This window comes from Megasphaera hexanoica, assembly GCF_043520715.1.
GTDB lineage: Bacteria > Bacillota > Negativicutes > Veillonellales > Megasphaeraceae > Megasphaera > Megasphaera hexanoica.
The window spans coordinates 2,591,430-2,648,071 of sequence record NZ_CP171361.1 but is presented as its reverse complement, the minus strand read 5'-3'; the positions used below and the strand labels follow the sequence as shown (position 1 = coordinate 2,648,071).

At 47.0% G+C, this 56,642-nt stretch carries 63 protein-coding genes, 6 tRNA genes, 3 rRNA genes, 1 pseudogene and 1 riboswitch (2 of these 74 cut by a window edge); of the genes and pseudogenes, 67 read left to right on the top strand and 6 right to left on the bottom strand.

Translation table 11 applies throughout. The features are described from left to right. The 41 genes from tuf (ACGTIC_RS12945) to ACGTIC_RS12745 all read left to right on the top strand — a co-directional run. Positions 1–85: the 3' end of an elongation factor Tu gene (gene tuf, locus ACGTIC_RS12945; RefSeq protein WP_113855078.1), read on the top strand. The gene continues 1,109 nt to the left of window position 1, outside the view; only the last 85 of its 1,194 coding nucleotides appear in the window; the start codon falls outside the window, past its left edge; its stop codon occupies positions 83–85. Positions 86–394: 309 nt separating this feature from the next. Next, on the top strand, positions 395–706 hold the full coding sequence (rpsJ, locus tag ACGTIC_RS12940; protein WP_059076088.1) for a 30S ribosomal protein S10: 312 nt from the start codon (positions 395–397) through the stop codon (positions 704–706). A 14-nt stretch (positions 707–720) separates the two neighbouring features. After that, on the top strand, positions 721–1,359 hold the full coding sequence (rplC, locus tag ACGTIC_RS12935) for a 50S ribosomal protein L3 (RefSeq protein ID WP_059076089.1): 639 nt from the start codon (positions 721–723) through the stop codon (positions 1,357–1,359). A 32-nt stretch (positions 1,360–1,391) separates the two neighbouring features. Further along, positions 1,392–2,015 carry a 50S ribosomal protein L4 gene (gene rplD, locus ACGTIC_RS12930; protein WP_059076090.1) on the top strand — a complete coding sequence of 208 codons (624 nt, stop codon included), beginning with the start codon at positions 1,392–1,394 and terminating at the stop codon, positions 2,013–2,015. Further along, positions 2,015–2,296, top strand: coding sequence for a 50S ribosomal protein L23 (gene rplW, locus ACGTIC_RS12925; protein WP_059076091.1), 282 nt, complete (start codon positions 2,015–2,017; stop codon positions 2,294–2,296). The genes rplD and rplW overlap by 1 nt, the downstream gene beginning before the upstream one ends. 31 nt (positions 2,297–2,327) lie before the next feature. Next, on the top strand, positions 2,328–3,155 hold the full coding sequence (gene rplB, locus ACGTIC_RS12920) for a 50S ribosomal protein L2 (protein WP_059076092.1): 828 nt from the start codon (positions 2,328–2,330) through the stop codon (positions 3,153–3,155). A gap of 22 nt (positions 3,156–3,177) precedes the next feature. Then, entirely contained in the window at positions 3,178–3,453 is a 276-nt protein-coding gene (rpsS, locus tag ACGTIC_RS12915) for a 30S ribosomal protein S19 (protein WP_059076093.1), read from the top strand. Between the two features lie 14 nt (positions 3,454–3,467). Next, positions 3,468–3,803 (top strand): 50S ribosomal protein L22, encoded by a 336-nt coding sequence (rplV, locus tag ACGTIC_RS12910; RefSeq protein ID WP_059076094.1) that lies wholly within the window; start codon positions 3,468–3,470, stop codon positions 3,801–3,803. A gap of 13 nt (positions 3,804–3,816) precedes the next feature. Continuing rightward, positions 3,817–4,488 carry a 30S ribosomal protein S3 gene (rpsC, locus tag ACGTIC_RS12905; protein ID WP_059076095.1) on the top strand — a complete coding sequence of 224 codons (672 nt, stop codon included), beginning with the start codon at positions 3,817–3,819 and terminating at the stop codon, positions 4,486–4,488. Then, positions 4,488–4,913, top strand: coding sequence for a 50S ribosomal protein L16 (gene rplP / locus ACGTIC_RS12900; protein WP_059076096.1), 426 nt, complete (start codon positions 4,488–4,490; stop codon positions 4,911–4,913). Before rpsC ends, rplP begins: the two co-directional genes overlap by 1 nt. Position 4,914: 1 nt before the next feature. After that, entirely contained in the window at positions 4,915–5,115 is a 201-nt protein-coding gene (gene rpmC, locus ACGTIC_RS12895; protein WP_014015743.1) for a 50S ribosomal protein L29, read from the top strand. Between the two features lie 41 nt (positions 5,116–5,156). Next, positions 5,157–5,411 (top strand): 30S ribosomal protein S17, encoded by a 255-nt coding sequence (gene rpsQ / locus ACGTIC_RS12890; protein WP_059076097.1) that lies wholly within the window; start codon positions 5,157–5,159, stop codon positions 5,409–5,411. Between the two features lie 25 nt (positions 5,412–5,436). Next, complete coding sequence (rplN, locus tag ACGTIC_RS12885; protein ID WP_059076098.1) at positions 5,437–5,805, top strand: 50S ribosomal protein L14; 369 nt, start codon at positions 5,437–5,439, stop codon at positions 5,803–5,805. A gap of 25 nt (positions 5,806–5,830) precedes the next feature. Further along, positions 5,831–6,139 (top strand): 50S ribosomal protein L24, encoded by a 309-nt coding sequence (gene rplX, locus ACGTIC_RS12880; RefSeq protein ID WP_372237440.1) that lies wholly within the window; start codon positions 5,831–5,833, stop codon positions 6,137–6,139. Between the two features lie 29 nt (positions 6,140–6,168). Then, complete coding sequence (rplE, locus tag ACGTIC_RS12875; protein ID WP_059076100.1) at positions 6,169–6,708, top strand: 50S ribosomal protein L5; 540 nt, start codon at positions 6,169–6,171, stop codon at positions 6,706–6,708. Positions 6,709–6,726: 18 nt separating this feature from the next. After that, positions 6,727–6,996 (top strand): 30S ribosomal protein S14, encoded by a 270-nt coding sequence (gene rpsN, locus ACGTIC_RS12870; RefSeq protein ID WP_059076101.1) that lies wholly within the window; start codon positions 6,727–6,729, stop codon positions 6,994–6,996. A gap of 28 nt (positions 6,997–7,024) precedes the next feature. Beyond that, a complete protein-coding gene (gene rpsH / locus ACGTIC_RS12865; protein ID WP_059076102.1) occupies positions 7,025–7,417 on the top strand; it encodes a 30S ribosomal protein S8 in 393 nt (130 codons plus the stop codon). A gap of 20 nt (positions 7,418–7,437) precedes the next feature. Continuing rightward, positions 7,438–7,980: a 50S ribosomal protein L6 gene (gene rplF, locus ACGTIC_RS12860; RefSeq protein WP_059076103.1), complete on the top strand. Its 543-nt coding sequence runs from the start codon at positions 7,438–7,440 to the stop codon at positions 7,978–7,980. A gap of 34 nt (positions 7,981–8,014) precedes the next feature. Beyond that, positions 8,015–8,377 (top strand): 50S ribosomal protein L18, encoded by a 363-nt coding sequence (gene rplR, locus ACGTIC_RS12855; RefSeq protein ID WP_059076104.1) that lies wholly within the window; start codon positions 8,015–8,017, stop codon positions 8,375–8,377. A gap of 18 nt (positions 8,378–8,395) precedes the next feature. Further along, on the top strand, positions 8,396–8,896 hold the full coding sequence (rpsE, locus tag ACGTIC_RS12850; protein ID WP_059076105.1) for a 30S ribosomal protein S5: 501 nt from the start codon (positions 8,396–8,398) through the stop codon (positions 8,894–8,896). A gap of 17 nt (positions 8,897–8,913) precedes the next feature. Beyond that, complete coding sequence (gene rpmD / locus ACGTIC_RS12845; protein ID WP_059076106.1) at positions 8,914–9,093, top strand: 50S ribosomal protein L30; 180 nt, start codon at positions 8,914–8,916, stop codon at positions 9,091–9,093. 21 nt (positions 9,094–9,114) lie between these two features. Next, a complete protein-coding gene (gene rplO / locus ACGTIC_RS12840; RefSeq protein WP_059076107.1) occupies positions 9,115–9,579 on the top strand; it encodes a 50S ribosomal protein L15 in 465 nt (154 codons plus the stop codon). A gap of 12 nt (positions 9,580–9,591) precedes the next feature. Beyond that, positions 9,592–10,854 carry a preprotein translocase subunit SecY gene (gene secY, locus ACGTIC_RS12835; RefSeq protein ID WP_059076108.1) on the top strand — a complete coding sequence of 421 codons (1,263 nt, stop codon included), beginning with the start codon at positions 9,592–9,594 and terminating at the stop codon, positions 10,852–10,854. A 13-nt stretch (positions 10,855–10,867) separates the two neighbouring features. Next, entirely contained in the window at positions 10,868–11,518 is a 651-nt protein-coding gene (locus ACGTIC_RS12830) for an adenylate kinase (RefSeq protein ID WP_059076109.1), read from the top strand. Positions 11,519–11,520: 2 nt separating this feature from the next. Beyond that, the gene (gene map / locus ACGTIC_RS12825; RefSeq protein ID WP_059076110.1) at positions 11,521–12,276 is read left to right on the top strand and encodes a type I methionyl aminopeptidase; all 756 of its coding nucleotides are present in this window, start codon (positions 11,521–11,523) and stop codon (positions 12,274–12,276) included. Then, positions 12,269–12,559: a hypothetical protein gene (locus ACGTIC_RS12820; RefSeq protein WP_059076111.1), complete on the top strand. Its 291-nt coding sequence runs from the start codon at positions 12,269–12,271 to the stop codon at positions 12,557–12,559. The genes map and ACGTIC_RS12820 overlap by 8 nt, the downstream gene beginning before the upstream one ends. Beyond that, positions 12,552–12,770 (top strand): translation initiation factor IF-1, encoded by a 219-nt coding sequence (infA, locus tag ACGTIC_RS12815; RefSeq protein ID WP_059076112.1) that lies wholly within the window; start codon positions 12,552–12,554, stop codon positions 12,768–12,770. Before ACGTIC_RS12820 ends, infA begins: the two co-directional genes overlap by 8 nt. A gap of 24 nt (positions 12,771–12,794) precedes the next feature. Continuing rightward, entirely contained in the window at positions 12,795–12,908 is a 114-nt protein-coding gene (gene rpmJ, locus ACGTIC_RS12810; RefSeq protein WP_007391661.1) for a 50S ribosomal protein L36, read from the top strand. 22 nt (positions 12,909–12,930) lie between these two features. Beyond that, a complete protein-coding gene (gene rpsM, locus ACGTIC_RS12805; protein WP_059076113.1) occupies positions 12,931–13,299 on the top strand; it encodes a 30S ribosomal protein S13 in 369 nt (122 codons plus the stop codon). 24 nt (positions 13,300–13,323) lie between these two features. Then, positions 13,324–13,716 carry a 30S ribosomal protein S11 gene (gene rpsK, locus ACGTIC_RS12800; protein WP_059076114.1) on the top strand — a complete coding sequence of 131 codons (393 nt, stop codon included), beginning with the start codon at positions 13,324–13,326 and terminating at the stop codon, positions 13,714–13,716. 54 nt (positions 13,717–13,770) lie between these two features. Beyond that, positions 13,771–14,751 (top strand): DNA-directed RNA polymerase subunit alpha, encoded by a 981-nt coding sequence (locus ACGTIC_RS12795; protein ID WP_075581503.1) that lies wholly within the window; start codon positions 13,771–13,773, stop codon positions 14,749–14,751. A 17-nt stretch (positions 14,752–14,768) separates the two neighbouring features. Then, entirely contained in the window at positions 14,769–15,107 is a 339-nt protein-coding gene (rplQ, locus tag ACGTIC_RS12790) for a 50S ribosomal protein L17 (RefSeq protein ID WP_059076116.1), read from the top strand. 107 nt (positions 15,108–15,214) lie between these two features. After that, the gene (locus tag ACGTIC_RS12785; protein WP_257536545.1) at positions 15,215–15,661 is read left to right on the top strand and encodes a DUF3783 domain-containing protein; all 447 of its coding nucleotides are present in this window, start codon (positions 15,215–15,217) and stop codon (positions 15,659–15,661) included. A gap of 13 nt (positions 15,662–15,674) precedes the next feature. After that, positions 15,675–16,178, top strand: a complete 504-nt coding sequence (locus tag ACGTIC_RS12780) for an 8-oxo-dGTP diphosphatase (RefSeq protein WP_059076118.1) — start codon at positions 15,675–15,677, stop codon at positions 16,176–16,178. Positions 16,179–16,259: 81 nt separating this feature from the next. Beyond that, a complete protein-coding gene (locus tag ACGTIC_RS12775) occupies positions 16,260–16,562 on the top strand; it encodes an MTH1187 family thiamine-binding protein (protein ID WP_059076119.1) in 303 nt (100 codons plus the stop codon). Positions 16,563–16,700: 138 nt separating this feature from the next. Further along, positions 16,701–16,791: transfer RNA gene (locus ACGTIC_RS12770), tRNA-Ser, on the top strand. 315 nt (positions 16,792–17,106) lie between these two features. Next, the gene (locus ACGTIC_RS12765; protein ID WP_113856260.1) at positions 17,107–18,825 is read left to right on the top strand and encodes a hypothetical protein; all 1,719 of its coding nucleotides are present in this window, start codon (positions 17,107–17,109) and stop codon (positions 18,823–18,825) included. A gap of 157 nt (positions 18,826–18,982) precedes the next feature. Then, on the top strand, positions 18,983–20,191 hold the full coding sequence (locus ACGTIC_RS12760) for an MFS transporter (protein WP_075581500.1): 1,209 nt from the start codon (positions 18,983–18,985) through the stop codon (positions 20,189–20,191). Positions 20,192–20,216: 25 nt separating this feature from the next. Then, a complete protein-coding gene (locus tag ACGTIC_RS12755; protein WP_113856259.1) occupies positions 20,217–21,551 on the top strand; it encodes an acetyl-CoA hydrolase/transferase family protein in 1,335 nt (444 codons plus the stop codon). A gap of 121 nt (positions 21,552–21,672) precedes the next feature. Further along, positions 21,673–24,831 (top strand): BTAD domain-containing putative transcriptional regulator, encoded by a 3,159-nt coding sequence (locus ACGTIC_RS12750; RefSeq protein ID WP_162816285.1) that lies wholly within the window; start codon positions 21,673–21,675, stop codon positions 24,829–24,831. 142 nt (positions 24,832–24,973) lie between these two features. Further along, on the top strand, positions 24,974–25,648 hold the full coding sequence (locus ACGTIC_RS12745) for a CpXC domain-containing protein (protein ID WP_113856257.1): 675 nt from the start codon (positions 24,974–24,976) through the stop codon (positions 25,646–25,648). A gap of 5 nt (positions 25,649–25,653) precedes the next feature. Here the strand turns inward: ACGTIC_RS12745 and ribB are convergent. Then, positions 25,654–26,259, bottom strand: a pseudogene (gene ribB / locus ACGTIC_RS12740) (3,4-dihydroxy-2-butanone-4-phosphate synthase); the annotation flags it as partial. A gap of 116 nt (positions 26,260–26,375) precedes the next feature. Further along, a riboswitch (FMN riboswitch) is annotated at positions 26,376–26,492 on the bottom strand. A gap of 142 nt (positions 26,493–26,634) precedes the next feature. Here ribB and ACGTIC_RS12735 point away from each other — a divergent pair. From ACGTIC_RS12735 to rrf, 7 genes are all read left to right on the top strand, one after another. Then, positions 26,635–27,420 (top strand): xanthine dehydrogenase family protein subunit M, encoded by a 786-nt coding sequence (locus ACGTIC_RS12735; RefSeq protein ID WP_059076126.1) that lies wholly within the window; start codon positions 26,635–26,637, stop codon positions 27,418–27,420. Then, positions 27,420–27,887: a (2Fe-2S)-binding protein gene (locus ACGTIC_RS12730; RefSeq protein WP_059076127.1), complete on the top strand. Its 468-nt coding sequence runs from the start codon at positions 27,420–27,422 to the stop codon at positions 27,885–27,887. The genes ACGTIC_RS12735 and ACGTIC_RS12730 overlap by 1 nt, the downstream gene beginning before the upstream one ends. After that, the gene (locus ACGTIC_RS12725; RefSeq protein WP_113856256.1) at positions 27,884–30,166 is read left to right on the top strand and encodes a xanthine dehydrogenase family protein molybdopterin-binding subunit; all 2,283 of its coding nucleotides are present in this window, start codon (positions 27,884–27,886) and stop codon (positions 30,164–30,166) included. Before ACGTIC_RS12730 ends, ACGTIC_RS12725 begins: the two co-directional genes overlap by 4 nt. A gap of 71 nt (positions 30,167–30,237) precedes the next feature. Next, a complete protein-coding gene (locus tag ACGTIC_RS12720) occupies positions 30,238–31,464 on the top strand; it encodes a CaiB/BaiF CoA-transferase family protein (RefSeq protein ID WP_159897822.1) in 1,227 nt (408 codons plus the stop codon). Between the two features lie 588 nt (positions 31,465–32,052). Beyond that, a 16S ribosomal RNA gene (locus ACGTIC_RS12715) occupies positions 32,053–33,620 on the top strand. Positions 33,621–33,817: 197 nt separating this feature from the next. Then, positions 33,818–36,729 (top strand): 23S ribosomal RNA (locus ACGTIC_RS12710). Between the two features lie 61 nt (positions 36,730–36,790). After that, positions 36,791–36,907, top strand: a 5S ribosomal RNA gene (rrf, locus tag ACGTIC_RS12705). The 16S, 23S and 5S rRNA genes sit together here, the layout of an rRNA operon. 292 nt (positions 36,908–37,199) lie before the next feature. On the opposite strand, the gene rbr is transcribed toward rrf, so the two are convergent. After that, positions 37,200–37,739 (bottom strand): rubrerythrin, encoded by a 540-nt coding sequence (rbr, locus tag ACGTIC_RS12700; RefSeq protein ID WP_059076391.1) that lies wholly within the window; start codon positions 37,737–37,739, stop codon positions 37,200–37,202. Positions 37,740–37,939: 200 nt separating this feature from the next. On the opposite strand from rbr, the gene ACGTIC_RS12695 reads away from it, so the two are divergent. Beyond that, positions 37,940–38,713: an SDR family NAD(P)-dependent oxidoreductase gene (locus ACGTIC_RS12695; protein ID WP_059076392.1), complete on the top strand. Its 774-nt coding sequence runs from the start codon at positions 37,940–37,942 to the stop codon at positions 38,711–38,713. A 65-nt stretch (positions 38,714–38,778) separates the two neighbouring features. Here the strand turns inward: ACGTIC_RS12695 and ACGTIC_RS12690 are convergent, their stop codons facing one another. From ACGTIC_RS12690 to ACGTIC_RS12680, 3 genes are read right to left on the bottom strand one after another with little or no spacing between them, the layout of a single operon-like run. After that, positions 38,779–39,339, bottom strand: a complete 561-nt coding sequence (locus tag ACGTIC_RS12690; RefSeq protein ID WP_113855083.1) for a hemerythrin domain-containing protein — start codon at positions 39,337–39,339, stop codon at positions 38,779–38,781. Positions 39,340–39,355: 16 nt separating this feature from the next. After that, the gene (locus ACGTIC_RS12685; RefSeq protein WP_113855082.1) at positions 39,356–39,946 is read right to left on the bottom strand and encodes a hypothetical protein; all 591 of its coding nucleotides are present in this window, start codon (positions 39,944–39,946) and stop codon (positions 39,356–39,358) included. 15 nt (positions 39,947–39,961) lie between these two features. Continuing rightward, positions 39,962–40,186 (bottom strand): DUF1858 domain-containing protein, encoded by a 225-nt coding sequence (locus ACGTIC_RS12680; RefSeq protein WP_200817499.1) that lies wholly within the window; start codon positions 40,184–40,186, stop codon positions 39,962–39,964. A gap of 263 nt (positions 40,187–40,449) precedes the next feature. Between ACGTIC_RS12680 and ACGTIC_RS12675 the strand changes: the two genes are divergently transcribed. The 4 genes from ACGTIC_RS12675 (at position 40,450) to ACGTIC_RS12660 (ending at position 43,290) form a co-directional block, all read left to right on the top strand. Further along, the gene (locus tag ACGTIC_RS12675; protein WP_059076395.1) at positions 40,450–40,893 is read left to right on the top strand and encodes an Rrf2 family transcriptional regulator; all 444 of its coding nucleotides are present in this window, start codon (positions 40,450–40,452) and stop codon (positions 40,891–40,893) included. A 132-nt stretch (positions 40,894–41,025) separates the two neighbouring features. Beyond that, complete coding sequence (gene pyrF / locus ACGTIC_RS12670) at positions 41,026–41,739, top strand: orotidine-5'-phosphate decarboxylase (protein ID WP_059076396.1); 714 nt, start codon at positions 41,026–41,028, stop codon at positions 41,737–41,739. 6 nt (positions 41,740–41,745) lie between these two features. Next, on the top strand, positions 41,746–42,333 hold the full coding sequence (gene pyrE, locus ACGTIC_RS12665; protein ID WP_059076397.1) for an orotate phosphoribosyltransferase: 588 nt from the start codon (positions 41,746–41,748) through the stop codon (positions 42,331–42,333). Positions 42,334–42,354: 21 nt separating this feature from the next. Next, positions 42,355–43,290 carry a hypothetical protein gene (locus ACGTIC_RS12660; RefSeq protein WP_059076398.1) on the top strand — a complete coding sequence of 312 codons (936 nt, stop codon included), beginning with the start codon at positions 42,355–42,357 and terminating at the stop codon, positions 43,288–43,290. A 49-nt stretch (positions 43,291–43,339) separates the two neighbouring features. Here the strand turns inward: ACGTIC_RS12660 and ACGTIC_RS12655 are convergent, their stop codons facing one another. Next, entirely contained in the window at positions 43,340–44,239 is a 900-nt protein-coding gene (locus tag ACGTIC_RS12655; protein WP_075581493.1) for a DMT family transporter, read from the bottom strand. Between the two features lie 172 nt (positions 44,240–44,411). Between ACGTIC_RS12655 and ACGTIC_RS12650 the strand changes: the two genes are divergently transcribed. The 14 genes from ACGTIC_RS12650 to addB all read left to right on the top strand — a co-directional run. Next, a complete protein-coding gene (locus ACGTIC_RS12650) occupies positions 44,412–44,678 on the top strand; it encodes a hypothetical protein (RefSeq protein ID WP_113855080.1) in 267 nt (88 codons plus the stop codon). 221 nt (positions 44,679–44,899) lie between these two features. After that, positions 44,900–45,844 carry an aspartate carbamoyltransferase catalytic subunit gene (locus ACGTIC_RS12645; RefSeq protein WP_059076401.1) on the top strand — a complete coding sequence of 315 codons (945 nt, stop codon included), beginning with the start codon at positions 44,900–44,902 and terminating at the stop codon, positions 45,842–45,844. After that, the gene (locus tag ACGTIC_RS12640) at positions 45,828–47,117 is read left to right on the top strand and encodes a dihydroorotase (protein ID WP_059076402.1); all 1,290 of its coding nucleotides are present in this window, start codon (positions 45,828–45,830) and stop codon (positions 47,115–47,117) included. The genes ACGTIC_RS12645 and ACGTIC_RS12640 overlap by 17 nt, the downstream gene beginning before the upstream one ends. Continuing rightward, the gene (locus ACGTIC_RS12635; RefSeq protein WP_059076403.1) at positions 47,114–48,172 is read left to right on the top strand and encodes a carbamoyl phosphate synthase small subunit; all 1,059 of its coding nucleotides are present in this window, start codon (positions 47,114–47,116) and stop codon (positions 48,170–48,172) included. Before ACGTIC_RS12640 ends, ACGTIC_RS12635 begins: the two co-directional genes overlap by 4 nt. Continuing rightward, on the top strand, positions 48,173–51,376 hold the full coding sequence (gene carB, locus ACGTIC_RS12630; RefSeq protein ID WP_113855079.1) for a carbamoyl-phosphate synthase large subunit: 3,204 nt from the start codon (positions 48,173–48,175) through the stop codon (positions 51,374–51,376). It abuts the gene before it with no gap. 286 nt (positions 51,377–51,662) lie between these two features. After that, a tRNA-Thr gene (locus ACGTIC_RS12625) sits at positions 51,663–51,738 on the top strand. Between the two features lie 7 nt (positions 51,739–51,745). Continuing rightward, positions 51,746–51,831 (top strand) — tRNA-Tyr (locus ACGTIC_RS12620). A gap of 7 nt (positions 51,832–51,838) precedes the next feature. Next, positions 51,839–51,914, top strand: a tRNA-Met gene (locus ACGTIC_RS12615). Positions 51,915–51,961: 47 nt separating this feature from the next. After that, positions 51,962–52,037: transfer RNA gene (locus tag ACGTIC_RS12610), tRNA-Thr, on the top strand. 3 nt (positions 52,038–52,040) lie between these two features. Beyond that, positions 52,041–52,117, top strand: a tRNA-Met gene (locus tag ACGTIC_RS12605). 147 nt (positions 52,118–52,264) lie between these two features. After that, entirely contained in the window at positions 52,265–53,458 is a 1,194-nt protein-coding gene (gene tuf / locus ACGTIC_RS12600) for an elongation factor Tu (protein ID WP_113855078.1), read from the top strand. A 213-nt stretch (positions 53,459–53,671) separates the two neighbouring features. Beyond that, a complete protein-coding gene (locus ACGTIC_RS12595) occupies positions 53,672–54,721 on the top strand; it encodes an ADP-ribosylglycohydrolase family protein (RefSeq protein WP_059076174.1) in 1,050 nt (349 codons plus the stop codon). Between the two features lie 185 nt (positions 54,722–54,906). After that, entirely contained in the window at positions 54,907–55,878 is a 972-nt protein-coding gene (locus ACGTIC_RS12590) for a 4Fe-4S cluster-binding domain-containing protein (protein ID WP_059076173.1), read from the top strand. Between the two features lie 127 nt (positions 55,879–56,005). Next, positions 56,006–56,642, top strand: the 5' portion of a protein-coding gene (addB, locus tag ACGTIC_RS12585; RefSeq protein ID WP_113855077.1) for a helicase-exonuclease AddAB subunit AddB. Its footprint extends 2,780 nt past the window's final position; only the first 637 of its 3,417 coding nucleotides appear in the window; its start codon is at positions 56,006–56,008; the stop codon falls past the right edge of the window.

The following is a 56,642-nucleotide window of genomic DNA, read 5'->3' as shown; positions in this document are numbered from 1 at the left end:
CGCTATTGAAGCAGGCCTGCGTTTCGCTATCCGCGAAGGCGGCCGTACAGTAGGCGCCGGCGTTGTTTCCGAAATCGAAGGCTAATAACCTTATAATAGGAAGAAACGAAAAAAACATCTGCAGCATTTGCTGCAGATGTTTTTTTATGAATAAAAAAAATAGCATCCATGCAAAATCGGTCAGAAAGCGCATAAAACAGGGCTAAAACGCAAGAAAAATCCTTGCATCGCTGTCCGAATTGTAGTATGATAAGTAAGTACGCGACAACAGGGTATCTCTGTCTATCTATGTTGCGACGCGTCGAAAACAATGAAATAGGATGTTGCCCGTTAAGCGGGGAAACTCCTATGGAGCAGTCTATTCGACGAAATGGACGTTAGGAGGAATTACGTAATGGCAAAACAGGAAAGAATCAGAATTCGCCTCAAAGCGTATGATCACAAGATCCTGGATCAGAGCGCGGCGAAAATCGTCGATACGGCGAAACGGACAGGTGCAATGGTATCCGGCCCGATTCCGCTGCCGACGGAAAAGAACATCTTCACGATTCTGCGTTCCCCACATGTTAACAAGGATTCTCGTGAACAGTTCGAACTGCGTACGCACAAACGCTTGATCGATATTCTCGAAGCATCGAACAAAACCGTTGATGCACTTATGAGACTCGATCTTCCGGCTGGCGTAGACATTGAAATTAAATTATAGGAGGAGGTGCGATTATGTCTAAAGCTATTTTGGGTAAAAAACTGGGAATGACTCAGATCTTCACTGAAGAAGGCGCAGTAGTCCCTGTTACAGTCGTTGAAGCGTCCCCGAACGTAGTTGTCCGTGTAAAGACAGTTGATACCGACGGATACAACTCCATTCAGATCGGCTATGGCGACATCAAAGAAAAACATCTGACAAAACCTGTAAAGGGTCAGTTCGACAAAGCAGGCGTTAAACCTGTTAAGTATCTTCGCGAATTACGTCTCGATGATACGCCGGAATATACGGTAGGCCAAACTCTGGCAGCTGATATTTTCGCAAGCGGCGATCTCGTCGATGTAATTGGCACCAGCAAGGGTAAAGGTTTCGCTGGTACGATTGAACGTCACGGTTTCCACCGCGGACCTATGGGTCACGGCTCCAAATCTCACCGCGAACCGGGTTCCCTCGGACCTATGACCAGTGGTGGCGGCGGTAAAGTCGTCAAAGGTAAAAAACTTCCTGGACAATATGGTGGCAATCAGGCTACAGTTCTTCGTCTCTCTGTCGTTAAAGTCGATATGGATAAGAACCTGATTCTGATTAAAGGTGGTATCCCGGGTGCCAAAGGCAGCCTTGTCATGATTCGTGACACTGTAAAACCCCGCTAATAGTTGTCATACAGGAAGGAGGATAAAATAGAATGCCAAAAGTAAGCACGTATAATATTACCGGCGCACAGACCGGTGAAATCGAATTGAACGATAGCGTATTTGGCGTTGAAGTGAACGAAGCTGTCATGAGACAGGCTGTACTTCGTCAGCTCGCCAATGAACGTCAGGGCACACATGCTACCAAAACACGCGGTCTCGTACGCGGTGGCGGCAGAAAACCCTGGAAACAAAAAGGAACCGGCCGGGCCCGTGTAGGCAGCACCCGCAGTCCGTTATGGGTTGGCGGCGGTACGGTTTGGGGTCCCCATCCGCGTTCTTATGAACAGAAGATGCCCCGCAAAGCACGTCGTCTGGCTGTAAAATCCGCATTAAGCGATAAAGTAAATACAAATGAATTGTATGTACTCGATGAAATTAATCTGGCTGCTGCCAAGACCAAAGAAGTAGCACAGATTATTAATAACTTCAAATTTACGGGCGAAAAAGTCCTCTTCGTCACGGATAATGACGAAGTCGTAACACGCTGCGCACGCAACATCGAAGGTGTAAAAGCCGTTTCCACGACGGGCATCAACATTTTCGACCTGCTCCACTACACGAAGCTGTTCGTAACGAAGAGCGCTGTAGCTAAGATTGAGGAGGTGCTCGGATAATGGATATGCATGATCTCTTATTAAAACCGGTCATCACTGAAAAAACGACAATGATGATGTCTGATGGCAAATATACATTTAAGGTACCGCTCCATGCCAATAAGATTGAAATCCGCAAGGCCGTAGAAAAAGTTTTCAATGTCAAAGTTAAAAACGTTACGACACTGCGCACGATGGGCAAAATGAAACGCATGGGCAAATATATTGGTAAACGCCCGGATTACAAAAAAGCCATCGTAACCCTTCAGGAAGGCGAAACAATCGAATTCTTTGAAGCGTAAGCAATATTGACATAAAGGAGGAGGCACCAAAATGGCCATTAAATCTTTTAAACCGTATTCCGCCGGCCGCCGTTTCATGACTGTCTCGACATTCGATGAAATCACAGCGTCCAAACCGGAAAAATCCTTGCTGGTCAAAGTAACGAGCAAGGGCGGTCGTAATAACCAGGGCAGAATGACAGTCCGCCATCAGGGCGGCGGTCATAAACGCCGTTATCGTTTGATCGATTTCAAACGTATCAAAGACAATATCCCCGCTAAAGTAGCGACGATCGAATATGATCCGAACCGCTCTGCAAATATCGCTCTTCTGTTCTATGCAGATGGCGAAAAGAAATATATCCTCGCTCCGAATGGCTTGAAAGTCGGCGACGTCGTCGTTTCTGGTCCGGAATCGGATATTAAAACTGGGAATGCACTGCCTCTCGGCAAGATTCCTCTCGGTACTCTAGTACATAACGTCGAACTGAAAATCGGCAAAGGCGGCCAGATGGTCCGTTCTGCTGGTTCGTCCGCACAGATTATCGCTAAAGAAGGAAACTATGCACTGCTCCGTCTTCCTTCTGGTGAATTACGCCAGGTTCATGTAAACTGCCGTGCTACTGTCGGTATCGTGAGCAACCCGGATTATGAAAACCTTACAATCGGTAAAGCCGGCCGTTCCCGCTGGATGGGTATCCGCCCGGGCAACCGTGGTGTTGTCATGAATCCGTGCGATCATCCTCATGGTGGTGGTGAAGGTAAGTCTCCTGTTGGTCGTAAACGTCCGGTTACTCCTTGGGGTAAACCTGCATACGGCGTGAAGACCCGTGAAGCAAAGAAGGCTTCCAATAAGTTTATTGTGAAGAGACGTAAATAGGTCCAGGAAAGGAGATATATAAGTGTCCAGATCCGTAAAAAAAGGCCCATTCGTTGCTGCCCATCTCGTAAAAAAGATTGACGCTATGAACGAAGCCAATGAAAAAAAAGTAGTTAAAACCTGGTCTCGTGCATCTACTATTCTGCCTAGCTTTGTAGGCCATACGATTGCTGTTCACGACGGCCGCAAACACGTTCCTGTTTATATCACTGAAGATATGGTTGGCCATAAACTGGGCGAATTCGCTCCGACACGTACATTCAAAGGTCATGCTAAATCTGAAAAAGTAACAGGCTAAGGGAGGTACTAACCATGGAAGCAAGAGCAATTGCTAAACATATCCGCATTGCCCCCCGTAAGATCAGAATCGTAGCTGACCTCGTACGGGGCAAAAACGTGAGCGAAGCTTTCGCAATCCTTAAATTTACTCCGAAAGTAGGTTCCCGGGTTGTAGAAAAGGTTCTTCGTTCGGCTGTTGCCAATGCGGAACACAATAATGATATGAACGCAGATTCTTTGTATGTTTCTGAAATCTTCGTTGACCAGGACTCCACGATGAAACGTATTCATCCCCGCAGCCGTGGACAGGCTTTCAAGATCCTGAAACATTCCAGTCATGTGACTGTTGTAGTAAAAGAAAGAGCTTAAGGAGGGAAACGTAGTGGGTCAAAAAGTTAACGCCCATGGATTTCGCGTCGGTGTTTCAAAACCTTGGGATGCTAAATGGTATGCTGAAAAAGATTATGCTGCACTTCTGAACGAAGACGTTAAAATCCGTGATTTCTTAAAGAAACAGTTATTTATTGCAGGCGTTTCTCGTATTGAAATCGAACGTTCTGCCAAACGCATCAAATTAATCATTCATACTGCCAAACCGGGCATGGTCATCGGCCGTGGCGGCGCTGGTATTGAAGATATTAAAAAAGCTCTGAAAGCTTTTACCGATAAAAACGTTGATGTCAACATTGCTGAAATCAAACAGGCTGAAATGGATGCAACTCTCGTTGCTGAAAACGTTGCCAGCCAGCTCGAACGCCGTATTGGTTTCCGCCGTGCTATGAAGCAGTGCGTAGGCCGTACGATGCGTATGGGTGCCAAAGGTATCAAAATCATGTGCTCCGGTCGTCTTGGCGGTGCTGAAATCGCCCGTAGCGAAAGTGTCCGCGATGGTTCTATTCCTCTGCATACACTTCGCGCAGATATCGACTATGGCTTTGCAGCAGCACATACAACCTATGGCTGCATCGGCGTAAAATGCTGGATCTACAAAGGAGAAATCCTGCCGGAAGTTAAAAAAGCTCCGCAGAAAAAACGTGAAGGGAGTGAAGCCTGATGTTAATTCCAAAACGTGTCAAACATCGTAAACAGTTCCGCGGCCGTTTAAAAGGTAAGGCTCAGCGTGGCAATAAAGTAGCTCATGGCGATTTCGGTCTTGTAGCTTTGGAACCTGCCTGGATTACCAACCGTCAGATCGAAGCTTCCCGTATTGCTATGACCCGTTACATCAAACGTGGCGGTAAGGTATGGATTAAAATTTTCCCGGACAAACCTATCACAGCAAAACCGGCTGAAACACGTATGGGTTCTGGTAAGGGGTCTCCGGAATACTGGGTAGCAGTTGTAAAACCGGGCCGTGTACTCTTTGAAATGGGTGGCGTTAATGAAGAAGTCGCTCGTGAAGCTATGCGTCTTGCCGGTCATAAGCTGCCGATTAAAACTAAATTTGTCGTTAAAGGTCAGGAATTAGGTGGTGAATAAAATGAAGGTTAAAGAAATCCGTGCTCTTAGCGCTGCCGAAATGGATGAAAAGGTGGTTAGCCTGAAAGAAGAATTGTTTAACCTCCGTTTTCAACATGCGACCGGCCAATTAGAAAATCCCATGCGCATCCGTGAAGTAAAGAAAACTATCGCTCGCATCAAAACGGTACAGCGCGAAGCAGAATTGAAAGCACAGGCGTAAGTCACACAGGATTGAAAATCTAAAAGGAGGTCACAGCTCAGATGGAAAGAAATGAACGCAAAATCCGCGTAGGCAAAGTAGTCAGCAACAAAATGGATAAGACCGTTGTCGTTGCTGTAGAATATAAAGAACAGCATGAACTCTACAAAAAGCCGCTCGTCAGCACTGTAAAGTTCAAAGCTCATGACGAAAATAACGAATGCGGCGTCGGTGATATCGTACGCATCGAAGAAACCCGCCCCCTGTCCAAGCAGAAACATTGGCGAGTAGTCACTATCGTTGAAAAAGCGAAGTAAGATCGATTAATTAGGAGGTCAAGCCATGATTCAGCAAGAAACTGTGTTGAATGTTGCCGATAACACGGGTGCGAAAAAAGTACTCTGCATCCAGGTCATGGGTGGTTCGTACAGAAAATATGGTAACATCGGTGATATTATCACCTGTACTGTTAAAGATGCAACACCCGGCGGCGTTGTCAAGAAAGGCGACGTTGTAAAAGCTGTTATCGTTCGTTCTAAAAAAGGATTGCGCCGTGCTGATGGTTCCTACATCCGTTTCGATGAAAATGCAGCCGTCGTAATCAATAATGATAAGAGCCCGAAAGGTACTCGTATTTTTGGGCCCGTTGCCAGAGAACTGCGTGAAAAGGATTTCATGAAGATCATCTCCCTGGCTCCGGAAGTATTATAAGGAGGAGGTGTTCTCGATGGGTAAAATGCATATCAAAACCGGTGACAGCGTCATCGTCATCGCCGGTAAAGAAAAAGGCAAGAAGGGCAAAGTCATCGCCTGCTATCCGAAAAAGGACCGTGTAGTCGTTGAAGGCCTTAACAAAGTAAAACGTCACACAAAACCGACACAGAACAATCCTCAAGGCGGCATTATCGAAAAAGAAGCTGCTCTGCATGTTTCCAACGTAATGCTCGTAGATCCTGAAAGCGGCAAGCCGACTCGTGTAAAAATGGTACAGCAGGCTGACGGTACGAAAGTACGCATGGCTGTTAAGAGCGGCAAAGCTATCTAACTTAATGTAGAGAAGGGAGGGCCTTGAGAGTGTCCAGATTAAAAGATTTTTACCTTTCGGATGTAGTGAAAGGGTTACAGGAAAAATACAATTACAAAAACGTAATGCAGATTCCAAAGGTGACAAAGGTCGTCATCAACATGGCTGTTGGTGAAGCCGTTACCAACTCCAAAGCTTTGGATGCTGCTGTAAACGATATGACAATCATTTCTGGCCAGAAACCGTTGATTACGAAGGCCAAGAAATCTATCGCAGCTTTTAAAATCCGTGAAGGCATGAACCTTGGCTGCAAAGTTACACTTCGCGGCGAACGGATGTATGAATTCCTCGACAAACTGATGAACCTGACGCTGCCCCGCGTCCGTGACTTCCATGGCGTAAGTGCAACGGGTTTTGATGGCCGTGGCAACTATACACTGGGACTGAAAGAACAGCTCATTTTCCCGGAAATCGAATATGATAAAGTCGATAAAGCCCGCGGTATGGACATTACCATCGTTACAACAGCTGAAACGGACGAAGAAAGCCGGTACATGTTGAAACTGATGGGCATGCCCTTTGAAAAGTAATAGAGGAGGATAACATACATGGCAAAGAAATCTATGCTTGAACGTGAAAAGAAACGTGAAAAAATGGTTGCCAAATACGCTAAGCTCCGTGCAGAACTCAAAGCGAAAGGCGACTATGAAGCACTTTCCCAGTTACCTGCCAATGCTTCTCCGGTTCGTCTGCATAACCGTTGCAAGGTAACCGGCCGTCCTCACGGTTATATGCGTAAATTCGGCATCAGCCGTATCACATTCCGTGACCTGGCTTATAAAGGTCAGATTCCTGGCGTTAAAAAAGCCAGCTGGTAACTCATTATATGGAGGGAGGTTTTAGATTATGGTAATGTCCGATCCGATTGCGGATATGCTCACCAGAATCCGTAATGCCAATTCGGCATATCACGAAAAAGTTGAAATGCCCGCTTCCACGATGAAGGCCGCAGTGCTGAACATCCTGAAAGAAGAAGGCTTCGTAAAGAACTATGAAACCGTTGACGAAGGCAAGACACTGAAAGTAACTTTGAAATACGGTTCTAATAAAGAAAAAGTAATTACCGGCATCAAGAGAATTTCTAAACCGGGCCTGCGCGTTTATGCTAGCAAAGAAGAATTACCGCGCGTTCTCGGTGGTTTGGGAATCGCAGTAATTTCCACGTCCCAGGGTGTTATGACTGATAAAAAAGCTCGTAAACTTGGTCTGGGCGGCGAAGTTATCGCTTACGTCTGGTAAATCGTTTTGGAGGTGTCAATATGTCCCGAGTAGGTAGAATGCCTATTGATATCCCGGCAGGCGTAACAGCAACCCTCGATGGCCAGGTGATTACCGTTAAAGGCCCGAAAGGCGAACTTACCCGTACGCTTCACCCGGATATGAAAGTAACAGTACAAGACAATGTTATTACTGTCGAACGTCCGAATGACGAAAAAAATAACCGTGCCCTGCACGGCCTTACCCGTGCTCTCATTGCCAATATGGTAAAAGGCGTAACGGAAGGCTTTAAAAAGGAACTGGAAATCGTTGGTGTTGGTTACAGAGCACAGATGAAAGGCAAGAAACTTGCCCTGACTCTCGGCTTCTCCCATCCCCTCGAACTCGATGCTCCGGAAGGTATTACGGTTGAATGCCCGAGTGCTACTCAGATCGTAATCTCTGGCGTCAACAATGAACATGTCGGCGAGTTTGCTGCGAAAATCCGTGGCTACCGTCTGCCTGAACCGTATAAAGGAAAAGGTATCCGTTATGTCGGTGAACATGTCCGTCGCAAGGCTGGTAAAGCTGGTACGAAGAAATAATAACGTCATTTACATATAGAAAGGAGTGAATTCCTTGAAAAAGAGTAAGAATGCGATTCGCGTAAAACGTCATTGGCGCTTACGTAAGAACATCAACGGCACGGCAGAACGTCCGCGTTTGAACGTTTTCCGCAGCCTTTCCAATATTTATGCACAGGTCATTGATGATGTCAACGGTGTTACCCTGGTTTCCGCCAGCACGCTGGACAAGGAAATCAAGGCTCAGGATGTCAAAGGCGGCAATGCTGAAGCAGCTAAACTGGTTGGCAAACTCGTTGCTGAACGGGCTATTGAAAAAGGCATTACTACAGTAGTATTTGACCGTGGCGGTTATATTTATCATGGCCGTGTAGCAGCACTGGCTGCAGCAGCTCGTGAAGCTGGCTTGAAATTCTAGTCAAGGAGGAAATAACACATGGCAAAAGTTGACCATGCAGGTCTCGAATTACAGGAAAATGTCGTTTTCATCAACCGTGTTGCTAAGGTAGTAAAAGGCGGCCGTCGTTTTTCCTTCAGTGCCCTCGTTGTTGTCGGTGACGGCAATGGCCGTGTTGGCGCAGGCTTAGGTAAAGCTGGCGAAGTTCCGGAAGCTATCCGCAAAGGTGTTGAAGACGCTAAAAAACATATCATCTCCGTTCCTTTGAAAAACGGTTCTATTCCTCACCAGATTACTGGTATCTTTGGTGCTGGCAAAGTCCTTTTGAAACCGGCTGCTGAAGGTACTGGCGTTATTGCCGGCGGCCCGGTCCGTTCCGTATTGGAACTGGCTGGCGTACGCAACATTCTGACGAAATCCCTGGGTTCTTCCAACCCGAACAACATGGTTCAGGCTACGCTCACTGGTCTCTCCCAGCTGAAAGACGTCAGCAAAGTTGCTGAACTCCGCGGCAAAACAGTAGAAGAAATTTACGGCTGATAAGGAGGATATACGTAATGTCTCAAGTAAAAGTTACCCTTGTAAAGAGCGTTGCCAGCCGTCCTGCCGATCAGCGCGCAACGGTGGTCGCCCTGGGTCTCCACAAGACGAATTCCAGTGTCATCAAAGAAGCTACTCCTCAGATTAAAGGTATGCTTCATAAAGTTGAACACTTAGTTAAAGTAGAAGAAATCTAATATAAAAGGAGGTGCGCTTCATTGAAACTTCATGAAATGAAAATTGTTCCCGGCTCTAAGAAAAAACATTTCCGCGTAGGCCGCGGTACTGGTTCCGGTAACGGAACGACAGCCGGCAGAGGTAATAAAGGTCAGAACTCCCGTAGTGGCGGCGGTACGCGTCCGGGCTTCGAAGGTGGCCAGATGCCGCTCTATCGTCTGCTTCCGAAACGGGGATTCAAAAATATCTGGGCTAAAGAATATGCAGAAGTAAACGTTTCTACACTCAACCGTTTTGAAGATGGTGCGACTGTAGATCCGGTTGCTCTCGTAGAAGCTGGTATCGTCAAAAACGTACGTGATGGTATCCGCATTCTTGGCAATGGCGAATTGGAAAAGAAGCTCACTGTCGTAGCTCAGGGCTTTACAAAATCTGCTAAGGCTAAGATAGAAGCAGCTGGCGGCAAGGCAGTTGTACCGGGAGAAGAACCGGTAGCAGAACAGTAGGGGTGATTTGTGGTGTTAGAAAACATCCAAAATGTACTGAATGTTCCCGAATTCCGGAAGCGCGCAGTTTTTACCCTGATCATGTTCATCATTTTCCGCCTTGGTGTGCACATCCCTGTTCCTGGTGTCGATGCTTCAGTTATTGAAAACCTGTTTTCCAGTGGTAACTTGTTCGGGCTCCTCGATTTATTCTCCGGTGGCGCTTTGAGTAAGTTTTCCGTATTGGCCATGAGCATTACGCCGTACATCAATGCATCTATCATTATGCAGCTCCTAACCTCTGTGGTGCCGACCTTTGAGCAATGGGCTAAGGACAATCAGGATGGCCGTGATAAAATCCAGAAAGTAACACGCTGGGGCACGGTTATCCTCGGTTTCATCCAGGCTTTTGCCATGAGTTATGCCCTCAAGGTCAACAACGCACTGGTGGATAACAGCTGGGCCATGGTTCTCATGGTTTCCATCATCCTGACTGCCGGCACGTGCTTCCTCATGTGGCTTGGCGATCAGATTACAGCCGGTGGTATTGGCAATGGGATTTCTCTTATCATCTTTGCCGGTATCGTTGCCCGGTTCCCTGATGGCGTTATGACGATTTACAAGTACGTACAGGCTGGTACAATCAATATTTTCCAGGCCCTTCTCTTTGCCATTATTGCACTTTTGATGATCGTTGTCGTCATCGAAGTGACGCAGGGGCAGCGCCGCGTATCTGTCCAGTACGCCAAACGTGTTGTCGGCCGCAAGATGTATGGCGGTCACACGACACACATTCCTTTGAAAGTAAACCAGGCAGGCGTTATTCCGATCATCTTTGCTTCTTCTGTATTGATGTTCCCTATTACGATTGCCCAGTTTGTGCAGAACGACACGGTGCAGTGGATTGCCAGCTTCTTCGCCTGGGGTACACTGACGAACACCATCATGTACGCACTGCTCATCATGTTCTTCACATATTTCTACACTGCCATCACGCTGAATATTCCCCAGCTGACAGAAAACATGCAGAAATACGGCGGCTTTATTCCGGGCATCCGTCCTGGTCAGCCGACGGCACTGTATATTGACCGCATTATGACGAGAATTACTCTCGCCGGTGCGTTCTTCCTGGCTTTTGTAGCTATCCTGCCCAACTTCATCGGCTGGGTCACGGGTATCCAGGGGGTATACTTCGGTGGTACGGCACTTCTTATCGTCGTCGGTGTTGCTATCGATACGATGAAGCAGGCTGAATCCTTAGTTCTCAACAGACAGTACCAGGGATTCATGAAATAAGGAGGTAGTTTGAATGTATATTCTGTTAATGGGCCCTCCCGGGGCCGGCAAAGGCACACAGGCCGAACGCCTGATTGACAAGTACGGTATTCCTCAGATCTCCACGGGCGATATGTTCCGTGCAGCTGTCAAGGAACAGACTCCTCTCGGCTTGGAAGCAAAGAAATACATGGATAACGGGCAGCTCGTTCCCGATGCCGTAACTGTCGGCATCGTAAAAGAACGTCTTGCAAAAGACGACTGCAAAAAAGGCTTTATTCTTGACGGATTCCCCCGTACGACCAGTCAGGCCGTGTCCTTGGATGCCATCCTTCGTGATTTGGGAATTAAACTGGATGGTGTCATCAATATTGCCGTTCCCGATGAAGAACTCATCAAACGGACGACGGGGCGTCAGATCTGCCGTAAATGTGGTGCAACCTATCACATTGTGTTCAAGCCTTCCAAAGTGAAGAATGTTTGCGATAAATGCGGCGGCGAGTTGTATCAGCGTGATGATGACAAAGTTGAAACCGTTAAGAAACGCCTTAGCGTATATGCTGCCCAGACGAAACCGCTCATCGATTATTATAAGAATTCCAATCTCTACATCGAAGTCGATGGTAAACAGAGTATGGAAGATGTATTCCGCGATATTGTAGCAAGCCTTGAAAAGAGTAAATAAGAATGATTATATTAAAATCGAAAAGGGAAATTGAGTATATTCGTGAAGCAGGCCGGATTACCGCCGATGCGCTTGAATTAATGCGAGAACTGGCAAAACCGGGTGTGACTACGGGTGAACTTGACCAGCGCTGTGAAGAATACATTCGCAGTCAGGGGGCCTTCCCGAGCTGCAAAGGCTATTATGGATTCCCGGCCACCATCTGTGCTAGTGTGAACGAAGAAGTCGTTCATGGGATTCCCGGCCACCGCAAGCTTAAAGATGGTGACATAATCAGTATTGATTTGGTAGTAAACAAAAACGGGTATCATGGTGATTCGACGGTTACATTACCTATTGGCCATGTGGACCCGAAAACACTTCAACTCTTGAAGGTGACGAATGAATGCCTGTATAAAGGTATTGAACAAGCCGTTGCGGGCAACCACCTCGGTGATATTGGTCATGCCGTTCAGGCTTATGCAGAATCGTTTGGATATGGTGTCGTCCGGGACTATGTCGGACATGGAATCGGCTCGGATATGCATGAAGATCCGGAAGTGCCAAATTATGGCCTGGCCGGCCATGGCGAATTGCTTGAACCCGGCATGGTTCTGGCTATTGAACCGATGATCTGTATGGGTACCGAAAAGACGCACCAGCTTAAGAATGGCTGGACTGTTGTCACCCGTGACAGTAAACCGGCTGCTCATTTCGAACATACCGTAGCAATCACGGAAAACGGCCCCGATATTCTAACACTTCCGTCACATGGATAAGCCACTGATTTCTACTGGCATGGTTGTTTGCAGCCTTGCCGGAAAAGATAAGGGCGCTGTGTATGTAGTCACGGGCAGTCTTACTGCTCCCTACGTATGGGTCGCTGACGGTCGTAAGTATAAAGTGGAGAAGCCGAAGAAAAAGAATTGCCGGCATCTTCAGGTTTTAGGAACGAGCGTATCCGGCATGGACGCTGGTTCCGTACGAATCAGCAATGAATGGATACGGTCCGTCCTGAAACGGGCCAGGGTTGAATCTATCAGGGAGGTAACACATGTCTAAGCAAGATGTCATTGAAGTGGAAGGCGTTGTAGTAGAAGCACTGCCAAATGCCATGTTCAAGGTTAAGTTGGAAAATGATCACATCGTGCTGGCCCATGTTTCCGGTAAAATGCGGATGAACTTCATCCGTATCCTGCCAGGTGACCGGGTCACGCTTGAATTGACACCATATGACCTGAATCGTGGTCGTATTACGTATCGCTTCAAATAGGCTTGATTACGCAGGAGGTTAATTATGAAAGTAAAACCGTCGGTTAAGAAAATTTGCGAAAAATGCAAAATCATCAAACGCAAAGGCCGTGTTATGGTTATTTGCGAAAATCCGAAACATAAACAGAAACAAGGTTAATATTCAGGAGGTGAATGAATAGATGGCACGTATAGCCGGTGTAGATTTACCACGTGACAAACGTGTTGAAATTGGTTTAACATATATTTTTGGTATCGGCCTTTCTTCTTCTCAGGAAATTCTCGCCAAAACCGGTATCAATCCCGATACCCGCGTTCGCGATTTGACAGAAGATGAAGTTCAGAAAATCCGTGAAGTCATCGGTTCTGATTATAAAGTAGAAGGTGACCTTCGCCGCGAAACGGCTCTGAACGTAAAACGACTGATTGAAGTCAATTCCTATCGTGGCAAACGTCATCGTGCAGGTCTGCCCGTCCGTGGTCAGCGTACGAAGACAAATGCCCGCACACGTAAAGGCCCGCGCAAGGCAATTGCAGGCAAGAAAAAATAATTTTAAGTAAGGAGGGAAACGATTTTGGCTAAGAATAACGTAAGAAGCAATAAGAAAAAAGAAAAGAAACATGTAGAATCGGGTGCAGCTCATATCCGTTCTACTTTCAATAATACGATTGTTACCATCAGCGATCCCAAGGGTAATGCACTCAGCTGGGCCAGCGCCGGTGAAATGGGCTTCCGTGGTTCCCGTAAAAGTACTCCGTTTGCCGCTCAGATGGCTGCCGAAACAGCTGCCAAGGCTGCTATGGAACACGGCCTCCGCTCTGTTGAAGTATTCGTTAAGGGACCTGGTTCCGGTCGTGAAGCTGCTATCCGTGCCCTGCAGGCTGCAGGTCTGGAAGTCAACTCTATCAAAGATGTAACACCAATTCCTCATAATGGCTGCCGTCCGCCTAAACGTAGACGCGTATAATCGTCTGCGCTTTTGACCAAGTTGTTTTGATTCTGATATAGGAGGATTTTCCTAATGATAGATGATAGCAAGTTTAAGATTGAAATCGCAGAAAAAAGCGATGACGGCAAATACGGAAAATTCGTATGCAAACCTCTTGACAGAGGTTACGGAATCACATTGGGTAATAGTTTGCGGCGCATTCTTCTTGCCTCTTTGGATGGTGTTGCAATTACGTCTATCAAGATTGATGGCGTGTTGCATGAATTTTCGACCATTCCCGGTGTCCGGGAAGATGTAACGGACATCATCCTGAATTTGAAGCAGGTTTGCATGAAGTTCACCAACGATGAAGTTGATGAAGCCGATATCACCATAGATGTTAATGGTGAATGCGAATTTACCGCAAACGATCTTAACGTAATTACAGACGTAGAAATTTTGAACCCGGAACTTCATATTGCTACTCTCGATACGGATGCCCATATCCATATGCAGTGCCATATTGAACGTGGTAAAGGGTACGTACCGTCTACGAAAAACAAAAAGGATACAGATATGATCGGAGTCATTCCTATTGATTCCATCTTTTCTCCTGTTGTTCGTACAAATTACGAAGTCGGCAATGTCCGGGTCGGCAATGAAATGGATTATGATTCATTGACGCTTGAAGTAACGACGGATGGCAGTATCACGGCAGAAAATGCCGTAGCTAAGGCTGCATCCATTATGATCAGCTACCTGAATTATTTCCAGGATATCGCTACCGATGAAAAAGTAAATGAAGCTAAGGCTGATTTTACTGGTGATGGAAAGGAAGAAGTGCCAGTAGACGATGGTCCTGAACTGGATAAAGTTAAAATTGATGTTCTCGACCTTTCCGTACGCGCTTCTAACTGCCTCAAACGGGCCAATATTTATACACTGGCTGATTTGACAGAACGGACAGAAGACGACCTTGCCAAGATTCGTAACCTGGGTAAGAAATCTGTCGATGAAATCATCGAAAAGTTGCGAAAAGAAGGTTACGATTTAAAATCGAATGACGAAGAATAGTTTTAGGAGGATGAACGATGGCTTATAGAAAGTTAGGACGCGACAGCTCTGCACGTAAAGCATTATTGCGCAGCATTGTTACCTCTTTGTTCCAGCATGAACGCATTGAAACCACGGAAGCAAAGGCTAAAGAACTCCGCAAGATGGCTGAAAAAATGCTTACCCTTGCCAAACGGGGTGACCTTCATGCACGCCGCCAGGTACTCGCTTATCTGATGGACGAAGATGTAGTTAAAAAGCTGTTTGATGAAATTGCACCGAAATATAAAGATCGTCAGGGCGGCTATACCCGCATCATTAAAAAGGGCCCGCGCCAGGGTGATGCAGCTCCGATCGTTATCATCGAATTAGTCTGATCTCGACGGGATAGTTTCTGACGAGACACGTAATGAGATGCAAAGCCGCTGTGGTTTGTTCCACAGCGGCTTTTTCAATAAGTGGAAGTAGGAAAGGAGAGAATAAGATGGCATTTAAAATGATATTGGCTGTAAATTTTACACCGGAACGGTTAAAGCAACTCAAACTTCTGGGGCTGCTGACTAAATCCCAGGTAAAAGCCGTTACGGAAGAAGAAAAGGATGATACGGTAGGCAAGGTCCTTGGCCTGACGGAGGAAGAAGTAGCTGAAATTGCTGCTATGAAAGGCGATGCAGAGGAACAGACCGTGGAACATACGCCGGAAGAAGACGGTGAATTGCCCCCTGTAACCAAAGAAGCCATTGTTCTCTGCGGATTTTCAAATCAGACAGTCAATCTTCTTCTCGATGCTATCCGCCGTGGCAGATTGAAGAATATTCCTTTAAAAGCAATGGTTACGCCAACAAATATTTCCTGGACAATCAATACTATTTTGCAGGAATTAAATAAAGAACACGAATACTTCAAGAATATGAAGAAGAAGGGAAAATAAGGAGGCACATACCATGCGGCCTACTACCTTATGTTTCCCTGTCAATGCCCAGGGACAGATTCTCCTGGGACGGAAAAAAAGAGGGTTTGGCGTTTCTAAATGGAATGGGTTTGGAGGAAAAATAGAAAGGGGAGAAACCTTCCGGGCTTGTGCTGTACGGGAGCTTTATGAAGAATGTCATCTGATAGCAGACGAGGCAGCATTGCAACTGGTGGCCTATCTAGATTTTCGCTTTCCTGCCGATTCTGCATATAACCACATCGGCTATGTCTACTTTCTTCATGACTGGAAAGGCACCGTAACGGCTTCTGATGAAATGGAACCGTGCTGGTTTTCTGCCTCTTCTCTTCCCTATGATGAAATGTGGAAGGCCGATGGAATCTGGATTCCCATGATTCTTTCAGGCAGGATAATTTCCGGTACTATTGTATTTGGTGATGACAATGACAGCATAGCCCATACTGATTTTTCTGATACACCGGGCCTCCTTGAACAAACTGTTCCCGACACGTTCTAAGCACTGTAGACAGACTGGACAAGTGTGCCGAATCGTTTATAATGAAGATATAATCATTATTTTATGAGGAGGGGTTTTACCATGAATACACTCGTTGCTGTCTGCATTGCTCCCAGTGGTACTGGTGACGAATATGCACCTTATGTGGCTGAAGTTGTCAAAATCATCCGTAATTCAGGTTTAAAGTGCCACACGTACTCTATGTTCACAGAAATTGAAGGAGAATGGGATGACGTCATGGCTGTCGTCAAAAAGGCGACTCAGTATTTTACCGATAAAGGAATTCGTACGTCGGTCGTTCTGAAAGCAGATATCCGTCCCGGATATACGAATATGATGGATGGGAAGATAGACCGGCTGAATAAGGCCATAGAAGGGAAATAGGCAGGAATTTGCCATTCTCATGGGCCGTATCCTGGCAGGCACGGGACGATTTTATTTACGATTACCGCCTGTTCCTGCCAGATAATGCCCTTGACAGATAATACAAAAACGTGTATACTAATCTAGTCAGTTGCATATGGAGTGATACTCAAGAGGCTGAAGAGGACGGTTTGCTAAATCGTTAGAGGTCGTAAGGCCTGCGAGAGTTCGAATCTCTCTCACTCCGCCAGATTACTGGACAGAGAGCACCTGGGAAGTTTTCCCAGGTGTTCTTTTTTTGCGCCCGACATCGTATTACATGATTTGTATCTAAATAATTGTGACATTTTTGTGTTATTGTATTATAATAAAACAAGAATGAGCTCTGAATGGTGAATTCTGAGAAATACTGCGTGCCATATTCTTTTTGTTATGGAAATGTCCTTTCGGAAAGGGCGGTCTACGATAGAATGTACTGGCATTCGCATGGGACGGAGGGGAGATGCGGTATATAGCACGACGAATTAAAAAGAATGGCATTTAAAAACAGAAAGGATGATGAGAGTTGATTAGTAAGCGTATCAAAATTTTTGGACTTATACTTGCCGGATTATGTTCCCTTATGCTGGCTGGTTGTGGAACGGGAAGCGATAAGGTATCTACTGGCTATTACAAAAACGTTGCAATCAAGCCGAACGGCGAATTCGTTATCAAAGACCGGGTTGACGACTCAAAAGCTAAGAAAGGCGGCATTTTTTACTATGTCGAAATGGGCAAGGATGACGCGACAAAAGATAAAATCGTAAGTGTTACGGCTAAAGCTGGTAATGCTCCCATCGATATACATTGGAAATCTACCGTTGGTAACATGACGGCTGTTACGGCAGCACGGATTCAGCTTGACTACAGCCAGGATGGTTACATTAAAGAAAAGTATGAACGTGTGACCGGCAAGGCGGGGGTAGGGAACCACGGTGAAGCTTCTATCCGTTATCAGATAGCAAAAGATGGAGAAAATAAAGGAAAAGCAGAAAAGAAATATTATTATAATTCTGAAGGCGATAATAATTCTCTAGGAAGTGTAGCACAGGCGAAGATTGCCTACGATAAAAAAGGGAATATTGATACCATTACCTATATGAATAAGGATGGAAAAGTGGTTAATGGATATCTGGGTGCCAGCATACTAGGATTTGTGTATGACAAAGAAAAAACGGATGTATTGGACTCCATAGAAATCCGGGATAATAACGGTGTAGTGAAGAACAATAAAAACAAATACGCCCGTATTGCTTTTTCCTACGATAAAAAAGGCCGTGTCATCAGCCGTAAGTTGTACAATGAAGCCGGTGATCTCGATGGCAGTGCTCAGAAGAGCCTATTTGTTTTTCTTGGTCCCACTTCGCTTAATGACAAATTGCAACAGATGAAAGATGGTCTGATAGAAGCTGGGGCAGAAACAAAATATACATATGATGACAAACATGCCGGTCCGGTCAAAATCCAGTTCCTGGGTATAGATGGACAGGCTGCTCCTGTTAAGGATGGTGCCAAGGGCGTTGCCGAACTGGATATGACCTATGATGACGCGGATCGTATTATCGATTTGAAGTTTATCGGCGCTGATGGACAAAGCCTGCCCCTTGTTATAAGTAATACTAAAGGGCCTGATGAATTAAAGATGGACTATGATGAAAACAGTAACATCAGCCAGATAAGCTACTTTAAAAATGGGGAAGCTCTGAACATAGATGAAAAAGTCCTGAGTAATGGTGGTATGTCAACAAAGACAGATATTGCTGCTGTGAAATACAAATATGACAGCCAGCGTAATAGAACAGAAGCTAAATATTTTGATAAATCGGGCAACCCGACCTATTTGAAATTGTATGGGACTACTAAGTACTATGGTCGTCAGTTTGAATATTCTGAAAATAACAATAATCAGCCTAAGGTCACCTATCTGGATGCAGATGGACAGGCGATTAAAGCCGACCCTAAAGATATGTTCCTGGGAACATGGAAGGAACCGGTCAAAGGTGGCTATACGTGGGTTGTCAAAAAGGGAACGATGGAAATTATACGTCCTAATGGTATGAACTCGTCCTATTCGTATGAATTGTCGAATGTAAAGATTGACCCGGAAACAGGTAAGGGAAGTATGATTTTGGATATGAAGGGGAAAAATGATTTTGGTGTAGAAACATTGAAATTTAGCGATGCCGATCATTTTGAAATGGTGGATACGTTTAATCAGAGCAAATTAGTCCGCCAGAAAGACTGATTGCATTGACGTAAGGAGAGTTGTAATGAAATGAGTTTTTGCTCATTTTGTTACAACTCTTTTTTTGTTTTGTAACTGCTTTGTTACCTGTTTTTGTATACTATAAGTAAAGCTTTTGCGATATCGCGTCAGGTTCAAAGAGAAAGGAGAAAAATTTATGTCTGGTTCTGTTTCTACTTCATCAGGGAGAGCAAATCTGATTGAAGCAATCATGTTTTGTACATATGCATTATTTGCTGTTAATTGGATTGCTGGTACGACCCTGACTCCGGAAATTATGAAATATTTCCATTTGGATTCTTTTATGTCAGCTACGTTTATATCAAATGCCATCACAGTAGCTAAAATTATTGGTAATTTTTGCGCAGCGGCGATTCTCATCAAATTCCTGCCCAAAAAAGCCATTGCAATCGGCTCCGGCATGATTGTTTTTGGCAGTGCGCTGGCTATCTTGGCGCCCCAGTACTGGGTATTCATTATTGGCCGGTTCATTATGGGCTTTGGTGGTGCCGTTTACGTCGTCTATTTCAGCCCTGTCGTCATCCATTATTTTAAGCCGGAAACGCGTCCTACAGTCAATGCCATCAACAGCGTGGCTTATAATGTAGGCGGTATGCTGGCTATGATGGTCGTCGGCCCGGTTATTGCCATGATGCAGACCTGGCAGATGAGTATGGCATTTTTTGCCGCAATTAGTGGTGTGCTTTTTATTTTATGGCTCTTCGTAGGTCAGGACTTTGCTATCAATACGACAAATAATTCAAATGAGGCTTCAACGGAGTCCTATAGTTTTGCTACGGCTCTGAGCCATAAGTTTAATTGGATTTATCCGGCTACATATTCTGGAATTCTAACATTTTATATTGTATTGCTATGTATTTTCCCCATATCCGGCACGACCGTCATCGATTCTAAGACGCTGAGCATCGTCGTTGCTTTTGGCGGCATCGTTGGTACTATTATTACTATATTGCTGTCCAAGGTGTATTATAAACGGCTGCCTGTCATCCGGCTTTGCGGTTTTTTACTTACGGCTTTTGGCATACTCATGTTTACGACTGAAAATGGCGTCATTGCCTTGATTGCCGCCTTTGCAATCGGTAATCTCATGTTTATTCCGGTCACTTCCTTATTCATGATTCCTCAAGAATTACCCGATATGACGCCTGTTAAGCTTACAAAAATCATGGGGATTTTCTGGGCAATTGCGTATATCATCGAAACGATTGTTTTTTTCATCATCGGGGCCATTATCGATTCATCAGGCTATACGGCAGGTCTTACGGTAGCCGTTGTCTTTAGCGCAACTGCTTTTATTGGCTCTTTCTTATTACCAGAAACAGGAAAATCACGTAGCAAAAAATAACACATATTATATAGGAGGTCATATCATGACACAATATGAAACAATGTATGAACAGAAAAAAATGACAGCAGAACAGGCACTCCAATTGATTCAAAGCCGTGACTACATGTTTAGTGCCCAGGCTTCAGGGGAACCGGCAGCTATTCTCGATAAACTTCAGTACTTAAAAAAAACGGGAGTTAGAGATACGATTATTAATACCTGTCTTCCCTTAAAGGATTATCCATGGCTCCATGATCAGGAAATGAAAGGAATCATGTTCCATAATGGCTGGTTTTTCTGCGGCCCCCTGCGTCAATCCCAGAAGGAAAAATTGACGAGTGCCGTGCCACAGCGGTCTACGACTATTTTACGCCATACCTTAGACCGGATCCGATACGAAGGACGACGCCCTGTTGTTCTGGCAACCGTATCTCCTATGGATAAGAATGGTTATATGACACTTTCTGTCAGCGCCATTTATGAACGCGATCTGATTAATGCGGGAGCGCTGACTATTGTAGAAGTCAATCCTAATTTCCCAAGAACGTTTGGTGATACACTGGTCCATGTTTCTGAGGTTGCAGCTGTTGTAGAATCAGACCGGCCGATTCCCTGTGCCAAACTGGCGCCATATACTGAAACAGATGCGGCTATTGGCAGGTATATTGCAGATCTCATAGAAGATGGATCCACAATCCAGCTGGGTATTGGCAATATTCCCAATGCAGTAGCCAATGAACTGAAAGCAAAGAAACATTTGGGGATTCATACGGAAATGTTTACGGAAACGATGGTTGATTTGATTGAATGCGGCGCTGTAGACAATTCGCAAAAAGGGTTTATGAATGGATATTCTGTCTGCTCATTTACGATGGGAAGCCAGCGGTTATATGATTTTATTGACAATAACCCTTCGGTCCTTTTTAAGTCGAGCACCTTCAGTAATGATCCCTATACGATTAGCCGGAATAACAAGTTTGTTTCCATTAATGCCAGCCTGGAAATCGACCTGACCGGTCAGTGCGCGTCGGAAACCGTGGGAAATCTGCAGTGGTCCGGAACGGGTGGTCAGTCTGAAACTGTTCAGGGGGCACAAATGTCACCAGGAGGCAAGTCCATTATTGCCATGCATTCTACGTACACGACAAAAGATGCCGATGGCAAGCCCATTCTCCATTCTAAAATTGTTCCTTTCCTGGCTCCAGGGGCGGCGGTTACGACATCGCGCAATGATACCGATTACGTTGTTACGGAATATGGTGTGGCCTGGCTGCGCGGTTTAAATATTAAGCAGCGTGCCGAATCCTTGATCCGCATAGCACATCCTGATTTTCGCGATGAACTGCGCAAAGCTGTTGACAAATACATGATTTGGTAGATAAGTCGGGACTACTTATTGATAAGAGCACCGTTATGCATTTTTGGGCGTAACGGTGCTTACGTGTCTCTTTAAATCTGATATAATGGAACGAGAGTATATTGTCAGAGGTCGGTGCATTATGAGAAAAATCCTGCCAACAAAAATATCTATGCCAGCAGTAGATGATATCATCATTCCACGGCTCAGGTTCAATCAAAAACTAGATGGTATGAAATCATGTCCCGTGACAGTCATTACGGCAGGTGCCGGATATGGGAAAACTACTGCCATGATACAATACTGGCAGGGACAGGCAGAACCCCCAGGCTGGTATTGTCTGGGACCGGAAGATGATACGTTATATATTTTTGCAATTTATCTGGCGGGGAGCCTGGACCGGTTTTATCCTGGATTCAACGAGTGGTTCTGCCAGAGACTGGCAAATGAAAAGAAGATTGATTGGCGTTTCATATTATTCTTGTTCTTATCGGGCCTGCAGGCACACCAGCCAGATACAGATGTACCGGTCTATATGGTCATTGATGATTGGCAATATATTCATGATACAGATGTCTTAAAATTTTTCGACCGCTTTATGGCTAACCTTCCTGTGCGGCTTCATATTATGCTGCTTTCGCGGGAGTATGTCAGTCTGCCGGTTTTGGAACGGATGAGACTGCACGGTCAGGCCAAAGATGTATTTCCAACAGATCTGTTGTTTTCGCCTGATGAGATAAAAAAGCTATTTCAAAAATCACAATTGACCCATGTGCAAGATAAAGATATTCATGCGATTTTCAAAAAAACGGAAGGCTGGGCTATTGTTATAAAGATGCTGGCAGCGCAATGGTGCGAAGATGCCGGACAATATGAAAATTATCTACAAAAAAAATCACTGAACCTGCAACGGTTTTTTGAGTATCTGAGCTATGATTTTTTTAACCGGCAGCCAGAAGAATTACAGAATTTCATGCTTAAAACATCTTTGGTAGAGTATTTTGATTTGGATTTTTGCCAGAATATCATACAATCTGGTTCAGAATCGAAGCTGTTACAGGATATATCTCAAAAGGGACTGCTGGCCAAGCAGTCAGATCATGGAGTCTATCAGTATCATTCTCTGTTCCGGGCTTTTTTGCAGCAGAAAGCGGAAGCTGAGCTGCCCGATAAGCGGAAATTATACCAGTCTTTTGCTTTATATTATCTGAGGAAAAATAATTATGAGTGGGCATTGCATTTTTGTATCCTTTGTACGGATTGGAAACGGGCCTTGGACATTCTCGCCAGAGTAGGCCGTCATTGGATGGTGTCAGGCCGGCAGAGAATATTTTGCCATTATATTGAGAAAATTCCCGTTCCATACCGGAAGGATCCTCGTATCTTTATTTCACTTGGCGACATGGCACGTCTGGCAGGTGAGTACGAAAAAGCGGTTTACTGGTATGAGCAATCCGATCAGTTGTTTGCCATAGAGAAAAATTCTGTAGGAGAAAGCGAAAGCTGCCGCGGCCTGGGCGAAATTTATCTGGATATTATTCAGCCTGTTGAAGCCCAGAGATATCTGCATCAGGCTTATAAGGCATTACCAGAAGGACAGGAAGAAAAAAAGGGAGAACTTCTGTATCTCATGAGTGAAAATATGATTAATCATGGAAACTCACGGCTGGCAGAGCGGTATCTGTTATTGCGGCACAAAGTAGTTCCCTTTGATCATGGCGATAGAAATAATCTTCAGGCGCGCATATGGCTGCGAACGGGAAAAATCAGGAATGTCTGTCAGATATTACAAAGAGATAATCTGGACCGGTTGGACCGTGCTCCCGTATCTTTTCGTGACAGTTCACTGATTTTGTCATTATGTTATTCTATTCAGGGAGATATGGAACAGGCTCTGCAGTATGCTGATAAAGCTATCCAGTACGCACAGGCTATCCATTCCCGGTTTATCGCTGTCATTAGTTATGTCCGTATGGGGCATGCCTTGTTACTGGATTATCGTCATAACAAGGATATTTGTAAACAAAAATATGAAAAAGCATTGGAACTGGCAGAACAACTTCCTATTGAAAGGGGTAAGACAGAAATATACTGGGGACAAAGCCTGATGGCTTCGTTGGATGGTAATTGGAGCGAAGCGGAACGAATCGGACGCTATGCATTGGCTATCACACAGAAAGGGAAGGATGCCTGGTTTTCGGCTATTTTGTACCTGACACTGGGTATGGGAGCTGTATTCAGCCATTGTGCCAGTAAAGGGCTTCCCTATTTGGAAAAAGCGTTAGCATTGTATCAGAAATGCCGGGATACTTTGGGACAGACAGCCTGCTTTTTATATTTTAGTCACAGCTATCAACAATTAGAAAAGCCCGGATTATTCTTAAATTTTTATCAGAAATTTGTGACATACTGTCGTGTCTATCATTATGAGTTCCTGATGGAGAAAAAGTCCATTTTAGGGAATCTGGGAAACATGAGCTGTGATACGCTGCAGTCTTATCATCAGATGATCCGGCCTGCGGCAAATACTGTGACTCCTCTTAATTCTGTCATTACTACCTTTGGAGGCTTATCTCTTATGTTCCAAGGAAGACAGATTTTGTCAGGAGATTGGACCAGGCAGTCGGCCAAGCAGTTGTTTTTACTGCTAATCTCATTTTATGATATCCCCATGAGCCGGGAAAAACTTATGAATATTTTATGGCCTGATGCGGACGAACGGACAGGACGCAATAACTTTAAAGTGACATTGAACTGTCTGCTTAATACATTGGAACCGGAACGCCGGCCACGGATGCCGAGCACATTTATCCGTAAAAATAAGACAAGTCTGCAATTTACAGCATTCAACGACTGCCATCTTGATATCCGGAATTTTGAAGAATTAGTAAAGAAAGGGCTGCAAATGCTTCCCCAAAAAACAGATGAAGGACAGGTTTTGATCCGGGAAGGGCTGGATTTGTATAAAGGAGAATATCTCAGTGGTGAAATATTAGGAGAAGTCTTGTTACAGAAGCGGGATCAATTAAAATTGCTGGCCCTGAATAGTGGCACCCGCCTGGCCGTATCTTATCTGGACCAGAACCGGTATGAACAGGCAGAAAAACAAGCAGAATGGATATTGACCGTGGACCCTTGCTGGGAAGAAGGGTATCGTATTTTACTGCGCAGTTATGGGAGTCAGAAAGACACGGTTATGGTAGAGAAATGGTATCGCAACTGCTGCCAGGTACTGGAACGGGATTTGCATATGCCCATATCGGAGCGGACGAAAAACATATACCAAAAGTTTATAAAGTGAGATGAAAAAGCCCTGTGCAGCATTCAAGAAGCTGGACAGGGCTTTCAATTATGGGTAAGATATTCATTTGTGCATAGACAAGGAAAAAGCTCTGGCCTATAATGGAATTAAACTTATATTTTTATCAATAGGAGCCTTCATCATGGAAACTGTGAAACATGCGGATCATTATAACCGCAATCTGGAATGTCCTGCCTGTGGCAAGAAAAGCCGGTTTAAAATATGGGACCGCATACAGATAGACAAAAATCCCGAACTTCGGGATAAAGTACGGGATTTATCTCTCTTTCGGTTTCAGTGTCCGAAGTGCGGACATGAAACATATCTCGATTATGATTTCCTTTATATTCAGAGCAATCTGCGCCTGGTCATTTATTATGCTCCCGGCGGAGGAGATGTGACAAATATGCATCAGTCACTGCAGAAGCCGGAATATGAATTCATGAAGGCATTCCGCTATCGCCTTATCCGCCAGCGGGCGCAGTTACTGGAAAAACTTGCCATTTTTGACGCCGGATACGATGACAGAGTAATAGAAATCATGAAAGTAATGATTCAATCTTTTCTGGCAGCACAGGCCAGCCCGATTCATGCCAGCCTGATTGAATTTACTCACAGTGAATCGGGCGATGCCTTTCATTTTGCTGACCAGAGCCAGCAGAAATCAGGCATGCTTCCGTTTAATGATTCCATGCACCAAACGTATCAGGCACTGGAGCGTGATCTGGGAGAGGCGCTGCCGCCGGATGACATGCTGGAAATCACACCCCAATGGGCAGTTTCCTTTGTAAAGGACCATCAGGATTTATTTGCCTGACGGGCCATGTAGTCTTTGATATCTTTCAATGTAATGAAGGGCAGATGATACATATCTGCCAGGTGCCATAACTGAGGTGTACGCATCATGGTTCCGTCTTCGGCCATGATTTCACAGCATAATCCGGCTTCTTTCAGGCCAGCGAGACGCATGAGATCTACCGTGGCTTCTGTATGTCCGCCGCGGGTGAAAAGTCCGCCTTCTTTGGCGATGAGGGGAAACATATGCCCGGGACGACGGAAGTCTGACGGACGGGAAGCATCTTCTGCCAGCATCCGCGCCGTATAAGCCCGTTCCACTGCGGAAATACCCGTTGTTGTTTCTACGTGGTCTATGGAGACGGTAAAGGCCGTTTCATGGTTGTCCGTATTCCGGGCTACCATAGGCGGCAGAGCAAGTTTTTCTGCAAAGGCCGAACTGATGGGAAGGCAGATGAGACCTTTTCCATGAGTCGCCATGAAATTCATATTTTCTGTTGTGCAGTACTGGGCGGCGCAGATAAAATCACCTTCATTTTCTCTGTCCGGATCATCTGTGGCGATGATAATCCGGCCCTGGCGCAAAGCATCCAGTGCTTCATCGATAGTGTTGTACGTTCGTTTCATTGTCATAATGCATGCCTCCGTATATAAGGGTATTGGGAATTGTCTTCAGCAAAAAAATAACCCTGACCAGGACGGTCAGGGCATACAGGCACAGCATCAGACAGACTGCGGACGCAGCCTGAGATTGCCTTCTTCCATCCAGACTATACGGTCGGTTTTGGAATTGCACCAAATCATGCGCCAAAGCGCTAGCGGACTATACCGCCGGTCGGGAATTGCACCCTGCCCTGAAGACATTTTTATTATACCATTAATTTTACGCATTGCAACTATGTAGCAGGAGAAATTTAAAGAATCAAAAAGATATCATTATGAAAATCAAAATAGACAAAAACGGTCAGGCAGATATAGAATCTGCATGCGCTGAACAGGAGGAACGGTATGAATATAGCTCATTATGTTAAAGCAAAAAGCCTGGAGGAAGCCTGGCAGTTAAATCAGAAACGGTCAGCGGTTATCCTGGGTGGCGGTTGCTGGCTGCGCATGTCTCCCCGCCGCAGGGTGGCAACGGCAATTGATTTGATGGATTTGGGACTGGATGAAATACGCGAAACAGAAGAAGCATTTTATATTGGAGCTATGGTGCCATTGCGCCAACTGGAAATTTCTGAATCACTGGAAACGTATACCCAGGGGGCTATGAAGGAAGCATTGCGTCATATTGTGGGTACACAATTTCGCAATATGGCGACGGTAGGAGGGAGCATCTGGGGCCGGTTTGGCTTTTCTGATGTATTGACACTCTTTCTGGCTTTGGATGCAGAAGCCGATTTATATAAAGGCGGACGAATACCCCTGTCTCTTTTTGCGGAAAAGACGGCAGATACGGATATTTTAAAAGGCATATATCTCCCTAAAAAGAAACGGCGGACGGCCTATGCTTCGCTGCGGCTGAACGCGACCGATTTTCCTGTCCTGGCCTGTGCCGTATCCCGCACAGCAGATAGCGTCTCCTGCAGTGTGGGAGCACGACCGATGAGAGCACAGGTACGATGTCTTCCGGCAGGTACGGGAATGACCGGGGAGGAAGCGGAACGGGCGGCCCGTGAAGTGGCGGATTCTTTATCTTTTGAAGATAATATGCGGGCCAGCCGCATATACCGGCATGATATGGCGATGGTTCTGTGCAGGCGGTTGTTATTACAGACGGCAGGGGAGGGAGACTAATGAGAATTCAGTACTGGCTTAATGGAAAGATGGAAAGTGATGAAATTTTACCAGGACAGATGCTGTATGAATTATTGCGTAAAAAGGGATGTTATAGCGTCAAATGCGGTTGTGAAACGACAGCATGCGGATTATGTACGGTATGGCTGGAGGAAAAACCGGTACTGTCCTGTGCCGTGCTGGCCGCCCGCATTGACGGAAAGCATGTTATGACACTGGAAGGACTGCAGGATGAAGCACAGGAATTTGCCCGATATATGGGACAAGAAGGCAGCGATCAGTGTGGATTTTGTAATCCCGGTTTTGTCATGAATGTGCTGGCTATGGCAAGAGAATTAGATAATCCTGGAGAAGAAGAAATCAAAGAATACCTGGCAGGCAATCTCTGCCGATGTACGGGATATGTCAGTCATATGAGGGCATTGAAACGGTATCTGACAGAAAAAGGAAAGGGGATGCGGTTATGAGAGAAATCAACCGGGTGGTTATGAAAAAAGATGCCCTGCAACTGATGACAGGAAAACCGGCTTATACGGAAGATTTAGCACCGGAAGGCTGTCTAATCGTCAAAGCTCTGCGCAGCCCTCATGCCAGAGCCATCGTACGTCATGTTGACACGAAAGCTGCCCTGACCGTTCCGGGCATTGAATGCATCCTGACAGCAGAGGATGTCCCTAAGACGCGGTTTACTATTGCCGGCCAGACCTATCCGGAACTCAGTCCGTATGACCGGCTTATACTGGATAGACAGATACGATATGTTGGAGACCCAGTGGCTCTTGTAGCCGGGCGTGATGCGGCATGTGTGGATAAGGCTATGCGCATGATAAAGGTGGAATATGACATACAGGAGCCTCTTCTCGACTTCCGGCAGGCCGTGGATAATCCTATTGTGGTTCATCCGGAAGATGACTGGAACCCACGTGTACCGGTCGGTGGTGATAACAGACGAAATATTATTGCCCAGGCGGAAGAAGACTGGGGCGATGTCGATACGGCATTCCAGAAATCGGATGTTGTGATTGACCGGATCTATCATACAAAACAAGTACAGCAGTCTATGATGGAAACATTCCGGGCGTATACGTATTTGGATGAATTTGGCCGTCTGGTCATTGTCAGTTCGACGCAGGTTCCCTTTCATGTACGACGCATTGTCGCGACAGCCCTGGAAATTCCCAAATCGAAAATCCGTGTAGTTAAGCCACGTATCGGAGGAGGCTTTGGTGCCAAGCAGACGGTTGTCATGGAATGTTATCCTGCTCTGATTACTATGCGTACGGGAAAACGGGCGTATATGGCCTATACGCGGGAAGAGGCCATGACGGTTTCCTCTCCCCGGCATGAAGCAGATGTTCACGTGCGTTTGGGGGCTTCCCGGGATGGTATTATCCAGGTGATTTCTGTGGAATCGCTCTGGAACGGTGGTGCGTATGGTGACCACAGCCCGACGACGGTCACGTTGTCGGGACATAAATCGATTCCTTTATACAATCGTTTCTCTGCATTCCGGTTCCGGTATACCGCCGTGTATACCAACACGATTGCTGCCGGAGCATACAGGGGGTATGGTGCTACCCAGGGGATTTTTGCACTGGAATCGGCTGTGAATGAATTGGCAGACAGACTACACATGGATCCGGGAGCACTGCGGCTTCAAAATATCGTACAGCAAGGTGAAAGGATGCCGGCATATTTCAACGAAACAGCACTGAGCTGCAATCTGGGAGAATGCCTGAAACGGGTTCAGGCTATGATCGGTTGGGAGCATGTATATCCGCGGCATGTGCTTCCCGATGGCAAAATCCGCGCGGCCGGTCTGGCACTGGCTATGCAGGGGTCTAGTATTTCCAATGTGGACGTGGCTTCGGCGACAATAAAAGTGAATGACGATGGATTTTATACCTTATCCATTGGAGCGACTGATATGGGGACAGGATGCGATACCATATTGGCGCAGATAGCTGCGGAATGTCTCAATTGCTCTGTCGATGAGATTGTAACCCGTGGTGTCGATACGGATACTTCGCCATACGACAGTGGTTCCTATGCATCTTCGACGACGTATCTGACGGGGATGGCTGTCGTAAAAACCTGCCGGTCACTGATCCAAAAGATAAAAGAAAAAGCGGCACTCATGCTGGATTGCGACGATCCTTCAAATTTGGAATTTACTGGTGATGCGGTAACAGATCCTGCCAGTGGCCGGAGGGTAACACGGCAGGATCTGGGGAATGCAGCCATGATTACGAATGATATTGCCTTGGAAGCTACGGAAACCCATTATTCCCCTACCTCTCCACCGCCTTACATGGCAGCTGCAGCAGTTGTCGATGTCGATCTGGAAACCGGTCATATTGATTTAGTAGATTATGCGGCTGTTGTCGACTGCGGGACCGTCATTAATCCGGCATTGGCCAGGGTACAAACAGAAGGTGGTCTTGTGCAGGGAATTGGCATGACGTTGATGGAAAACGTTCAATTTGATTCTCTGGGAAGAATCCAGAATAATTCGTTTATGCAATATAGAATCCCGAGCCGTATGGATATAGGCAAAATACGCGTAGAATTTGCACCTAGTTACGAACCGAATGGTCCTTTTGGGGCCAAGTCTATTGGCGAAATTGTCATAAATACGCCGGCTCCGGCTATTGCAGAGGCCGTTTATCAGGCAACGGGAATACGTTTTACTGAGTTGCCCATTACAGCAGAAAAAGTATACCTTGGCTTAAAAGATAAAAAATAATGATAGTATATACTGGGCAGTCGTTGTATCAGGCAGCGGACTGCCCGGATTTTACGGGAGACATAATTTGTATGGATGAACAATTACCATTGACGGGCGTAAAAATAGTTGATTTATCGACCTATGCAGCCGTACCGGCTGCGGCGCGGATACTGGCTGACTGGGGAGCCAATGTCATAAAAGTAGAATCTTTTAAGGGGGATTCGTGGCGGCGATACGGAGAAATAGCCCAGGTTCCCTGTACAGAAGATGAAAATCCCTGCTGGGATGTTAATAATAGTAATAAGCGGAGTATATCCCTGAATCTTCGTACAGAAAAAGGGATGGAAATTCTGCATCGTCTACTGGCAGATGCCGATGTCTTTATGACGAATTACAGGATGACCGCTCTGCGTGCTATGTCTCTTACCTGGAAAGTATTGCATCAGACATATCCACGCCTTATCTGGGGGCATCTGAGCGGGTACGGTAACAAGGGACCGGAAGCGGAAAGGCCGGGCTTTGACATTGCGGCTTTTTGGGCCCGGAGCGGACTTATGCAGGATTATGGCCAGCCGGGAATGGCGCCTCTCACTCCGTTTCATGCTGTTGGCGACATGACGACAGGATCGATTATGGCGGGCGGACTATGCGCTGCATTATACAAACAAGCGCGGACCGGTAAAGGGGATAAAGTAGAGATTTCTTTATTGGGAACTGCTTCCTGGCTTACGGGCTTTCCTGCCGTCGCTGCGCAAAAGGCATATGGCAACGTCTATCCGAGAAAACGGAATGAACAGCCGAGTCCTGTGTGTATTCCCTACGAATGTGCCGATGGTGAATGGCTGGAATTATGTATCATGGATTATGAACGGTACTATCCGGCATTATGTCATATCCTTGATCTGGATACGCTGATCGATGATGAACGGTTTAATACGTTTGCTGCTGTACAGTGTCATGCTGGTGAATTTATAGATTTAGTGCAACGAGCGTTCTTGAAGAAAAAAAGAGCGGACTGGGGCCCGGTGTTGACGGCTGCAGATATCGTTTATGATAATGTTGGGCACTTCCGGGATATTACGGAAAATCAACAAGCCTGGGCTAATGGGAATTTGTACGAACGGCATTTTAATAATGGGCGGTCTGCCGTATTGCCTAATACACCAATCACTTTTGAGGAAGCAAGACGTCCGGCGTCTCCAGCACCGCTTCTGGGAGAACATAGCCGGGAAATTTTACGGGAATATGAGTATACGGATGAAGAAATTGAAGAATATATTGCCCGTGGCATTGTAAGGGACCATGCAAAGACATGAATTTCTTTATTGATGAGATTTCTGTATAATCCATACATATTTTGTTGACTTTTATTGAATTCAATGGTATTATAAAAGAACCAGCTGATACGAGCGTGCGGAAAGAAAACAAAAAAGAATCCTTTTGTGAAGAGGGATGTTTTGCGTGCTTTTTGCTATAAAGTCATTTTGAATTGAAAAATACAGCTTGACAGATGTGGTAACAGGTGGTAAAATACAATGGCTGTCAGATGATAGAGGACAGAAAAATAGGATGTCCTCGCACAAAAGACAGACAAAGTATTTCAAAAAAGTGCTTGACAAACTCCCGTGAGTTTGTTAAGATATATGAGTCGCCGCGATGAGCGATGAACTTCCTTCATCTCAATCATGCGGCTGGCAGATGACCTTTGAAAACTGAACAATGCAACATACGAATGAACGCCAGATAAGTAGAGAGCCATGTTTGAAGGAGCCGTAAGGCGACGCGCAAACATGAGCGAATCACTTATACCGAGATTAACTCGGTAGTGCGAGGTTCTAGAGATAGAACGTCAAACAATGAGTAACAAACCAACAATAGTAAGAATGAGCTAGTGCTCTTCACATATCATGGAGAGTTTGATCCTGGCTCAGGACGAACGCTGGCGGCGTGCTTAACACATGCAAGTCGAACGAGAGGACATGGAAAGCTTGCTTTTTATGGAATCGAGTGGCAAACGGGTGAGTAACGCGTAAGCAACCTGCCCTGCAGATGGGGACAACAGCTGGAAACGGCTGCTAATACCGAATACGAAGCAGCTCCCGCATGGGGGGCAGCTTGAAAGGATGGCCTCTGAATATGCTATCGCTGCAGGAGGGGCTTGCGTCTGATTAGCTGGTTGGAGGGGTAACGGCCCACCAAGGCGACGATCAGTAGCCGGTCTGAGAGGATGAACGGCCACATTGGGACTGAGACACGGCCCAGACTCCTACGGGAGGCAGCAGTGGGGAATCTTCCGCAATGGACGAAAGTCTGACGGAGCAACGCCGCGTGAGTGAAGACGGCCTTCGGGTTGTAAAGCTCTGTTATACGGGACGAACGGGCGGGATGCTAATACCATCCTGTTGTGACGGTACCGTAAGAGAAAGCCACGGCTAACTACGTGCCAGCAGCCGCGGTAATACGTAGGTGGCAAGCGTTGTCCGGAATTATTGGGCGTAAAGGGTGCGCAGGCGGTCTCTTAAGTCTGTCTTAAAAGTGCGGGGCTCAACCCCGTGAGGGGACGGAAACTGGGAGACTGGAGTATCGGAGAGGAAAGCAGAATTCCTAGTGTAGCGGTGAAATGCGTAGATATTAGGAGGAATACCAGTGGCGAAAGCGGCTTTCTGGACGACAACTGACGCTGAGGCACGAAAGCCAGGGGAGCGAACGGGATTAGATACCCCGGTAGTCCTGGCCGTAAACGATGGGTACTAGGTGTAGGAGGTATCGACCCCTTCTGTGCCGGAGTTAACGCAATAAGTACCCCGCCTGGGGAGTACGGCCGCAAGGCTGAAACTCAAAGGAATTGACGGGGGCCCGCACAAGCGGTGGAGTATGTGGTTTAATTCGACGCAACGCGAAGAACCTTACCAAGCCTTGACATTGATCGCAATGGATAGAGATATCCAGTTCCTCTTCGGAGGACGAGAAAACAGGTGGTGCACGGCTGTCGTCAGCTCGTGTCGTGAGATGTTGGGTTAAGTCCCGCAACGAGCGCAACCCCTATCTTCTGTTACCAGCACGTGATGGTGGGGACTCAGGAGAGACTGCCGCAGACAATGCGGAGGAAGGCGGGGATGACGTCAAGTCATCATGCCCCTTATGGCTTGGGCTACACACGTACTACAATGGCTCTTAATAGAGGGAAGCGAAAGGGCGACCTGGAGCAAACCCCAAAAACAGAGTCCCAGTTCGGATTGCAGGCTGCAACCCGCCTGCATGAAGGAGGAATCGCTAGTAATCGCAGGTCAGCATACTGCGGTGAATACGTTCCCGGGCCTTGTACACACCGCCCGTCACACCACGAAAGTCATTCACACCCGAAGCCGGTGAGGCAACCGCAAGGAACCAGCCGTCGAAGGTGGGGGCGATGATTGGGGTGAAGTCGTAACAAGGTAGCCGTATCGGAAGGTGCGGCTGGATCACCTCCTTTCTAGGGATAGAGGCCGGAAGGAAGACGAAAGTCAGACTTCTGACGATTCTTAGGTCGGCATTCTGGCAGAGTATGAAGCATTGTTTAGTTTTGAGAGGCCATCCTCTCAGACGTACCTTGACAACTGTATAGAAAACGAAGAAACACCTCTTTTTTGAAAAGAAAAGAGACTTAACGAACCTTAGAAAAAAAGAGCAAGTCAAGTAAGTAAGGGCGTACGGCGGATGCCTTGGCTATATCAGCCGAAGAAGGACGCGATAAGCTGCGATAAGCTGCGGTGAGGTGCAAGTAACCTTTGACCCGCAGATGTCCGAATGGGGAAACCCGGCGTGAGGAGTCACGTCATCCTCTTAAGAGGAAGGGCACCCGGTGAACTGAAACATCTAAGTAGCCGGAGGAAAAGGAATCAAAAGAGATACCCTGAGTAGCGGCGAGCGAAAGGGGCAGAGCCCAAACCGGGATGGGAAACCAATCCGGGGTTGCGGACTGCGGAAAACTGCACGAGCGAAGCAGAATGAGCTGGGAAGCTCAGCCAGAGAGAGTGAGAGCCTCGTAAGCGCAAGCAGATGCAGGGAGCAGGATCCAGAGTACCACGAGACACGAGGAACCTTGTGGGAAGCAGGGGGGACCACCCTCCAAGGCGAAACACTGATATAGACCGATAGCGCATAGTACCGTGAGGGAAAGGTGAAAAGAACCCCGGGAGGGGAATGAAAGAGAACCTGAAACCGTATGTCTACAAGCAGTCGGAGCACTATATACGTGCGACGGCGTGCCTATTGAAGAATGAACCGGCGAGTTACTTCGTCCAGCGAGGTTAAGCAGGAAATGCGGAGCCGCAGCGAAAGCGAGTCTGAAGAGGGCGATGAGTTGGAGGGAGTAGACCCGAAACCACAGTGATCTACCCATGTCCAGGTTGAAGCACAGGTAAAAATGTGTGGAGGACCGAACCAGTGAGCGTTGAAAAGCTTTTGGATGAGATGTGGGTAGGGGTGAAATGCCAATCGAACGTGGAGATAGCTGGTTCTCCCCGAAATAGCTTTAGGGCTAGCCTCATGGAGAGAGTACAGGCGGTAGAGCACTGAACAGGGTAGGGGCCTATCCGGCTACTGAACCTAATCAAACTGCGAATGGCTGTACTTATACATGGGAGTCAGACTGCGAGTAATAAGACCCGTAGTCAAGAGGGAAACAGCCCAGACCAACAGCTAAGGTCCCCAATGCCGTACTAAGTGGTGAAGGATGTGGAATTTCGAAAACAACCAGGATGTTGGCTCAGAAGCAGCCACCATTAAAAGAGTGCGTAATAGCTCACTGGTCGAGAGACTCTGCGCCGAAGATGACCGGGGCTGAAGTACGGAACCGAAGCTTTGGCATGTATGTAGATACATGGGTAGGGGAGCGTTCCTGCATGGGAGAAGCGGTACCGGAAGGAGCCGTGGACAGGCAGGAAGAGAGAATGCCGGTATGAGTAGCGAAAAGGAAGGTGAGAATCCTTTCCACCGAAAGCCTAAGGGTTCCTGGGCAACGCTCGTCGACCCAGGGTAAGTCGGGACCTAATCCGAGGCGGAGACGCGTAGGAGATGGACAACAGGTTGAGATTCCTGTACTGCAGCCGTTTGTTTGAGCGACGGAGTGACGCAAGAAGGAAAGCGCGCGTGCGACTGGAAGAGCACGTCCAAGCAGGTAGGTCGGGAGACAGGCAAATCCGTCTTCCATAAGGCCGAGATGTGATGGGGAGCTTCTGGAGACAGAAGCGAAGGGGCCGGCACTATATTGCCAAGAAAAGCTTCTAGTGAGAACGGCAGCACCCGTACCGAAACCGACACAGGTAGGCAGGAAGAGAATTCTAAGGTGCGCGGGACAACCCTCGTTAAGGAACTCGGCAAAATATATCCGTAACTTCGGGAAAAGGATAGCCTGTAGTCAGTGAAGTGCAGAAGCGCACGGAGCTAAGGCAGGCGGCAGAAGAGAGGCCCAAGCGACTGTTTACCACAAACACAGGCGTCTGCTAAAGGGAAACCTGACGTATAGATGCTGACACCTGCCCGGTGCTGGAAGGTTAAGAGGACTTGTTAGCGCAAGCGAAGCAGAGAATTGAAGCCCCAGTAAACGGCGGCCGTAACTATAACGGTCCTAAGGTAGCGAAATTCCTTGTCGGGTAAGTTCCGACCCGCACGAAAGGTGTAACGATTTGGGCACTGTCTCAACGAGGGACCCGGTGAAATTGAAGTACCTGTGAAGATGCAGGTTACCCGCGACTGGACAGAAAGACCCCATGGAGCTTTACTGTAACCTGAGATTGAATTCTGGTAGGAGATGTACAGGATAGTTGGGAGGCGGAGAAGCGAGTACGCCAGTATTCGCGGAGCCGATGGTGGGATACCAACCTTGTTTTATTGGAATTCTAACGAGAAGCGTAACGAGCTTGCGGACAGTCTCAGGCGGGCAGTTTGACTGGGGCGGTCGCCTCCGAAAGAGCAACGGAGGCGCCCAAAGGTTCCCTCAGTGCGGACGGAAACCGCACGAAGAGTGCAAAGGCAGAAGGGAGCTTGACTGCGAGACGGACAGGTCGAGCAGGGACGAAAGTCGGGCTTAGTGATCCGGTGGCATAGAGTGGAATAGCCATCGCTCAACGGATAAAAGCTACCCTGGGGATAACAGGCTTATCTCTCCCAAGAGTCCATATCGACGGGGAGGTTTGGCACCTCGATGTCGGCTCATCACATCCTGGGGCTGAAGTAGGTCCCAAGGGTTGGGCTGTTCGCCCATTAAAGTGGTACGCGAGCTGGGTTCAGAACGTCGTGAGACAGTTCGGTCCCTATCCATCGCGGGCGGAAGAAACTTGAAAGGGGCTGCTCCTAGTACGAGAGGACCGGAGTGGACCGACCAATGGTGTACCAGTCATGACGCCAGTTGTGCAGCTGGGTAGCTACGTCGGGGACGGATAAACGCTGAAAGCATCTAAGCGTGAAACCAGCCTAGAGATGAGGTTTCTCATTACGCAAGTAAGTAAGGTCCCACAGAGACGATGTGGTAGATAGGCCGGGAGTGGAAGTACAGTGATGTACGGAGCGGACCGGTACTAATAGACCGAGGACTTGACTTAAAAGGTAAGGTAAGGAATACGTTTTCTATACAGTTGTCAGGGCACGGCCCTGACAAGAGAATTCAGTGGCGATAGCTGCGGGGATCCACCTGTTCCCATGCCGAACACAGCAGTTAAGCCCGCAAACGCCGAAAGTACTTGGGGGGAAGCCCCCTGGGAGGATAGGAAGCCGCTGATTAGGAAAAAAAGCACCAGCCAAGATGAGCTGGTGCTTTTTTTGTGGTTAGTGATTAGTGGGAAGTGAAGAGTGGCGGTTTCCTATCATCCTAGGGTAAGCGAATAATAAAAGGGTGGATTTACCCAGATTTTCTTTCATGAGATAATATACCATCATCCGATAGGTAATCTGAGAGCTTTTTCTAACGTCCGGCATTTTACATACACAGTTTGATTTTACGCTTACGTAAAAAAACAAGAACCACATATAAAATGGTTCTTGTTTTTTTCGGTATCACATTACTATATTCTTATTAATAGTTGTCGTTTTTCAATTCGAAGAAGGACTGGGGATGAGCGCATACGGGGCAAACTTTCGGTGCTTCATCAGCTTCGACGATGTATCCACAGTTACGGCAGACCCATGTTCTCTTTTCAGGTTTCTTGAAAGCGGTACCGTTTTCTACATTTGCCAGCAGTGCCAAATACCGTTCTTCGTGATGTTTTTCGATTTCTGCTACTTTTTCAAATAAATAGGCAATCGTATTGAAGCCTTCTTCACGAGCTTCTTTTGCAAACGTCGGATACATTTCGGTCCATTCATAATGTTCACCGGCAGCGGCGTCTTTTAATGCATTGATGTCATTTGGCAATTCGCCACCGTTGAGCAGTTTGAACCAGATTTTTGCATGTTCTTTTTCATTATTGGCTGTTTCTTCGAAGAATGCTTTGATTTGTTCGTAACCGGCTTTTTTAGCTACACTGGCATAGTAGGTGTATTTATTGCGTGCCTGAGATTCACCAGCAAATGCAGCCTGTAAATTTTTTTCAGTCTTTGATCCTTTTAATTCCATAACGTATAACCTCCTATATTCTTTATCAACTAAATCATTTCTCTTTCGATGTTTGTATTGTAACATCTTCCACCCATCTTGTCAACAAATAATCAATATTAAATAATAAAAATATGATACGCTTTAATGTGGACAGGGGATTTGTGCTGCCGGGAGAAGCATGATATCATATTCATAGAAAACAGGATAGGAGGTTCAACATGGAATTAGGATTGAAAGGAAAAGTAGTTGTCATTACGGGTGGTACGGCTGGCATCGGCGCGGCCTGCGCCATCGGCTTTTGCCGGGAGGGAGCAGCCGTTGCTGTCTGTGGCAGAACTCAGAAGAGAATCGAAGCGTTTAATCAGGAATGCCACGCGGCAGGTGTGACCGTATTTGCGGCTCAGGCTGATGCCGGTAATATAGAAGAGCTGCAGCGGTTTGCTGACGAGGTACTGGGCCAATATGGTCATATCGATATCTGGATAAATAATGCCGGCATCAATATTGGCAAAAAACTTATGGATATTACCTTATCAGACTGGGAAAAAATGGTGCGGGTCAATCTGACAGGTGTCCTCTTTGGGACACAGATTGCTGCCCGGGCTATGGGCGAAAAAGGCGGCGTTATTTTGAACGCTTCTTCCTACGCTTCGCTTGTCCCTTCTGTGGGAGGTACGATGTACGGTGCTACGAAAGCAGCCGTTACGAATATGACAAAGACGATGGCAGCTGAACTGGCTCCCCAGCATATCCGGGTCAATGCCTATGTACCTGGTGTGATTGATACTCCTATGAATGCGGACCGCATTGCTGCTGATATTACGGGATCACTCATCGATGCGATTGCCCTCCACCGGGTGGGTTCTCCCGAAGAAATGGCTAAGGTTCTTATTTTTCTGGCATCGGATGCAGCCAGTTATATTACCGGTACTACTATTGAGGTTAGCGGTGGCAAATACGCCGTACAAAATTCTAACGTCCTGTGGAAATAACCTGGAACGTGTAATAAATAAGGACCGCTGCCCGGATATGGGGCGGCGGTCCTTGTCTATTCTTATTATGCGATATGATATTTATGTTCCAGTCGTTCCAGCAGAGACAGATAAGGAGCAGCAAAATCCTGTCCTTCTTCTTTTTCCATATTATGAACTGCAGCATCAATCTTTTCTTTTATCTCTGCCGGCAGGCTGCGGTCTGCCATAGGGTATACGACCGTATTTTCTTTATCGACATGAGCCTGCAGGCGGTTTACATAGGCCATGGCTTCTGTCAGGATTTGGAGTTTATATAACGTATCAGGATGAGCCTGATAGTTTTTCAATGCGTCATCCAACGCACGGACATGGGCACGGATGAGATCATGCTCAACAAGCATGCCGTGATTAATGATGACGGAGGCGATTTTTTCCAGATGTTGTACCATTTCGGGAAATAAGACAAGTTCTTCCCGGCGGTGATGATGTCCGTCTGCATAGGTACGGATAAATTTCAGAATTTCTGTAAATTCATTGCAATCGATGGGGGAACCATCCAAAACAGCACAGCAGGCCTTTTCTATTACCTTCAGCATCCGCGAAATATTGGCATGCTGTTTTACCATAACTTCTGTACAATACATACGTATCCTGCCTTTCTCAGGCGGCTTTTTTCACGATATGGAATGAGCCGTCTTCTTTATGAAGAAATGAATAATCGGTGTGGGATAACAGGCCAGCTATCAGAGCCTGACGGAGCAGATAATACCATTGACCATGTCCCTGCCAGTAATCACTGTGGATGTCAGCAGACTGTATCCAGGTAATGACATCATCACTGCTGTGAGAGACGCGGTTAATCTGATCACACGGCATACCGTCGAGGAGCAGGTCATCGAGACGGTGGAATGCTTCCGGCGCGGTAGCAGCTTGCAGGTTTTGGGCGGCACCAAAATCGCCAGCTGCTTGTTCCAGCACTTTCAGACGGGTTTCATCAGAGCCGGCAAGGTACAGGACGAGGCTGGCATACCGGGTTTCTGCATCCTGGATGCGTGTCTGCAGCCAGCCATGAATATTGGTTTCGTCAATGATTTCATCAAGCTGACGGCGGTCCGGGCAACTGAAACGGGTCAGATCTTCATCGTTCCAGCCTTTCTGTACGGCACAGGAAATGAGAGCGTCTATAAGGGATTCCTGAAACTGTATTTTGTGATATAACCAGAAATGGACAGGTCCTAAAAATTTACTCATAATCTGCTTCCTCCTTTATGCACGATGTGCCTGAATGGTGGCGTTGACGGCGGCCGTTACGGTGCGGGCGTCGAGGCCATGTACATAGCAGGCATTTGCCAGGCTTTCCTGCTGGGATGACGGGCAGCCCAGGCAATGCATACCCTGTTCCAATAATGTGTCTACTACTTCGGGGTAGCTGCGCATAATGTCTCCCATGAGCATATCTTCTGTTACGGTCATTGTTTTTTCATTCATCATATATTCCTCCTGTTGAAAATATCTATGGATTTATGTGACTTATCTTTGTCTGTCTGTACTATAGCACGGATGTATCCTGTAAATCTGTTGTTATTACAACAGGAGGCAAAAGACTTTCCTAGACTTTGACTTCATAATGATATTTGACTAAAAACATAAAACAAGATTTTGTTTATCTACATCTGCTAAAAAGAGAGACAAGTGGGGGCTTTCCTGATATACTTTTGTATAATGAATGATAGATTGACAAAGAGGTGTGAAGCATGCAGATTTCTACAAAATTTACTATTGCGATACATGTATTGACAGCTGTCCGGTATTTTTCCGGCAATTATAAAGTAACTAGTGATTTTTTGGCAGGCAGTGTAGGAAATAACCCAGTTATTATCCGAAATATCATGTCCCAGCTCCGGGAGGCTGGCGTTATTGATATTAAGCGTGGTCCCGGCGGCATTACCCTGACGCGGCCTTTGACGGAAATTACATTTCTCGATGTTTACCAGGCCGTAGAAAAGAAGCCTGATGAAAGCCTGTTCCATTTTCATGAGCACCCCAATGATAAGTGTCCTGTTGGCAGAAATATTCATCAGAGTCTGGAAGGAATTCTGGATGATATACAGCAGAAGTTTGAAGAAGAATTGCAAAAACATACGTTGCAGGATGTATATGACCGGGCCGTACAGGCTATTAGCCATGAAGCCATGTAATGCTTAGTGGTACGGGCCGTCAGAGAAAGGCTTTTAGTTGACACTCTATATAAACCATGTCATAATTACATAGATATGCCTTTAAAGCTGTGTGATTGCGGATTGGCAATACGTTGTGACAGGAGGAATACCATGGCAGATGATCGTATTATTACAGCTCTGGATGTACATTCGCTGGAAGATATGAAACGTCTCGTAGAAACTTTAGGAGACCGCATTTCTTTCTACAAAGTCGGTATGGAGCTGTTTTATAGTGCCGGACCTGATACGGTACGCTATCTGAAAGAACAGGGGAAACATGTGTTTCTGGATTTAAAACTTCACGATATCCCTAATACCGTAGCCCAGAGCGTACGGGCCCTTACCCGTCTGGGAGTGGATCTGATGACTCTTCATGGAATGGGAGGCAGATCCATGATGGAAGCTGCGGCAGCAGCTGCACGGGAAGAATCGGCCCGCCTGCAAATTGCCCGGCCCCGTCTGCTGGCTGTAACCATCCTGACGAGTATAGATGAAACGGCATGGAGAGAAGTAGGAGGAGCCTGCAGCATTGCTGAAGAAGTCAAAAAGCTGGCGGCCCTGGCTAAAGAATCGGGTATTGATGGAACTGTTTCGTCTCCCTATGAAGCGCGGGAAATACGGGAAATGAATGGCCCGGATTTTCTGATTGTTACTCCGGGAATCCGTCCGTCCTTTGCTGTAGCAGATGACCAAAAACGCTTTACGACGCCATCTCAGGCATTGCATGATGGAGCATCTCACCTGGTCATCGGACGGCCTATTACGAAAGCGGCTGATCCGGCATGTGCTGCCGATAAAATTTTAGAAGAAATACAGGAGGTATGATTGGCAATGTTATCTGAAGAAGAAGTAAGACAATTATTAGTAGAAACGAAAGCTGTATTGGAAGGTCATTTCCTTTTGACATCCGGCCTGCACAGCCCCTTATATGTAGAAAAATTTAATGTCCTCCAGCATCCGGAATATACAGAAAAGCTTTGTAAGGAACTGGCAGAACGGTTTAAGGATCAGAATGTCCAGACCGTTATGGGGCCTATGACGGGCGGTATCCTGCTGGCTCATGAAGTCGGCAAGGCTCTGGGTACACGGGCTATCTTTACGGAAAGGGAAAAAGGCGTCATGACACTGCGCCGGGGATTCCATATTGAACCGGGCGAACGCGTTTTGATTGTAGAAGATATCGTGACTACTGGCGGAAGCGTTCAGGAAGTAGTCGATGTAGTAAAAAAAGCTGGTGGCGTCATTGTCGGAGTCGGCCTTCTCGTTGACCGCAGCGGCGGCAAAGCCGAATTCGGCGTACCTAAAGATAAGGTGCAGGCTCTCCTTCATCTGACGGTTCCAACATACAAACCGGAAGAATGCCCGCTTTGCAAACAGGGAATTCCCATGACGGAACGGGGCAGCCACCATCTGAAATAACTTGTAGGAGAGATTGTTACTATGGATATGTTATGGGCTATTTTGCCTTTCTTTAATGCAGGCTTGGTAGCAGCTGTCTTTGCCCGTTTTACCGGTGTCAATATGAGTATGTGTACGCTTATGACGCTGTTGTACATGGGGGCAAAGCCGGTTGAAGCAGTGGTCGCCATGCTGCTTTTCAATGTGTTTACGTATTTCACGATTTATTCTCAGCAGCATCTGATGAAGTTAAAGGAATTTTATTTCTTCCCCGGTTTTAAACTGGCAATTCCTATTCTGGTCATGATAGCGCTGACGGCTCTGAATGCCTTTTTTGGTATTGTATTTTTTGTCGCCGTCTTTTTATTGGAAATCTTTGCAAAAGTATATTTTGCCATGGATAAAAAAGTGCGCCCCGCCCGGCAGCAGCTTGTCACATTATGTGCCATCGGATCAGTCTGTGTCGTGGCAGGCGTAGCATTGGTGCAGTTCCTGCCTGCTGAATACTATTATATTTTTGCCGGCATCATGATACTGGCCTATGCGTTCCTTATGTGGCGCAGTGGCAACCGCAATCAGCTTACGGACATATGGGATAAGCTTCTTTATGGAAGTGCGTTCGTTACGGGGCTTACAGGCATCGATGCGTCGGACTGGTTTGCGGCCATGCGGCGAAATACACCGTCTGCCTTATCGCGGTGCTATCCCATCGTACTCAATACGGCTATGGTCATCGGACTGATTGTATCCTATTTCCTGTATCAGTACTTTTCTCTGGGGTCGCTGTTTACTTCTATTGGGGCGGCCATTGGCATCCGCCTTTTCGGACTCTACGAACACAGTACGCGTTCCCATTTTTCCTACCTGGCTCTGGGACTGACTGTACTTACTGTATTGATTTTTATGCTGGTCCAGCCTGTGCCGTCGGGATTCCCGGAAGTTCCTCTCGGTGTCGGTGATGATGCTTTTACATGGTAAATAATATTATAAAAAACTGGCTTTTCCGTTTAGAGGAAAGCCAGTTTTTTTATGCAGGCTGCCTGCGCTGAAGTGTGACAAGAAATACGGTAGCCAGGATGCAGGCGAATCCGATGAGTTCGGGAAGATAGAAAACGGTACCGAGAAAAACAGCCGATGCAATAGAGGAGGTTACCGGTTCCAGTGTTCCCAGCAGGGTGGCTTTGACAGGACCGATGTCACCGACGCCGCGCAAAAAGAGATTGTATGTCAGGACCGTACCGATGAGTACGACGGCGGCCAGAAGCAGATACCCTGTCATATCGAGGTCAGTGGGAATGGTCCAGGGTTGCAGGAAACAGCAGAAAACGACTCCGCCGATGAACATGCCCAGGGCGTTGACGGTAATACTGCCCCAGTGCCAGACCAGATCCTGTGCCAGAAATGAATAACAGACACTGGCGACGGCTGTAATCAGTCCCCACATAAGGGCCTTGGAAGACAATACCATCGTAGATGGGTCTCCGTTGGTAGCGATGAGGAAGACGCCGGCCAGAGCCAGAAAGACGGATAGTGTTTCGGCCCGTGTAGGCAGGCGGTGGCCGCGGAAACAGACGATGACAGCCATCATCACGACACATAACGTCTGCAGGACGGCGGCCGTACCGGCATTGGCATATTGGATGGTCGTATAAAATGCCGTCTGACTCATGAGCAGGCCAAAGATAGAATAACAGAGAAGCAGAATGACATTGCGGCGTATCTTCAGCATGTCTTTCATCGCTCTATAATGAGGAGCTGCCATGAGCATCAGAAACAGACCGGCGCCGATGAGGCGGACGCTGGAAATCCAGAACGAATCAATGGTGTAATGGTGGAGCAGATACTGGCCGGCCGTACCGGTCAGTCCCCAGATAACTGCACCACCGCCAGCACAGAGATAACCCCTCAGGTAATGGCGTTGTGGCACGATGGAATTCCTCCTGTAATGTATTTCCTTTATTGTAACATTTTTATGAGAGGAATACAGCCGGAAATTTTTACTTCCAACAGGCCTGAGGCACTTGACGGAAGTGGTACAATAGAAAGAGCATGGATGAATTATTTGCAGTCGTCTGGAGGCTGTTGTTTCAGGAGGATACATGAAAAAAAATACAAGTTACAAGGTACAAGTCAGTGCCGGAACGTTGATTCTGGCTATGCGGGATTATTTCCAGGCGCGCAGAGACGGGCGGACAGAAGAAATGGAAGCCCAGCTCCGGCTGGCCGAAGCCTGCGTCAATGATATGGAAGAAGAAGCCGGTCACATAGCCGAAGCCATAGCCGATGCGGATGAGTATATGGAGGAAGAAGATTTCTGGGATGAGTCGGAAAAGATGTATGTCAATGTACCAAAATGGTATAATTAAAAATTTTTTTGTCAAAAATTTTCCTTGACTTTAAAAGGACATCTATATAAAATAATAAAGAAAGATTCAGGCGGCAGTCCTGTGAGGCTGTGCTGATTCTGTTGATTTCTATACGTACCTTTAATATAGTCCAGAGAGGCTAAAAAGGGACATATGTTACGTATGCCTTGATATGACCTTTGCCTTTCGGCGAAGGTCTTTTTTTACAAAGGAGGATTTCCATGGTCAGTATACAGGGCAAAAGCCTGTTGGGATTGCAGGGAGTACCCAAAGAAGAAATCGAGCTCGTGCTGCGCGTTGCCAGAAAAATGAAAGAAGTTGTCAATAGCGACAATAAAAAATTACACCTGTTACAGGGTAAATCTATTGTCAACATGTTCTGGGAACCGAGTACGCGTACACGGGGTTCTTTTGAAATGGCTGCCAAGTATCTCGATGCTGATGTCATCAACTTCACGCCGAGCGGCAGCTCTATCCAGAAAGGAGAAAGTTTCCGTGATACTCTTCTGACAGTAACGGCCATGGGAGTGGATGCCATCGTCATGAGACACAAACAGGAAGGGTCTCCTCTTTATGCCAGCAAATGTGTTTCTCCGGTCATCATCAATGGTGGCGATGGTACGCATGAACATCCGACACAGGCTCTTCTGGACCTGTTCACTATCCAGGAAGTCAAAGGTCATATTGACGGACTGAAAGTAGTCATTGTAGGAGATATCGACCATGGCCGCGTAGCCCGGTCCAATATTTATGGCCTCAAGACGATGGGTGCTGATGTACACCTTGTCGGTCCGCGTACGCTGTTGCAGCCCGAACTGGCGGCCATGGGTGTTACCGTTCATTATGATCTCGATGAAGCCCTGAAGGATGCCGATGTCGTCAATGTACTGCGGATTCAGCGCGAACGTCAGGGTGTCGGCTTCTTCCCGGGACCTGGCGAATATAATACATTTTTCGGAGTCAACCAGAAACGGCTGAAGAACGCAAAAAAAGATGTACTTATTATGCATCCCGGTCCAATGAACCGCGGCATTGAAATTGATACAGATACATGCTACTGGACACAATCCTCCATTCAGGAACAGGTAAAAAATGGTGTTTCAGTCCGTATGGCTGTCTTATATCTGACTATCATGGGAGGCGATGACGTTGACATTACTCGTTAAAGGCGGCAGAGTGGTTAATCCGGCCGTAAATCAGGATGAAGTATGCGATATTCTCATTGAAAATGGTAAAATCAAAACTATAGGTAAAAATCTTCCTGCCGATGGGGCGGAAGTATACGATGCATCCGGTCTCGTCGTAGCTCCAGGATTTATCGATATGCATGTCCATTTGCGCCAGCCGGGTCAGAGTGCCAAGGAAACGGTTGTAACAGGTACCCAGGCTGCAGCCGCCGGTGGCATTACCCGCGTCGCTACCATGCCTAATACCAACCCGGTCATCGATAAAGCGATTCTGGTAGAAGGAATGAAATATAAGGCCGAACATGAAGGCGTCGTCAAAGTTGAAGTCATTGGTGCCATTTCCAAAGGACTGGAAGGTAAAGAATTATCTGCTATGGGCGGGATGGCAAAAGCCGGTGTCGTTGCTTTTTCTGATGATGGCCGTTTCGTGGAAGATAGTGATTTCATGCGGAAGGCTATGGAATATGCCAGCATGTTCCACAAAATCGTCATCGATCATTGTGAAGAAACATCTCTCGTATCCGGCGGCCAGATGCATGAAGGCATCGTTTCGGCAGAACTGGGACTTAAAGGCAGACCGGCTGCGGCAGAAGACATCGCCGTTGCCCGTGACATCATTCTTTCGGAAATTACAGATACGCCTGTCCATATTGCTCATATCAGTACAAAACATGCCGTCGACATGGTACGCCGTGCCAAAGCTAAGGGACTTAAGATTACAGCCGAAGCGACACCACAGCATATGATTCTGACCGATGAAGCACTGCGTACGTATGATCCGCGGTTCAAAGTCAATCCGCCACTGCGTTCGGAAGAACACCGGGCTGCTGTCGTAGAAGGATTGAAAGATGGCACGATTGATGCCATCGTGACCGACCATGCCCCGCATACGTGGGACGAAAAAGATCAGGAATTCAGCCTGGCCCCGAGTGGTTTTGTCGGACTGGAAACGAGTGTAGGTGCTGTCCTGACTCATTTGTATCATACAGGAACGGTTGATCTCATGACGATTGTCCGCGCCATGTCTACCGCACCGGCCGGATTGCTGGGCCTCGATGCGGGCGTCATTGTTGAAGGAAAAGACGCAGACCTTACTATTATTGACCTCGACAAAGAATGGACGGTCGATGCCTCTTCGTTCTATTCTAAAGGCAAATCGTCACCTTTTGATGAAATGATTTTTACAGGTAAAGCCGTGGCTACTGTTGTAGATGGTGAATTCGTTATGAAGGACGGGGTGGTCTTAAAATGAAAGGATGCCTCATTTTAGCAAATGGACAGAAATTTTATGGACAGATGCTGATGGATACGCCGGCCGTAGGGGAAGTCGTTTTCAATACGGGCATGACCGGTTATCAGGAAACCTTTACGGATCCTTCCTATGCTGGCCAGATTATTACCATGACATATCCGCTTATCGGCAATTATGGTCTATTCCATGAAATCGAACAGGCAGATCGTCCCTATGCGGCAGGCTTCATTGTCAGTGAATTGTGCGATATGCCCAGCAACTGGCAGAATGAAGGTAATCTTTCTACATTTATCATGACGCATCACATTCCCTGCTTGTATGGCGTCGATACGCGTGCCATCACACGGGCTATCCGCAGCCAGGGGGTAATGAAAGGTGTCATCGTACCGGAAACGATGGCAGAAGAAGATATTAAAGACCTCATGGCACAGCCTCTGGAAAAGATGCTGGTAAGGAAAGTGACGCCAGGCAGTGTGCGGCAGGTGGGACAGGGCCGTTATCACGTCGCTGTCATGGATTTTGGTGCCAAAGCGAATATCCTGAAAGACCTGATCCGCAATGACTGCCGGCTTACGGTTTTCCCGGCATATACGAAAGCCGAAGACGTGCTGGCCGTCCAGCCTGATGGTATTTTCCTTTCCAATGGTCCGGGCGACCCGCAGGACCTGCCGGAAATTATTGAAGAAGTCAAAAAACTGATAGGCAAAAAGCCGATGTTCGGCATCTGCCTGGGACATCAGCTTCTGGGTCTTTCCGTCGGAGCTAAAAGCCGCAAGCTGACGTTCGGTCACCGCGGTGCCAATCATCCCGTCAAGGATGTCCGTACCGGCCGGGTCTACATTACGTCCCAGAATCACGGGTACGTCATCGATGAAAACACATTGCCAGACGATGCTATCGTAACGCATATCAATCTCCACGATAAGACGCTCGAAGGATTTGCCTATCCTAAATATAATTTCTTCTGCGTTCAGTATCATCCGGAAGCATCACCGGGACCGACAGACAATCTGTATCTTTTTGAACAATTTGTCAAACTGATGGAGGGGAAATAAATGATCGAAGGATTGAAGAAAGTACTCGTTATCGGCTCTGGCCCGATTATTATCGGTCAGGCTGCTGAATTTGACTATGCCGGTACCCAGGCCTGCCGGGCCCTGAAAGAAGAAGGACTGGAAGTCGTCCTGATCAATAGCAACCCGGCGACGATTATGACCGATGAAGACATTGCCGACCGGGTCTATGTAGAACCTATTTCCCTGGATTATGTGACAGAAGTCATCGAAAAGGAACGTCCTGATGGACTTCTGGCTACTTTAGGCGGCCAGGTCGGACTGAATATGGCAGTCGAACTGGCTAATGCCGGCGTACTGGAAAAATACCATGTGCAGCTCCTGGGCACGCGCCTTTCGGCTATTGAAGAAGCGGAAGACCGCGAACTCTTCAAAAAGGCCATGAAAGATATCAACCAGCCCGTACCGGAAAGTGATATTTTTGAAGACGTTCCGTCGGCTATGGCGTTTGCTGAAAAAATCGGCTATCCGATCATTGTACGGCCTGCTTTCACACTGGGAGGAACTGGCGGCGGTATTGCCTACAATGATGATGAGTTGTTTATGATAGCGACGCGGGGGATTAAACTCAGCCCTATCAACCAGATTCTCGTCGAACGGTCCGTAGCCGGGTGGAAAGAAATCGAATACGAAGTTATGCGCGATAAAGCAGATAACTGCATCATCGTCTGCAATATGGAAAATATTGATCCGGTCGGCATCCACACTGGCGATTCTATCGTCGTGGCTCCGAGCCAGACCCTGAATGATCTGCAGTATCAGATGCTGCGTACGGCTTCTCTGGCCATTATCCGCCGCCTTAAGATCGAAGGTGGCTGCAATGTACAGTATGCTCTGGATCCCAACAGCAACCAGTACTATGTCATCGAAGTCAATCCCCGTGTCAGCCGTTCATCGGCACTGGCTTCCAAAGCGACGGGGTATCCCATTGCCAAAGTTGCGGCAAAAGTGGCTACAGGACTGACTCTGGACCAGATAACCAACGCCGTTACGGGAAAGACGACGGCCTGCTTCGAACCGACGCTGGATTACTGTGTCGTCAAATTCCCACGCTGGCCATTTGAAAAATTTGCTCTGGCTGACCGCACGCTGGGAACGCAGATGAAAGCTACAGGGGAAGTCATGGCGCTGGACCGCTGCTTTGAAGGAGCACTGCTCAAGGCTGTCCGTTCCCTGGAAATCGGCGTTAATTATCTGAGCCTGAAGAAACTGGAATCCAAATCACTCATCGATATTGCAGAATTGTTGAAAAACCAGGATGATGAACGTATCTTTGTCGTCGCTCAGGCACTGCGCCTGGGAATCGGTTTTGATAAAATCCATTATATTACCGGATACGATATGTGGTTCCTGAAAAAAATCAAAAATATCGTCGATCTGGAAGATAACCTACGCCGCAATAATCTGACGGAAGATAATATCCGCCTGGCTAAACGCTATAGCATGCCGGATGCGGTCATTGCCCAGCTTACCAGCAAAACGGAAGAACAGGTCCGTGCGTTCCGGGAAAAACTGGATATCCGTCCGACATTCAAGATGGTAGATACGTGTGCCGCTGAATTTGAAGCTGCAACACCGTATTATTATTCTTGTTACGCAACGGAAGATGAAGTCAGACCGCTGGGAGATAAGAGCGTCATTGTTCTCGGGTCGGGCCCTATCCGTATCGGACAGGGGATTGAATTCGATTATTGCTCTGTCCATTCAGCCTGGGCCCTGCGCAAAGCCGGGATGAACAGTATCATTATCAACAACAATCCGGAAACAGTCAGTACCGATTTCGATACGTCGGACAGCCTGTATTTTGAACCGCTTACCGTAGAAGATGTCATGGCTGTCGTCGAAAAAGAAAAGCCTGTCGGCGTCATCTGCCAGTTTGGTGGTCAGACGGCGATTAATCTGGCAGCTCCACTGGCTAAACGGGGCGTAACCGTCCTTGGAACCTCTGTCGATGGCATGGACCGGGCAGAAGACAGAGAACGGTTCGATGAACTTCTGGCCAAGCTCAACATACCCCGCCCGGACGGCCGGATCGCGACGAGTGACACGGAAGCGATGCAGGTATCAAAAGAATTGGAATTTCCTCTCATCGTCCGCCCATCGTATGTCTTGGGAGGCCGGGCTATGGAAATCGTCTATACAGAAAAGGAATTGGAACGTTATCTGCGGGAAGCCGTCATCGCCTCTCCGGATCATCCTATCCTGATTGATGAATATATGGTCGGCCGGGAAGTAGAAGTAGATGCGATTTCTGATGGCAAAGATGTCTTCATTCCAGGCATCATGGAACAGGTGGAACGGGCTGGCGTCCATTCCGGCGACTCTATTGCCGTATATCCGCCACAGCATCTGGATAAGGCCATGATTGACCAGATCGTCGATTATACAACGCGCATTACCCTGGAACTACAGGTAAAAGGTGCCGTCAATATCCAGTTTGTCGTATCGAAGGGCAAGTTGTATATCATTGAAGTCAATCCCCGCTCCAGCCGTACTGTACCATTCCTGAGTAAAGTAACGCATGTGCCTATGGTCGAACTGGCCACCCGCATAGCCCTGGGCGAAACGTTGAAGGAAATGGGATATCAAGGTGGACTCATGCCGGCAAAACCACATGTTGCGGCTAAAGCTCCTGTGTTCTCTTTCAGTAAGATCGGCCTGGCAGAAATTGCTCTCGGACCGGAAATGAAGTCGACTGGGGAAGTCATGGGTATAGGAAAGACCTATTCTGAAGCACTATACAAGGCTGTAAATGGCGCTAAGATGAAAATTCCTGCTGGTGGTACCATTCTGGTTACGGTAGCTGACCGAGATAAGGCAGAAGCACTGCAGCTGGCCCGCGGCTTCCGGGAATTGGGCTATCACATCATAGCCACTGCCGGTACGGGCAAATATTTCAATGAACAGGGATTCCCCGTCGATGTGGTCCGGAAGATCCATGAAGGCGGTACTAATATTGCTACGCTGATCCGCAATGGCAAAATTGATTTAGTCGTCAATACGCTGACCTTTGGCAAACATCCGGAACGGGACGGATTTAATCTGCGCCGTATGGCGGTCGAACTGGCAATTCCCTGCCTGACTTCGCTCGATACGGCCCGCGAAGTCCTGCGCGTCTTTGCCAATAAAGGCAAAGGACAGGGATATCATCATGTAGCCGCTTTGCAGGATTACGATCAAGAATAAGCAAGATACTATAGACAGCTCTTTGCAGGCAGTATGCCATGCAGAGAGCTGTTTTTTTCTTGCGTAGGATAAGCTTGTCTTGCCGGGGCCGGGGAGTTTCCTTGTGTATTATCAGGTGATTTTTTTATAAATTAATTAAAATATTTCTTGCATTTTATTGGATATCATGATATACTTATCAAGTCGTCAGAACTAAGAACTGCTAATGAGTGGTTTGAAATGATTGAAAAAAGTACTTGACAGGATGAACATTCTCTTGTATAATCAATTACGTTCTGTTGAACAAGCCGACGTAGCTCAATTGGTAGAGCAACTGACTTGTAATCAGTAGGTTGTAGGTTCAAGTCCTATCGTCGGCTCCAAACGAATGGTGGGATTCCCGAGTGGCTAAAGGGAGCAGACTGTAAATCTGCCGGCGTTTGCCTTCGATGGTTCGAATCCATCTCCCACCACCATTTTTATCGCGGGGTGGAGCAGTTGGTAGCTCGTCGGGCTCATAACCCGAAGGTCGTAGGTTCAAGTCCTGCCCCCGCTACCAAATTTTAAAAATAGCGTTGAACGGTATTTTTAGCGTCAACGGTTTATGCTGTTGTAGCTCAGTCGGTAGAGCGTATCCTTGGTAAGGATAAGGTCACCGGTTCAATCCCGGTCAATAGCTCCACATGGCGGCTTAGCTCAGTTGGCTAGAGCATGCGGTTCATACCCGCAGTGTCCAGAGTTCGAATCTCCGAGCCGCCACCATAATCGATAACCCCGTATAACGGGGTTATTTCTATATACAATTATAAATTTTATGAAAAATACGAAATTTTGCAGGAATTTGTGATTGTTTGTAGTATACTTATTATAGTCAGGTTATTTTTGTCCTAAAAGGAGGAAAGCTGTATTATGGCTAAAGAACATTATGAAAGAACCAAACCGCATGTTAACATTGGTACCATCGGTCACGTTGACCACGGCAAAACAACATTAACGGCTGCTATTACAAAGGTCCTTTCCGAAACGGAAGGCTGCAAAGCTCAGTTTGAAGCATATGCTGATATTGATAAGGCTCCGGAAGAACGTGAACGTGGTATTACGATCAACACGGCACACGTTGAATATGAAACTCCGACCCGTCACTATGCACACGTTGACTGCCCGGGGCATGCTGACTATGTCAAGAACATGATCACCGGTGCTGCCCAGATGGACGGCGCTATCCTCGTCGTATCCGCTGCTGACGGCCCGATGCCCCAGACTCGTGAACACATCCTCCTGGCCCGCCAGGTTGGTGTACCGGCTATCGTTGTATACCTCAACAAAGCTGACCAGGTTGACGATCCGGAACTGATCGAACTCGTCGAAATGGAAGTCCGCGATCTCCTCACTTCCTATGACTTCCCTGGCGACGATGTACCTATCGTAGTCGGTTCTGCTCTGAAGGCACTGGAAGGCGATCCCGAAGCTGTACAGTCCATCAAAGACCTCATGAAAGCCGTTGATGAATACATCCCGACTCCGGACCGTCCGACGGACAAACCGTTCCTGATGCCGGTCGAAGACGTATTCACCATCACAGGCCGTGGCACTGTTGCAACAGGCCGTGTTGAACGTGGTACGATCAAAGTCGGCGACCCCGTAGAAATCGTAGGTCTGGCAGATCAGCCGAAAGATACGGTTGTAACGGGCGTAGAAATGTTCCGTAAGATCCTGGATCTGGCAGAAGCAGGCGATAACATCGGTGCACTGCTCCGTGGTATCGACCGCAAAGAAGTAGAACGCGGCCAGGTACTTGCAAAACCGGGCACGATTCATCCGCACACGAAATTCAAAGCACAGGTATATGTCCTGACGAAAGAAGAAGGCGGCCGTCATACACCGTTCTTCAACGGCTATCGTCCGCAGTTCTACTTCCGTACAACGGACGTAACGGGCGTAATCCAGCTGCCGGAAGGCACGGAAATGTGCATGCCTGGCGATAACGTCAAAATGGACGTTGAACTGATCACTCCGATCGCTATTGAAGCAGGCCTGCGTTTCGCTATCCGTGAAGGCGGCCGTACAGTAGGCGCCGGCGTTGTTTCCGAAATCGAAGGCTGATAACCCCTGTATTACCTATGGGAAAAATAAAAAAGCATCTGCGACAATCGTTGCAGGTGCTTTTTTTTATTGCACAATGGATGATTAATCTGTTATAATAAAAGTATAATCTTATATAATATAATAATATCAATAAATTGTAAACCCATTTTATAATTATTTTACAACTATGGGATTGATAGCGAATCGAATATACGTGTTGGAGGTGTGAAAATGGATACATGTGACCGATTCCTGGGATGTATGCTTGGTGGTGCAGCAGGCGATGCATTAGGATATATCATCGAATTTGACGATTGGTATACTATCCGGAAAAAATTCGGGCCTTATGGATTGCGGACGATACTGCGGCTGGATGCCAATGGGAGAAAAGGCATCATCTCGGATGATACACAAATGTCTCTTTTCACTGCCGACGGACTACTTTGGGCTGCTCATGATGAATTGGCGCCAGAAGAAGGTCTGTACCGTTCGTACATGCGTTGGTATTATACACAGACAAAGCAAGTCATTCAACCGGATCAGTCTGCCTGGATGACAAGGCAGGCCCATGAAAAAGAATGGGATTACGATATGATGGGGGAAGAAGATTTATATGCCCGGCGGGCACCGGGGAAAACCTGCCTGTCCGCTCTGGCGGGAAGTGGCCGGACAGACAGCCTCTATGCCGATAATGACAGTAAAGGCTGTGGTTCCATAATGCGTGCCGCTCCTGTGGGATTGTTTTATGCAGGTGATCCGGAAAAGGCTTTTGACGTAGGTTGTCAGTCAGGGCGTCTGACTCATGGGAATCCTACGGGATATCTGGCAGCAGGAATGCTCAGCGCGTCCGTTTCTCTCCTCAGCCAGGGAAAGGAATTAGCCGATACACTGCCAGAAGTCATGCGGATATTACAAAAACATGAGCATTATGAAGGTGTAAAGCGAGCAGTTATCCGGGCCATCGATGAAGCCGTGACCGATAGGGAAGCCTGGCGGGCTATGAAACGGATCGGCAAAGGCTGGGTTGCTGAAGAAACGTATGCTCTGGCTATTTATTGCCTGTTAAAAACAGGGACGTTGAAAGATGCCGTCATTATGGCTTGTAATCAGGATGGAGACAGCGACTCGTGCGGATCAGTCTGCGGCAATATGGCAGGTGCTATGTACGGGGCTGATGCTGTGCCGCGCAGCTGGTCTCACAAATTGGAATGTGGCGGCCTCGTCACCAGCCTGGCCCAGAATCTCTATAAAATCCACGAAACAGCGAAACAGAAGAATTGAAAGTCGCTAAAATAATTCAAAAATAACATAATATGTGTCTAGTTAATTATTTGACGATATTGACATTTGTGTTATGATAGTAATAAGTGCCCATGCTTGTTGGATATCACTGAACAGTGTAAATTGGAATGCCCGTTTATTTGGCGCTCCCGGCTGGGTAAAATGAATTTGAGGCGAATAAGAACATGATACAGACGCAGGTGAATACTACTGCAAGCACAGTTAAGACAAGACATCCATACAAAACGCGTGAAGGCGGAGCGACTATTACTATTTTTGTTCCGTACAACTGCCGCAATCATTGTCCCTTCTGCATCAATAAAGAAGAATATTCCCATCCAGAAGGTTTTTCGGCAGAAAAGATATGTCATAGCATTGAAATGATGAATCAGATTACGCCCTATTGTGATTATGTGTTTACTGGTGGGGAACCGTTTGCCAATCTGGACTCTCTTCAGATGATGCTCGATAAGATTCCCACAACTCACAAGGTGTATATCAACACGACATTGCCCGTTTTTGAATTCCAGACGGAAGATGACATTGTCAATTTTACGAAACGCAATAAAGACAAGATTACATGTATCAATGTATCCCGGCATATGCAGCATTATGTCGTAGAATCCAATGATTCTCTGCTGAGTCGGCTGGCGGTTCCCTTCCGCATTAATTGCGTGCTTTACAAAAACTATCCAGCCCAGGAACTGGTACCGTATCTGGAACGGTTCTACAAAATTCCCGGCGCTTCTGTGCAGTTCCGTTTCGATTACACGGCGACGACTCCCGATAATCTGTATGATGAACAAGGTGACCGCATTCTCCATGATTTGAAACAGATTGCCACTTATACGGGCCTGGATGGGTGCCGCATGCGTTGTGGATTCCATTTTGATTATAAGGGAATGGAACTGACCTATCATAAGACGCTGCCGTATAGTACGATTGTGGAAACAGATCCTAAGACAGGAATTACCTATGATATATTGTACGATATCCTGATTAAGCAGAATGGAGATATCCATTCTGACTGGGATGGAACGCTCATGGATGTAGACGCGTACCGTAAGGTCGTATTTGAACCATATGACCTCAAATGGCTGCAGCGCAGCCGTCCTTCCCGGTTGTCCTTTGTCAAAACTGCTTGTGCCGCAATTTGAAAAATCCCGCTGTTATCTGAATGGTAGCAGCGGGCCTTTTCTTTTTCTCTACTAGGATTCACATGCAGAGTATGATAGAATATTTTATATGTATATTTGCAGTGAACACAGGAGAGGAGAGAGAGCTGTGGCAGTAACCGTCGTATTTGGCAGGGCCGGCAGCGGAAAGACTGCCCGATGCCTGGAAGAAATCAGGAATTGGTCGAAAGATGGCGGAAAGGCTGTTTTGCTCGTACCTGACCAGGCTACGTACAGTATGGAAAGACGGTTTGCATCCACCATGCCGGGTCATGGATTTATGGGAACCCAGATTTTTGGATTTTCCCGGCTGGCATTCCAGGTCTTTCAGGAACGGAACAAAGAACATGCGTCGTTATCTGAATTGAGCCGCAATATCGTACTACAGCGTCTTCTAAGGCAGCACGGCAATGTATTGACTGTCCTTCAGACTGCCGCCTCGCAACCTAATTTTGTGACGACTATGGGCCAGTTCCTCATGGAATGCCGCTCCTTCCGTATTACACCGGATATGCTGCGGAATGCGGCAGGGCTGATGAATCAGCTGACACTGTCACATAAATTGGAAGACATCGCTTCATTGTATGAAAAATACTTGGAATTTCTGGGAGAACATTTTGGAAATGCCGATGATACGATGACACTGCTGGCAAGGGAACTGCCCAACTATACGTTTATTCAGGGAGCACGGGTCTGGGTCGATGGATTTCAATGGTTCACGCCGCAGCAGTTGCAGATTCTGCTGG

Coding starts and splice junctions, on each gene's coding strand:
- ACGTIC_RS12675 (WP_059076395.1), top strand. CDS start 40,450: ATGCAGATTTCTACAAAATTTACTATTGCGATACATGTATTGACAGCT.
- rpmJ (WP_007391661.1), top strand. CDS start 12,795: ATGAAAGTAAAACCGTCGGTTAAGAAAATTTGCGAAAAATGCAAAATC.
- ACGTIC_RS12820 (WP_059076111.1), top strand. CDS start 12,269: ATGGATAAGCCACTGATTTCTACTGGCATGGTTGTTTGCAGCCTTGCC.
- rpsM (WP_059076113.1), top strand. CDS start 12,931: ATGGCACGTATAGCCGGTGTAGATTTACCACGTGACAAACGTGTTGAA.
- ACGTIC_RS12645 (WP_059076401.1), top strand. CDS start 44,900: ATGGTCAGTATACAGGGCAAAAGCCTGTTGGGATTGCAGGGAGTACCC.
- ACGTIC_RS12745 (WP_113856257.1), top strand. CDS start 24,974: ATGGAAACTGTGAAACATGCGGATCATTATAACCGCAATCTGGAATGT.
- rplW (WP_059076091.1), top strand. CDS start 2,015: ATGGATATGCATGATCTCTTATTAAAACCGGTCATCACTGAAAAAACG.
- ACGTIC_RS12635 (WP_059076403.1), top strand. CDS start 47,114: ATGAAAGGATGCCTCATTTTAGCAAATGGACAGAAATTTTATGGACAG.
- ACGTIC_RS12830 (WP_059076109.1), top strand. CDS start 10,868: ATGTATATTCTGTTAATGGGCCCTCCCGGGGCCGGCAAAGGCACACAG.
- ACGTIC_RS12650 (WP_113855080.1), top strand. CDS start 44,412: ATGAAAAAAAATACAAGTTACAAGGTACAAGTCAGTGCCGGAACGTTG.
- ACGTIC_RS12730 (WP_059076127.1), top strand. CDS start 27,420: ATGAGAATTCAGTACTGGCTTAATGGAAAGATGGAAAGTGATGAAATT.
- rplF (WP_059076103.1), top strand. CDS start 7,438: ATGTCCCGAGTAGGTAGAATGCCTATTGATATCCCGGCAGGCGTAACA.
- tuf (WP_113855078.1), top strand. CDS start 52,265: ATGGCTAAAGAACATTATGAAAGAACCAAACCGCATGTTAACATTGGT.
- rplD (WP_059076090.1), top strand. CDS start 1,392: ATGCCAAAAGTAAGCACGTATAATATTACCGGCGCACAGACCGGTGAA.
- rplC (WP_059076089.1), top strand. CDS start 721: ATGTCTAAAGCTATTTTGGGTAAAAAACTGGGAATGACTCAGATCTTC.
- ACGTIC_RS12590 (WP_059076173.1), top strand. CDS start 54,907: ATGATACAGACGCAGGTGAATACTACTGCAAGCACAGTTAAGACAAGA.
- ACGTIC_RS12795 (WP_075581503.1), top strand. CDS start 13,771: ATGATAGATGATAGCAAGTTTAAGATTGAAATCGCAGAAAAAAGCGAT.
- ACGTIC_RS12690 (WP_113855083.1), bottom strand. CDS start 39,339: ATGTATTGTACAGAAGTTATGGTAAAACAGCATGCCAATATTTCGCGG.
- pyrF (WP_059076396.1), top strand. CDS start 41,026: ATGGCAGATGATCGTATTATTACAGCTCTGGATGTACATTCGCTGGAA.
- infA (WP_059076112.1), top strand. CDS start 12,552: ATGTCTAAGCAAGATGTCATTGAAGTGGAAGGCGTTGTAGTAGAAGCA.
- rplP (WP_059076096.1), top strand. CDS start 4,488: ATGTTAATTCCAAAACGTGTCAAACATCGTAAACAGTTCCGCGGCCGT.
- ACGTIC_RS12680 (WP_200817499.1), bottom strand. CDS start 40,186: ATGATGAATGAAAAAACAATGACCGTAACAGAAGATATGCTCATGGGA.
- rplQ (WP_059076116.1), top strand. CDS start 14,769: ATGGCTTATAGAAAGTTAGGACGCGACAGCTCTGCACGTAAAGCATTA.
- rplB (WP_059076092.1), top strand. CDS start 2,328: ATGGCCATTAAATCTTTTAAACCGTATTCCGCCGGCCGCCGTTTCATG.
- carB (WP_113855079.1), top strand. CDS start 48,173: ATGATCGAAGGATTGAAGAAAGTACTCGTTATCGGCTCTGGCCCGATT.
- ACGTIC_RS12735 (WP_059076126.1), top strand. CDS start 26,635: ATGAATATAGCTCATTATGTTAAAGCAAAAAGCCTGGAGGAAGCCTGG.
- ACGTIC_RS12750 (WP_162816285.1), top strand. CDS start 21,673: ATGAGAAAAATCCTGCCAACAAAAATATCTATGCCAGCAGTAGATGAT.
- rplX (WP_372237440.1), top strand. CDS start 5,831: ATGCATATCAAAACCGGTGACAGCGTCATCGTCATCGCCGGTAAAGAA.
- ACGTIC_RS12775 (WP_059076119.1), top strand. CDS start 16,260: ATGAATACACTCGTTGCTGTCTGCATTGCTCCCAGTGGTACTGGTGAC.
- ACGTIC_RS12785 (WP_257536545.1), top strand. CDS start 15,215: ATGGCATTTAAAATGATATTGGCTGTAAATTTTACACCGGAACGGTTA.
- rpsN (WP_059076101.1), top strand. CDS start 6,727: ATGGCAAAGAAATCTATGCTTGAACGTGAAAAGAAACGTGAAAAAATG.
- ACGTIC_RS12755 (WP_113856259.1), top strand. CDS start 20,217: ATGACACAATATGAAACAATGTATGAACAGAAAAAAATGACAGCAGAA.
- map (WP_059076110.1), top strand. CDS start 11,521: ATGATTATATTAAAATCGAAAAGGGAAATTGAGTATATTCGTGAAGCA.
- rplV (WP_059076094.1), top strand. CDS start 3,468: ATGGAAGCAAGAGCAATTGCTAAACATATCCGCATTGCCCCCCGTAAG.
- ACGTIC_RS12595 (WP_059076174.1), top strand. CDS start 53,672: ATGGATACATGTGACCGATTCCTGGGATGTATGCTTGGTGGTGCAGCA.
- rplN (WP_059076098.1), top strand. CDS start 5,437: ATGATTCAGCAAGAAACTGTGTTGAATGTTGCCGATAACACGGGTGCG.
- ACGTIC_RS12760 (WP_075581500.1), top strand. CDS start 18,983: ATGTCTGGTTCTGTTTCTACTTCATCAGGGAGAGCAAATCTGATTGAA.
- rpsQ (WP_059076097.1), top strand. CDS start 5,157: ATGGAAAGAAATGAACGCAAAATCCGCGTAGGCAAAGTAGTCAGCAAC.
- ACGTIC_RS12725 (WP_113856256.1), top strand. CDS start 27,884: ATGAGAGAAATCAACCGGGTGGTTATGAAAAAAGATGCCCTGCAACTG.
- pyrE (WP_059076397.1), top strand. CDS start 41,746: ATGTTATCTGAAGAAGAAGTAAGACAATTATTAGTAGAAACGAAAGCT.
- ACGTIC_RS12720 (WP_159897822.1), top strand. CDS start 30,238: ATGGATGAACAATTACCATTGACGGGCGTAAAAATAGTTGATTTATCG.
- rpmC (WP_014015743.1), top strand. CDS start 4,915: ATGAAGGTTAAAGAAATCCGTGCTCTTAGCGCTGCCGAAATGGATGAA.
- rpmD (WP_059076106.1), top strand. CDS start 8,914: ATGTCTCAAGTAAAAGTTACCCTTGTAAAGAGCGTTGCCAGCCGTCCT.
- ACGTIC_RS12780 (WP_059076118.1), top strand. CDS start 15,675: ATGCGGCCTACTACCTTATGTTTCCCTGTCAATGCCCAGGGACAGATT.
- rbr (WP_059076391.1), bottom strand. CDS start 37,739: ATGGAATTAAAAGGATCAAAGACTGAAAAAAATTTACAGGCTGCATTT.
- ACGTIC_RS12660 (WP_059076398.1), top strand. CDS start 42,355: ATGGATATGTTATGGGCTATTTTGCCTTTCTTTAATGCAGGCTTGGTA.
- rpsJ (WP_059076088.1), top strand. CDS start 395: ATGGCAAAACAGGAAAGAATCAGAATTCGCCTCAAAGCGTATGATCAC.
- rpsE (WP_059076105.1), top strand. CDS start 8,396: ATGGCAAAAGTTGACCATGCAGGTCTCGAATTACAGGAAAATGTCGTT.
- ACGTIC_RS12685 (WP_113855082.1), bottom strand. CDS start 39,946: ATGAGTAAATTTTTAGGACCTGTCCATTTCTGGTTATATCACAAAATA.
- ACGTIC_RS12695 (WP_059076392.1), top strand. CDS start 37,940: ATGGAATTAGGATTGAAAGGAAAAGTAGTTGTCATTACGGGTGGTACG.
- rpsH (WP_059076102.1), top strand. CDS start 7,025: ATGGTAATGTCCGATCCGATTGCGGATATGCTCACCAGAATCCGTAAT.